Raw genomic sequence first — 57,671 nt, 5'->3', positions numbered from 1 at the left:
AAAAAGCCCCGGCTCTCACGAACCGGGGCTTTTTGCTGACGAGAATTTGTTGAGGCCGCTCAGATCGCCGGCTTGTCGGGGCCCTGAAGCCGGGCGTGCAGATTGATCAGCCACATCGCCGTCGGCCGCAGGATGAAGAGGTCGGCGACCAGCGCCGCCACCATGGAGAAGGCGCTGAGCCAGCCGAACAGCCGCAGCGACGGCAGGTCCGAGAACACGGTGACGACGAGGCCGCAGGCCAGCACCACCGTGGTCAGGATCAGCGCCGGGCCGACCAGCACGGTCGCGCGCTCCACCGCCAGCGCCGAGCCGACGCCCGGTTTACTCTCCAATCGCAGACGATTGAGGAAGTGGATGGTGGCGGAGAGGCCCAGGCCGAACGAGACGGTGAGCGCGACGACGCTGGCAAATTGCAAGCCCTCGCCCATCGCCCACAGCACCGTCCCCGACATCACCACCGGGAAGATACCCGGCAGGATGCAGGCGAACATCACCACCCAGGAGCGGAAGGCGAGGCCAATGAAGATCGCGACCAGCGCGAATTCCACGGTGAGGCCGCGGTTCAGCTTCTCGATCATGCCGGCCGAGTTACGCGCGGCGATGGCGGCGAGACCGGTGACGGCGATCTCGTAGCCGGGATGCTTCTTGCGGACCGCGTCGAGCTCGGAATCGAGCTTGTCGACAATCGGCAGGAGTTGGCTGGAATCCTTGTCCGGCACGCGGCCGGCCACGACCACCGCATCCTGCTCGGCATCGATGAACCGGCGCACCAGATGCTCGGGGATGACGTTCACATATTCCTTGAGCGTCGCGACGTCATCGCTGCCGGCCTTCTCCGCCAGCCAGCGGCGCAGCGTCTCCAGCGACCAGACGTTGCCGACGCCGGCCGCCTTCTCCACGGTCGCGTGCACGTCGGCGATGGTCTGCAGCGTCTCCGGCGAGTAGAGCGTTTCGCCCTTGGGGAACTGGATCAGGACGTTGACCGGATTGGCGCCGGTCAGCTTGGCATCGAGCCGGTTGCTCGCGGCAACCGCCTGACGCTTGTCCGGCACCTGATCGGCAAGCCGGTAGCGCGGCTGCAGATTGGCATAGACGACACCCAGGCTGGCGACGAACAGCAGTGCGATCAGGCTGAACAGGCCGGGCCGGCCGACCATGCGCACCGCGATCCAGTAGCAGAAATTGCGCAGCGCCTGCACGCCGGCATCCGCGCTCTGGAACTTGACCGCAAAGACCTTTTCGTTGCGCACGAACAGCACACCGAACACCGGCACCAGAGACAGCACCGTGATCAGCGCGATGATGGTGGCCGCCAGCCCCGCCTCGCCGAATTTACGGATCAGGTCGGAATCCGAGAATTGCAGCGCGATGAAGGAAATGCCGGCGGTGCCATGCGTCAGCACGCAGGCCGGGCCCACCACCAGCACGGCATTCTTGAACGCGGTGAATTTGTCCTGGCCCGCGATCAGCCGGTCACGCGCGGCGAAGGTCAGCTGCATCGAGTCCGAGAAGCTGATCACCATGATGAGCGGCGTCATCACGTTCAGGAACATGTTGAGATTGAAATTGGCCCAGCCGAGCGCGCCGAGTGCGATCAGGATCGCGATCATCGGCGGGAACGCCGCCACTACCATGAAGGAGATCTTGCGGAAGAAGATGATCGCGATGATGCAGCCGGCGAGAATGCCGAGGATGTTATAGGTGAGGCCGTCGCGCTCGACCGCGTTTCGGATCTCGAGCTGCATCACCGGCACGCCGGAGAGCTGCACGCTGAGCCCGGTGTCGCCGAGATCCTCCTTCATCAGTGCACGGATGTCGCCGACCACCTTGCCGAGCTTGCTGGAGGCGACCACCTCCGGATCGAGCGAGAGCACGATCAGCGCCAGCGTGCCGTCCTCCGACAACAGTTTGCCGCGGATGATCTCGTTGTTCTTGACGGTTTCGATGAACTGATCATAGGCCGCGCCCTCGGGCAGTTCGGCCGGGAACAGCGCGGCCGGCAGCTTGCCCGGCGCGGGCGCCTGGCGGGCCGAGAACAGCGAGACCAGACCGCGGGTACCCTCGACCAGCTGCATGTCGGTGACGAAATCGCGCAGCTTCTCGAGGTTGTTCCGCGCCAGCAGAGTCTTGCCCTCGACCACGACGAGGACGTCGAATTCCTCGGCCGGGAACTTCTTCGTCACCTCTTCGTACTGCTTGAATTCCCGGGTGTTGGAGCGGAACAGCTGCGACAGCGAATCGTCGATCTTGATGCGATGGATACCGAACACCGCGCCGACGATCAGCGCGAGCAGGATGATGCAGGAGACGATCGGCGCCCGGACCGCAATCAGTCCGAGACGCTCCAGGCCGAAGGCGATGGAGGAGGCAGGCCCCTGCTCGACCTTGTCGACATGAACCTCATTCTCGCGGTGCTTTTCGAGCATGCCTTGTCCAATTCCTCAATCGGCTCGGTCTCTGAGCTTAGTGCGCGCGCCCTGCGAACGGCTTGAAAACGCCATACCAATCGGAGGCTTGCCAATGGGAGGCTTGCCCTTTGAAAATGCGCGGAAAATCGCCGGCAGCGGTTTAGCAGGTCAATCACCCTTCTCGCAAGCACGCCGGAAGGGCTCCAGATCAATCAAGATGCGGCGATTTGCCGGAATTCCCGTCACTGCGGCATAGCCGTGCCAATTCCACGAGGTCGGCGGTCGGCGCTCTCGTCCTTGAGCGCCACGCCCGTGACCTGGCGCGCCAATCCCTCGCGGACGAGCCAGGCGAGCTTGAGCGCGGCCTCGTCGTAGCTCAAACCGGCCTTGTGGATGTTTGACACGCAATTGCGCTCGGCATCGGTCAGGCCAGGCTTCGGCGCGAAGGTCAGATAGGCCCCGAGGCTGTCGGGGGCCGACAGGCCCGGCCGTTCGCCGATCAGCATCACAACCATGCGGGCCCCGAGAATGGCCCCGATCTGATCACCGAGCGCGACTCGCGCGCCCGAGGCGACGACGGCATGGCCAATCGCGACGGCCTCGCCCTCCCCCAGCAGCGGCAGCAGGGCTTGCAGCAGCGCGACCGCATGGGCATGAACCGCGGCGGCCGACAATCCGTCGCCGATCACGATCGCAACCTGGCACGGCGCCGCGGCAGCATGGGCCAACGCCGCGGCGGAGCCGGCATCGAGCTGCCGTCCCAGATCCGGCCGGCGCAAATAGTCCCTGCGATCGGCGACCCGGCTGCTGACCTCGGTGACATCGAGACCAAGCACCCTCACCGCGGCCGCCAGGCGCTGCGGATCGAAGGCGGCATGCACGGCATCGCGGGCGCGGGCATGGGCCAGCGTGAAATCGAGCAGCGGTCTGGTCGGCAGGCTTGCGCCGCTTCGCCCGAGCGCGACGCGCGCCGGCGTGAACGATCTGAGGTCGACGGTCGGGCGCGCCGGAACGGGCTTGTCGCTCATTCGGCGGGAACGGACGCTTCGCGCAGCCGGATCGAATAGTTCGATGCGTTCTGCTTGCCGCTCGAGGCCGCGCGGGCAAAGGTGATCAGATGATGCGCGATCAAGGTACAGCCGATCAGCCCCTCGATGTCGCCGCGCTTGAGGCGCCGCAGCGCGAACTTCCAGAACACACGCCTGTAGTCGCCGCGCACGCCGACCTTCCAGAAGATGTTGCGCAGCATGACGAGGCCACGCCGGATGTTGGCCCAGGTCTTCATTTCCTCCGGCACCGGCGTCTTGAGGCGATGCACATAGACGTGGTCGCATTGATACTGGAAGCGCGCATAGACCTTCTCGGGCTCATAAGCCACGCCCATGGCGTGCTTCCAGGATGCGACGACCTCGTCATAGGGCAACAGGAAATCGACGTTGGAATCGCGGCCCTCGTCATCGATCAGGCGCCCTTCCCGCTCCAGCCGGTCCCATAGCGGCGTCTTCGGCAGCGCCTGAAGCAGGTTGATGGTGAGCAGCGGGATCCGCGATTCCTCGATAAAGGCGAGCAGCGCCTCCGAGGTGTTGGGCTTGTCGGTGTCGAGCCCCATGATGATGCCCGACACCACCTCCATGCCGTAGGAGTTGATGGTGCGCACGCCCTCCAGGATCGGGACCATCATGTTGTGGTCCTTGTGCATGGCCTTCAGCGCGTCGGGGTCCGGCGTCTCGATGCCGCAGAAGATGGTGATGAAGTGGGCCTCGCGCATCTTCTTGAGGATCTCGGGACGCTTGGCGATGTTGAGCGTCGCCTCGCAGGCAAGCCGCATCACATAGCCGGTCTTCTTCTGCCATTCGATCAGATGCGGCAGCAGGTCCATCGCCGCCTTGCGGTTACCGATGAAATTATCATCGACGAAATAGACCGTGTCGGTCATGCCGCATTCGCGCAGGCGATCGAGCTCAGCGATGATCTGTTCGGGTGTCTTGATGCGCGGGTTGCGGCCATAGAGGCCGGGGATGTCGCAGAACTCGCACTCATACGGACAGCCGCTGGAATACTGGATGCTGCCGAGGAAGTAGCGCTTCACATCGGCGAGCTCGTAGGCCGGGATCGGAAACTCCGTCATTGGGATGCGGTCTTTGGTCGTCAGCACCACTTGGCTCTCGGGGCGTGCCGTGTCGCGCGCCAAAATCTCGATGAGCTGGTTGGTGGCGTCGCCGAGCTCGCCGACATGGAGATAATCGAACGACGGGTAATAGTCCGGGCAGGCGCTGACCGACGGGCCGCCGAGCGCAACGGGCAGGTCGAACTCATGGGCGCGGCGACAGATGTCGTTCATCTGCTGACGCTGGATGTGCATGCCGCTGACGAAGACGGCCTCAGCCCATTCGAACTCTTCCTTGGTCGCGCGGCGGAGATTTTCGTCCACGAATTTGACTTGCCATTCCTTCGGCAGGTAGGCCGCGAGCAGCAGCAGGCCCTGCGGCGGCATGAAGGCGCGGACGCCGTCGGTCAGCGGATAGGCGTGCTCGAAGGTGCCGAATGACGAGGTGTAACGCGGAAAGACACACAGAATATGCCGACTTGTTCCGTTGCTCTCAGCGCGCATCGAACTTCCCCCAACCACGTTCTACGAACGGTACTGACGAGGTCTCCAGAAATAGAGCGTAACGCTGCGACCGGAATTCCTCAATATTGTGGCACCGAACTAATTCGTGAGACGCGCCAATGGTTTCTCGGGTTCACGCCGGCAGGAGGATGTTTTTCGCAGGATTTTCGCGCTAGGCGATCAGCCGTGACGCAAAATCAGGCAACAGGCCTGCGTCACGGGCAAGCCGGAAATCGGCCCCGGCAATGCCGGTCTCAATCAGCCAGTCGTCGAACTCCGGCGCACGTGCGGCACCGAAGATCTCGCGGACATAGAGCGCATCGTGGAAGGAGGTCGACTGGTAGTTCAGCATGACGTCGTCGGCGCCGGGCACGCCCATGATGAAGGTGACGCCGGCAGCAGCGAGCAGCGTCAGGAGATTGTCCATGTCGTCCTGGTCCGCCTCGGCATGGTTGGTGTAGCAGATGTCGATGCCCAGGGGCAGGCCGAGCAGCTTGCCGCAGAAATGATCCTCCAGTCCCGCCCGGATGATCTCCTTGCCGTCGTAGAGATATTCGGGGCCGATGAAGCCGACCACGCTGTCGACCAGCAGCGGGGCATAGGCGCGGGCTACTGCATAGGCGCGCGCCTCGCAGGTCTGCTGGTCGACACCGTGATGGGCATTGGCCGACAATGCCGAGCCCTGGCCGGTTTCGAAATACATGACGTTCTCACCGACCGTGCCGCGCTTTTGCGACAGCCCGGCTTCGTGCGCCTCCTTCAGCAAAGCGAGGTCGATGCCGAAGCTGCGGTTGGCGGCCTCGGTGCCGGCGACCGACTGGAAGACGAGGTCGACCGGCACGCCCTGCCCGATCAGCGACAGCGTGGTCGTGAGATGGGTCAGCACGCATCCTTGCGTCGGGATTTTCAGCCGGGCGATGATCTCGTCCAGCAGCCGCAGCAATCGCGCGATTCCCGCCGGATCGTCGCTCGCCGGGTTGATGCCGATGCAGGCATCGCCGGCGCCAAGCAGGAGCCCGTCGAGGATCGAGGCGGTGATGCCCCTGGCATCGTCGAACGGATGGTTGGGCTGCAGCCGCGTGCTCATCCGGCCTTTCAGGCCGATGGTGTTGCGGAAGGCGGTCGTGACCTCGCATTTGCGCGCCGCCAGGATCAGGTCCTGGTTGCGCATCAGTTTCGAGACTGCAGCCGCCATCTCCGGCGTGATGCCCGGCGCGAGCTTGCGCAAGGTCTCCGGCGTGGCGGCGTCCGAGAGCAGCCAGTCGCGGAAGGCTCCGACCGTCAACGAAGAGACCTGCGCAAACGCCTTGGCGTCATGGCTGTCGATGACCAGGCGGGTGACCTCGTCGGTCTCATAGGGGATGACAGCTTCGCTCAGGAATTGACCAAGCGCGACGTCCGCCAGCGCCATCCGCGCGGCGAGCATCTGCTCGGCGCTACCGGCGGCAATGCCGGCCAGCCGATCACCGGAGCGCGGCGGCGTCGCCTTGGCGAGCAGATCACGCAGATCGGGGAAGGTATAGGTCGTGGCGTCGATGGTGTGGCGGTAGATCAAGAATCTGCTCCGATCATCGCGGGCTCGGCCAATGGTGGACGCCAAACTGGCCGTGGTCGAGGGAAATGCAAGCTCCGCCCTTCGGCTGAACTCCGTGATGCGGCATGTGCGAGACAAGCAACTGATTATCCTTGCTCTTTCCGGGACCGGGAGGCCCGCATGCTGGTGTTGTTAACGCAACATCCACCTTCGTTCTGTATAATGTTGTATACATTATACAGAGCTGCATCTGCCGATCTCACACGTCAATCGGATCGTAAGAAACCATGAAAACTGATCGACATGCCGCTGGCCTGGCCGGCCGTTTCACGCTCGCGACCAGGCTCTATGCGATCTTCGCGCTGTTCGCCCTGCTCACGGCCGCGATCGCGATGCTGTCCGACTACAACAGCCGCCGCAGCGCCGAGCTCACCAGCGCGATCGAGACGGCGAATGCGGCCGCGCTGAACGTCGAGCGCGTCAACGCGCTGGTCTACGCGGTCGTGATGGAATCGCGCGGCGTCTACATGTCGACGGAGCCGGCGGTGGTGAAGAAATACGGCGACGGCCTGCTCAAGTTCAACGCGCAGATTCTGGGCGTGGTGAAAGGCTGGGAGAGCATCGTCAAGGCGGACGACGCCGAGCAGTTCGCCACCTTCAAAAAGCGCATCGAGCAGTTCGTCGAATTCCGCAAGGAGCTGGTGCGCCGCGGCGTCGAGATCAATGCGGCTGCCGGCCGTGAGTGGGGCGACAACGACGCCAATCGCGCCGTGCGCTCGGCGCTGAACAAGGATCTCGAGGCGTTGTCCAGGGTCTATGCCGAGCGCGCCAAGCAGATCGCGCGCGAGACCGAGACCAATCACGCGCTCTCCTTCGTGCTGACCTGCCTCGGCGGCGTGGCGCTGGCGCTGGTCGTCATCGGCATCATCATCATCGCGCGTTCGATCGCCCGGCCGCTCGCCGCGATCACCGCGACCATCAAGCAAGTCGCCGACGGTGCCGAGAACGTCGTGGTGCCGCACTCCGACCGTGCCGACGAGATCGGTGCGCTCGCCCGCGCCATCCAAGTATTCCAGGACGCAATGGGCCGCAACCGCAACCTCGCCTCACAGGTCTCCTTGGATTCGGCCGCGCGCGAGGAACGTGCGCGGCACATCGAGCAGTCCGTCGAAGCGTTTCGCGAGGCGATCGGCGCGATCATGCGCGGGCTGAGCGACAACGCATCGGTCATGCGCGAGACTGCGCAGACCATCACCCGCGTCACGGCTGATGCCAACAGCCGCGCCGGCACGGCGGCGAGCGCCACCGAGCAGGCCTCGCACAACGTCACCGCGGTGGCGAGTGCGGCCGAAGAGCTGTCCGCATCCGTGGAAGAGATCGGCCGGCAGGTGCGACAGAGCGCGAGCGCCGTCGAGCAGACCGGCCAGCGCACCGAGAAATCGATCGCCGAAATCGAGAGCCTTGCCGCGGCCACGCAACGCATCGACGGCGTGCTGACCCTCATTCAGACGATCGCCGAGCAGACCAATCTGCTCGCGCTCAACGCCACCATCGAGGCCGCGCGCGCCGGCGATGCCGGCCGCGGCTTTGCCGTCGTCGCGCACGAAGTGAAGGCGCTGGCCGGACAGACGGCGAAGGCGACCGCCGACATCAGCGAGAACGTCGCGATGATCCAGTCCTCCACCCGCAACGCGGTCGAAGCCGTGCGCGAGATCGGCGGAGCGGTGCGCGAGATCAACGAGGTCACCTCGGCGATCGCAGGCGCCGTCGGCCAGCAGGACCAGGCCACGCGCGAGATCTCCTCCAATGCGCAATCGGCAGCCCAGGGCAACGAGACGCTGGTCGCCAACATCACCTCGCTGCGCGATGCCATCGGCGAGACCGACACGGCGGCATCTTCGGTGCTGACCGCGGCGAGCAGCCTGACCGCAACGGCGGATACGCTGTCGCGCGAAGTGGAGAAATTCTTCCAGAACCTGCGTTCGGACAGCCGGATCGCCAGGGCAGGATAATCCTCGAGTTGGGCAAAACACCGGCGCAGACAGCTCAGCGCTCCAGTCCCGGCTGATCGATGAGGATGCGGACACGGCCGACACCCTCGACTTCACGATAACGGCGCAGCTCCGTCTGGAGTTCGGGGTCGGAATTGGCCCAGGCCAACCAATCGAAGGGGACCGAACTCTGCAGCAAGGTGTCCACGAGAATGACATCGGGGCGGCCGTTCCGCACGTCTGCCAACACCTGCCGCCGCTCGAAATTCATGATGTCGTTCAGCTTCGACCGCTCTGCCGGGGTCGTCTCTGAGCTGCTCCGGGCCAAAATTGCGCCGGCCGTCAGCACCTGGGCGCACGAACCGCCAACCCATGTGCCGTGGATTTGGCGGACGAGCGGATGTCCAAGGGCGATGTGATCAGTCAAGGTGAGCAGCCGGGGATGCTTTGCAAGCGTCTGCATACGCTGCTCCAGCGGCGGAAACTCGGGCAGCGACAGGCACAAGCAGAACCCGATGAGCGCAACACCGACAAAGCCGCCGATCCTGACGGACACCGGCAACGTCCTTGTGCGAACATGCAGCAATGGCGCGGCAATCGCAAACACACAAAGTGCGTAGAGCGTGTATGTCCAGCCCTTGCCCTGAAGAACGAAGCTCGCGGCTCCACCAACGGCTGCCGCCAGCCACGGGGTTGCGTCCCCGCCGAACTTGAAATCCCGCGGAGCCACCTGACGCAGAAACGCGATGGAAGCAATGATCACGACGACCGGGAAAGGAAGCAGGCCGGCCAAATCCCTCCTCATCGTGACATAGGTGGCGGCGACCATCGGTGCAAAGTTGAACAGATAACCGGGAAAGACGATGACGAGCACCGCGGCGTAGCCGATGACGATCGCGCCGGCTGCACACGCTTCAGGCGTGAACAACGGCCTGAGAGAACGCCGGTGGATGATGCCGAGGATGATCGGCAGGCCTACCACGAAAGCAAGCTGCGGCTTGATGCTCATCGCGAGCCCTGCACTCAGGCCTGCCAGGATCGCAACCGGTCCGGGGGCGAGGCCGCGCCAGCGAATCGCCGTGATGGCGACAAAGGGCGTCAGTGCGACGACGGCAATGTGCTCACGCTGTCCGAATACGGCGTTCGGAAGCACTGCCAACAGAAAAGCGAGCAAGCACGTCCAAAGGCTCCGCTCTCCACCCTCCAGCTTTGCAGCCGCGGCGGCGCGATCGATGATGACGAGCGCGCCGGCAATCTCGATGATCACGAGAACCGCCACGATGATCTCAGGTGCAATGCCCGTCAATCGCCCGAGAAAAGCGGCCGGCGTGTAGAGGTAGATCGAGAGCGGCGGATTCAGTTCGAAGAGGTCGATCCCCGGATGGCGGCCATCCAGGATCTCCTCTCCCTCGGACAGCAAGCAACTCAAATCCGGGTTGAGAATGGCCGGCCACTGCACAAGCAATGCCGAGAAGAGAATCCCGGCCACGAGAATCCACCGTTGATTTACGCCGTCGCAGCCTTCCGGGCCAACTCTGGGCGGGATGGCCCTCTCGGACGTCGGCAAAATTCTCTCCTCACGTGGAAGCCGCCTGCTCTCTTTCAGCTCGCCCAAACCCGGCAAGAACGCGGGTCCTGCCACTCTGAATCAATAGTCGTTACTATTGTGCTACAATGATCTGAAGCGCAGTTTCATCGCCGATGCGCAGGGCTTACCGTCGTCGCACACGGCGTCCAAGCACGACGGTGAGGCCACCGCCAAAGGCTTCGGCATCGCCTTTGTCCCCGAAGACATTGTGACGCTCATGTCAGGTCCGGCGAACCATCATCGTGCTCGTCAACTGGTCGCCAACGTATGACGGCGATTACGTCTATTGTCCGACCTCGCGGCAGAACTCGGCCGCGTTCAAGGTCATCATCGATGCGCTGCGTCACAACGAAGCGCGAAGAAAGCGCGGCAGCCCGCTCGAGCATGCTCGGCAACGAAAAGCCCCGGCACGAAGGCCGAGGCTTGCGATGCAGTCCGCGTACATCCGGCGAACCAATCGTTGAGCGGAAGACTAGCCGCGAATCTTGAACAGATGATGACGGAGTCCTGGCGTCAGCAAGATGTCGCGGCTGGGGCGGAGCCCAATCACGCAATGGCGTCGCAATGGAGCAATCGCAAAGCTAACCAAATCAGAGCAGCACGGAGATGACGGCAATCAAGCCGATCGCCGTCAGCCCCCACACCAGCGAATGCATAGCCCACGGCCGCATCGTTGCACTCCGTTCGCATCTCCTGCCCATGACAGGAAACGCCCCCGGCGCGGTGCACTGTTTGAGACAGATCAATGGCCGAGAATGAGCAGGGATGCGGCAGCCGCCGTGAAAGCACCGGCCGCAACGAGGACGACACGTATGATCAACTCGCTGCCCATGCCCGAAGTTAACTTATGATAGGGGCAGCGAGTCTGTGCAGTTTGTGCCAGAACGGTCAATGAACCATTTGTGCAGCGCGGAGGGTTTCGTCCGGGTCAGGACCAGGGCGAACCTATCGGCCTGTTTCGGCAGGCACGAGCGTTCAGCCAACCGGCCCAGCAGTCCAATCGTCGCCGGACAGCGGTGTGACCGCGACGTCGGGAATGACTCCAAGCTCCATGCTCGGATCGAAATGGCGCATCGTCCGCTCGTTGAGATCGATGATACGGCCGGGCTTGAGCGGCCCCACATCGTTGATCTTGACGATGACCTTCTTGCCGACGGCTTCGACGAGTGCAAATTTCGGTCGCGCGCCGAATTGGACACCGCCAAATTTCCGGCGCAAGCTCGTCTTGATCGCGGCCGTCCACACCGAGGGATCGTAGCGTTCGCCCGAGGCGGTTCTCGGGCCGCCCTCCTCCTTGCCGGGCTTGAATGGATTGTAGGTCGATGCTGCGCCAACGATCACCTTTCCGCAGGCTGCATCGACGACGGCGCTTGAATGAACCCCACTTGCTTCACTACCGGTAACGGAAACGACAAGCACAACCAGGGCGCCGCAAACTGCGGCGCTCGAGCGGAACAACATCATATCTCCTTTGATTTTTCGTCCGGTTCCCGATGCCGCAGAACATGGCCAAGCGAACGCGTCAGCGTTTTTCGAGCTTGCGCCAGTCTCTTGCGGATTTCGCGCCAACCCCTGGCTGCGGAACCGTTGCGAGAACCTGAGCGGTCCCCGCATTCTGTTTTCGTTGTCGCCGTCTAAAACAGGGATTGCGTCAGCAGCATGACCTCAGGGGGTCAAGGTTCTCGATCCCCGGAGTCTTACGCGCGCTCAGCGGCGAGATTCATTGCGCAACATCAGTGAAATCAGCGATAGCGCGGAACTCCGGAACATTTGCATCCCGTTGTTTTGGGTTGCAGGTGGATTAGCCGCGGCGCTTCAACGCGAAGCCGAGACTGATCCAGCCCGCGCCTGCCATGATCAGATCGATGCCGAGGAACAGGCCGAGAATATAGACGCTGTTGACCGGCCAGCGCGCCACGATCAACAGACCGAGTAGCAGCGTGATGGCGCCTGACAATGCCACCCAGACCCACGGGCTCTCGCGCTTCATGCTGAAGGCGAGAAACAGCCTGATCGCGCCGGATGCGATCAGCGATGCGCCCAGGAACAGCGTCAGCAAAACTGCCGCGAGCAGCGGGTTGTCGAAAGTGAGAATGCCGGCGACGACATAGAGCACGCCGAGCAATACCCAGATCAGGAACTTGCCCCAGCTCTTCATCTGGAAGGCGCCGATGATCTCGGCGCCACCCGCGACAATCATCATCGCGCCGACCACGATGACGCTTGCCACCGTCGCCATCACCACGCTGCCGAGCGCGACGAAGCCGGCGACGAGGTAGACGACGCCAAGCGCAACGATCCAGCCCCATTTGGCATGCAGCGCTGCCATGCCGGAGCCGAGGCTTGAAGGATGAGAGGTATCGGAAGCACTTGTCATGGCGGCTACTCCTGCATGCGAAGCCCCAGAGCGCATCTCAGGATAGCACAGCGCCGGGACCACGGCCAGCAGAGCAGCCCCGCCGGCCGTCACCCTTGACGCAGATCAAGCGCGCGACCGCTCCATGTCGAGCTCGGCCTTGAGGTTGTCGAGATCGCGATAGATTGAGGCGACCGCCAGCACACGGCCGTCCTTGCGGTATTTCAGCAGGCAATCCCGGTCCTTGATGCTGCCCTCGATCGCGATGTCGTCAAAGCTCTCGGCATGGCCGACATAGTTGATCGGCACGTCGTAATGCTGGCTCCAGAAGAACGGCACCGCGTCGAAGCGCTCCCTCTTGCCCATCATGTTGCGCGCTGCGGTCTGGCCCTGTCGCTCGGCGACGACCCAGTGCTCGACCCGGATGGTCTGCCGCGAATGCGGATCGGGCCAGCGTGCGATGTCGCCCGCCGCAAAGATTCCGGCGACGCTGGTTTCGAGATATTCGCTGACGCTGACCCCGCGGTCAGCCGCAAGGCCTGCCTGCTCGGCCAGCGCGAGGCGCGGCTTGACGCCGATGCCTACCACGACAAGATCGGCATCGATCAAGCCGCCGCTCTTCAGCGTGGCACTGGTGCCATCGAGTTTTTCCACGGTGTCCTTCAGGTGGAAAATCACGCCGTTCTCTTCGTGCAGCCCGCGCACGAAGTCGCCCATGTCAGGGCCGAGCACCTTCTGCATCGGCCGCTCTTCCGGCGCCACCACATGCACTTCGAACTTGCGCGCCCGCAGCGACGCAGCGACCTCGAGGCCAATAAAACTCGCGCCGATCACCAGCACGCGCGTGGCGCTGCTCGCGGCCTTGATGATGGCGCGGCTGTCGGCGACGGAACGCAAGGTATGTACATGCGGCTGGTCTGCGCCCGGGATCTGGAGCTTCACCGGTTCTGCGCCGGTTGCGAGCAGCAGCCGATCGAACGGCAGCTTGTCGCCATTGCCGAGCGTCACGCTGCGCGTCTTCGGATCGATCGCAGAGACTTCGGTGTTCAGCCTGAGATCGATGGCTGCGTCTTGATAGTATTCCTCGCCACGCAGCGGCAGCCAATCCTCCGGCGCGTTGCCGGCTAGATAGTCCTTGGAAAGGTTGGGCCTGTCGACCGGCATCGCACCATCATTGCTGAGCATGGTGATGCCGCCGGCAAATCCCTCGCGACGAAGCGTTTCGGCCGCAGCGAAGCCGGCGGCGCCGCCGCCGACGATGATGAACTTGTCCGGTGTCGGCGTGCCGCGATGAACCGTCGACGGCCCGGCCCGCTTGCGCTGGACGATGATCCTGTCGTGATCGCGCGTGACGTCCCATACCGCCAGCGCGTTCAGCGCCGGCGGACGCGTGGCCTCGCCCGACCGCAAGGAGAAGCAGGCGTGATGCCAGGGACAGCGGATGGTGTCGCCGACCACCAGCCCTTCGGCGAGCGGTCCGTGGTAGTGGCTGCAGGACGGCTCGATCGCGAAGATCTCGCTGCCGGCCTCGACCAGGAGGACGTCTTCCTCACCGACATGGCCGAGCAATTTGCCGTCCTTGAAATCGGAGAGCCCAACGCCCTTGGTCAGGTCCGGCCCGCTTGGCTTCTGATCCTCGGTCATGGTCGTCTCCCTGGCAGCGCAAACACGCAATTCAGGATTTGGACGGCGCCGGCGACGAAAAGTTCCCGGAATTGCGAAAATCAGGATTTGGCGGCGGCTTTCCGGACATCCAGCACGGCCTGCGCCCATTCGGCCGGCCGCTCCTGCGGCAGATTGTGACCGGCGCCTGCAAAGACGCGCCGCTCGAAGAAGCCTTCAAACTTGCGCGCGTGATGCGCAGTTCCGCGATTGACGCCGTCGCTGTCGCCATCGATCGCGATCGTGGGAACGCGGATCGGGGGCTGCGCGGCGAGCTTCGCCTCGGTCGCCGCATAGGCGGGATCACCTTCGACCAGCGCGTAGCGGTGTCGATAGGAGTGGATCACGACGTCGACGAAATCCGGATTGTCGAAGGACACCCCACTCTTCTCGAAGGTGGCGTCGTCGAATTGCCATGTCGGCGACCACATCGCCCAGAGCTGGCGGGCGAAACCGCGGCGATTTTGCTGCAGCGCGCGGCGGCCGCGCTCATTGTGAAAGAGATATTGGTACCACAGCGCCGCCTCCTCCGGCGGCGAGGCCGGCTCCATCGAACGGGCGATGTTCTGGATGTTGTAGGAATTGCCGGTAACGAGCCCGACGACGCGCTCGGGATGCAGCACCGAGATCACGCAGGCCGCGCGCCCGCCCCAATCGTAACCGCCGACAACTGCGCGATCGATGCGAAGCGCATCCATGAAGGCCAGGAGATCGGCGCCAAGTGCGGCCTGCTCACCCGAGCGCGGCGTCTCCGGGAAGCGAAAGCGCGTCGGGCCGTAGCCGCGCAGCCACGGCACCAGCACCCGCGCGCCGGCTTGCGCGATCAGCGGCGCGGCCTGGGCATAGGCGTTCACGTCATAGGGGAAGCCGTGCCCCATGATGCAGGGCCAGCCATCCGGTGCGCCGTAATCGAGATAGGCGATATCGAGGATGTCCGTGATGACGGATTTCTGCTGCATCGCGGATACCTCCCGCTCATGCGGGCCACAAGAGCGCCGTTATCTCTGCGGACCGGACAAAGAGATGTCGCGCTCGGCGCGGAAGACGTTGCTGTAGAGATTGGCGATCCACTGCCGGCCGATTTCGGTCTTGTTGAGATAGCCGATCTCGGTCTGGATGTGCGGCGCGACGCTGTTCCAGTAGAATTGCGGATAGCGGTTCACGATGTCCGCGGGCGAGTCATAGCCGAGTTGGCGGTTCATGCCGACCTCCTCGAACTCGTAATAGAGCGCGTTGGCCTTGCGCAGATAGTTGGGATCGCCGAGCTGCCCGATGAAGTCGGCGGCGCGCAGGATCGAGGCCTCGTCGTCGTATTCCTGGCCCTGGCGCGCCGGGAAGCGCGTCCCTTCGATGGCGCGGGCGACGCGCTCAGAGTCGATGCCGCCGATCGGCGGCAGCCGGCGCCGCACAAAGAGCTTCGAGCGATCGACGTGATACATCATCAGGCTCGCATCCGAGGCCCCCCGCGGCAGCGACACCTTGGTCCCGGCCTCATCGATGATGAAGCCGTCTTCGTCATCCTCAGGAAACAAACCGCGGACGTAGCCGATATCGTGAGCAAGGCAGGCGATGAGGATATGGAGGTAATCCTCCGCCGCAAGGTGGGCATGGAGATTGCGTCCCGTCAGGATCGCCTGAGCGGCCAGCGTCACCAGCATCGTGTGTTCGATGTTGTGGTACAGCGCGTCGCTGTTGCCGATACATTCCATCGCGGTGCGCGTCGACCCTTCCAGCACCCTGGCGGAGGATTCGTCGTACCTGCGACGCATGAACGAGCCCAGCATCTTCTCCAGGGTCTCAGCCGCCAGTCTCGGTAACGTCATCATAGATGCAGCCCCGTCTGTCGGTGGTGTCCCACGCCAACTCCCGACCTCTCGTCCAATTGTCGCCTTCGACGCAGGCTGAGCATAGCCCAATCTGGGGCGCCTGACCAAATGCCCGAGCAAAAATACGTAAATATGATCCTGCCCCGCCGCGCAGCATCACGGTTGCGGACACAGTCCGACGCACCCCACGGCCAGGCCTTGCGAGGCCTCCCCCGGCCGGGCCATTGGCCGTACCGTTCATCTTGCGGGAAGAGCCGGGACTCTGCCGCGGCCGGGCCAGGACGCCTGCACCGCGCCGCGGGCCACAGCGTCAATTCCCGCGCGCCAAGCGGGCGAGCATCCCGTCGAACGCGACGTCGCCGCCATGCATGCCGGCTGCGTTCGGCACATCCAGGAAACACGGAGAAACAAATTTCCCGTCAGTTGTACGCATTCGTTCACAAAACGGGCGCGGTGAAACTACGTTCACTCCACCAGCAACACGTCCACGGCGACTCTGAGCTTCTGTTTGGGCGAGCCGACGATGATGCCGTCGACCGGCGACACATCGGAGAAGTCCCGGCCGACCGCCAGCGTGATGTGGTCATTGGCGACCAGGAGATCGTTGGTCGGATCGAAATCGATCCAGCCGAGATCGGCGCCGCACCACAGCGACACCCAGGCATGGGTCGCGTCGGCGCCCTGCAAACGCGGCTGGCCGGCAGGCGGAATGGTGCGCAGATAGCCGCTGACATAGGCGGCCGGCAGGCCGAGCCCGCGAAGTCCTGCGATCATCACATGGGCAAAATCCTGGCAGACGCCATGGCGCTTCTCGAACACCTCGTTGAGCGGCGTCGAGATCACCGTGGCCTTCGGGTCGTAGCGAAATTCCGTGCGGATCCGATGCATGAGACCGACGGCGCCGGCGAGGATGCCAGCACCGGGCGCAAAGCTCTCGGCGGCGTAGGCACTGACGGGACGCAGCACCGGCACCAGGGGGCTCGCAAAGACATAGCCGACCGGCGAGGCCGGCCCGAGGCTGGTCGCCTCGAACGCGATGTCGCGAATGCTCTCCCAGGACGGGCTGACGGCATCGCGCGCCGGCGGCTTGCGCGCGACGGAGACACGAGAACGTGAATCGATGCGCAAAGTGCGATGCGCAGCCTCGATCACCACGCTCTCCGTCAGCGTGCCGAAGAAGTCGCGGCGGACGTGGCGCTCGGACGGACGCGGACGGATCTCGACCTTGTGCGAGATCAAGTCCTGACCGTGACCGCTTTTCGGCTCAAGCCGCAGCGTGCAGCGCGCGAAGCTGACCGGGCTCTCATAGTCGTAAGTGGTGACATGCCTGATGTCGTAGATCACGCCAGCCCCGTCAGCTTTTCCGGCCGGCTCGCATTCGGGCCGTGCGGAAAATAATGCAGCCCGATGGCCTCGGCGAGGCTGAGTAGATCCTGCTCCAGCGCGAACAGCGTCTTGGCCTCGAGCTTCTCGGCCTCGGCAGTGGCCAGCATCGCCTGCACCGCCACCGCGAGACGCTGCGGCTTTTCGATCAGGCCGCGCTCCTTCAGGCTCGGCAAGGCCGCGATATGCTCGTTCAGGGTCGCGACCTGGAAGGCGACCGATCGCGGATTGTAGCTGTCGAGCACCGCGAGGTCGCGAACCGGCGCCAGGATGGGCGCCAGCAAATAGCGCGAGCGATAGGTGATCTGGGAATCCACCAGTGTCAGCAGGATGTCGAGATCCTCGTCGCCGGCCTCGTCATAAGCAAACTGTCGGGCAAAACGCGTGGTGTTGATGGCGCGCTCGGTGCGGCGGCCGATATCGAGGAAGCGCCAACCGGCGGCGCGGTTCATGTTCTCCTGTGCGAGGCCCGCGAAGCTCGCAAGCTCCTGCAAGGTCAACTCGGCCGCGCTCAGCACGCTGTCGTCGTCCTCGACCTCGTAGGCAAGGCGCTCGGCCATCTCGGTGATGACCTGCCAGGCATCGGGCGACAGCCGCTCGCGCAAGGAGGTCGCCGTGCGCAATGCCGCGCGTACCAGCGACAGTGCCGAGCCGAACCGCGCCTCGCTCTGCAACGCTTCGGCGACGATCCGCCCCGGTGCGGCGCGCGAGGTCTGCGAGATCGCGCCCCAGGTCACCAGCAGGCGCTGGATCCGTTCGGCCGATTGCAGCGAGGCGGACGTGCCCTTGTTGGGCCCGCTCGGCGAGCCCAGCGCGCGCAGGAGACGCAAGGTTGCCTCCGCACGCTCGAGATAGCGGCCGAGCCAGAACAGATTGTCGGCGGCCCGGCTCGGCAACACGCCGGCGATCCGGCGGATGCGCACCTTGTCGGTCGCCGGCAGCAGCGACGCGGTCGCCACCTTCTTGTCCGAGACCACCCAGACGTCGGCAGCGCGCGCGCCGTCGCCCATCGACACCGCACGTGCATCCGGCCGCTCGGCGATCCGGCAGAAACCGCCGGGCATGATCGCCCAGCCATCCGGCGTCGCAGCTGCAAACACGCGCAGCACGAAGGGGCGCGGCGTGAGCTGCCCCTGCCCCCAGACCGGCATGGTCGAGAGACGCACGACCTCCTGGCCGACATAGTCCATGCCACGTGCGCTGATCGCATCGACCAGGCGCTGGCGGCCGCTCGCATCGAGTTCGCTTGCCAGCACCGGGCCGTTGCGCTCGAAGCCGGGCACGCCGCGCCTGTAGGCACCTTCGATCGCGACCTCGTCGAGTCGCGACAACACCTCGTCGCGCGCCGATTTCTGACCGCACCACCACGTCGCGATGTGCGGCATCTTCAGCTCTTCGCCGAGCAGACGGCGGCTGAGCGCCGGCAGGAACCCGAGCAGCGCCCGCGCCTCCAGGACGCCGGAGCCCGGCATGTTGGCGATGACGACGCCATCCTTGCGCAGCACGTCGATCAGCCCGGGCACGCCGAGATGCGAGGAGGCATCGAGCTCGAGCGGATCGAGCGAATTGGAGTCGACACGGCGAAGGAGGATGTCGAGCCGCTTCAACCCTGCGACGGTACGGATGTGGATGCGATTGTCGCTCACGGCGAGATCGTCGCCCTCGACCAGCAGGAACCCGAGATAGCGCGCCAGCGTCGCGTGCTCGAAATAGGTCTCGCTGAAACTACCCGGCGTGAGCACGCCGATGCGCGGCTCGTCGCGATCCGCGCGCGCGCGAAGTGAATCGCGAAACGCCTCGAAGAACGGCGCGACGCGCGGCACGTTCATCGACTTGTAGAGATCGGAGAAGGCGCGCGAGAGAACCAGGCGGTTCTCCAGGGCGTAGCCCGCGCCTGACGGCGCCTGCGTGCGATCGCCGAGCACCCACCAGCGGCCATCAGGGCCGCGGCCGATATCGGCGGCATAGAGCGAGAGATAACGCCCGCCCGGCGGCGGCACGCCGCAGACGGGCCGGAGGTATTCCGGGCTGCCGGCGATCGCGCCCGCGGGCAGCGCGCCTTCCGCGACCAGCCGCCCCTCGCCATAGATGTCGCGCAGCACGAGTTCCAAAAGCTCGGCCCGCTGGATGATGCCGGCGGAGAGTTGGGTCCAGTCGGCTTCGTCAATCAGCAGCGGCAGATGGCTGATCGACCAGGGCCGGTCGGCGCTGTCGCCAGGCGCGCGGTAGGTGACGCCGGCCTCCCGCAGGTGACGGTCGGCCATGCCGAAACGCCGCTCGACCTCGTCGGGCGCGAGCGTGCCGAAAGCATCGAAGAACCGGCTCCAGACCGCGCGCGGGGCGCCGTCAGGCCCGAGAAATTCGTCGGGAATGCCGGGCAGACGGCTGTAATCGCGGACCCACTGCGCGAGGCGGCGCTGGCCTTCACGCTGTCCTTGCGCCTGACCCGTCTCGTCCTGTTCGGCTGCGCCCTCGCCCATGCGCCTCTCCCTGCCCCACCATCATACTCATTGCAGGAGCGGTGCCCGCAAGTCGAGGGTCAGTGGAAATTCATTTGTGCGTTCCTCGGGCGGCGGCTGCATTGGCCCGGGCGTATGGCCGTGGTCCTGGAAGCGCGCCAGCCGCCGCGCCTCGGCCTCGTAGGTGTTGACGGGCTTGGTGTCGTAGTTGCGGCCGCCGGGATGGGCAACGTGGTAGACGCAGCCGCCGAGCGAGCGGCCGTTCCAGGTGTCGATCAGGTCAAACGTCAACGGCGCGTGGACCGGGATGGTCGGATGCAGGCCGGAGGCCGGCTGCCAGGCCTTGAAGCGGAGGCCCGCCACGGCCTCGCCCGAGCGGCCGGTCGAGGTCATCGGCAGGCGGCGGCCGTTGCAGGTCACGACGTGGCGGCCCTCCACGAAACCCTCCGCCTTGACCTGAAGCCGCTCGACCGAGCTATCGACGTAGCGCACGGTGCCGCCGGCCGACCCTTCCTCGCCAAGCACGTGCCAAGGCTCAAGCGCCTGCCGCAGCTCCAGCGTCACGCCAGCATGGTGGATGCGGCCGAAGGCGGGAAAGCGAAATTCGAGCTGGGCCAGATACCATTCCGGCTCGAACGGATAACCTGATGTCTTGAGCTCCGAGAGCACGTCCTGGAAATCTTCCCAGATGAAATGTGGCAACATGAAGCGATCGTGCAGCGCGGTGCCCCAGCGCACGAACTTACCCTGTTGCGGTTCGCGCCAGAATTTTGCGATCAGCGCGCGGATCAAGAGTTGCTGCGCCAGCGACATGCGCGGGTCCGGCGGCATTTCGAGCGCGCGGAATTCGACGAGGCCGAGCCGCCCGGTGGGACCGTCGGGTGAATAGAGCTTGTCGATGCAGATCTCGGCGCGGTGGGTGTTACCGGTGATGTCGACGAGCAGATGCCGGAACAGCCGGTCCACCAGCCATAGCGGCGCCTGATAGCCCGGCGGCGGCACATGCGAGAGCGCGATCTCGAGCTCGTAGATGCTGTCGTGGCGGGCTTCGTCGATGCGCGGCGCCTGGCTGGTCGGGCCGATGAAAAGGCCGGAGAAGAAATAGGACAGCGACGGATGCCGCTGCCAGTACAGCACGAGGCTCTTCAGCAGATCGGGGCGGCGCAGGAACGGCGAATCCTGTGGGCTCGAGCCGCCGATCACGACGTGATTGCCGCCGCCGGTACCGGTATGGCGGCCGTCGACGAGGAAGCGATTGGCGCCGAGACGCACCTTGCCGGCGTCCTCATAGAGGCCGGAGGTGATCTCGACCGCCTCGCGCCAGCTCTGCGCCGGCTGGATGTTGACCTCGATGACACCAGGATCGGGCGTCACCTTGATCACCTCGATGCGCGGATCGAATGGCGGCGCATAGCCTTCGACATGGACCTGGAGCTGCATCTCCTCGGCGGTGGCTTCGACCGCCGCGACCAGTTCGAGATAATCCTCGATGCGCTCGACCGGTGGCATGAACGCGCAGATCACGCCGTCGCGAACCTCGATGGACAGCGCGGTCCGGACCGGAATCGAGGTGTTGAGCTGCTCGGGCGCGACCCGCGGCGGCGCTTTCGGGCGCTCGGGGAGCGTGAACAGCGGCAGCTTGCCGCGCGCCTCCATCGGGTCCTGCTCGACGACATAGGGATATTGATCGGGCGGCACGTAGCCGAGCGAGCCGATCGGCAGGCGCAGACCGAGCGGGGAATCGCCCGGCGACAGGAACAGGTGACCGCGCCGGAGTTGCCAGCGCTCGCTGCGCCAGCGGGGCGGCGCATTCCAGCGCTGCACGGGCAGCACGAAGCCGCGTGGCGCGCGGAGGCCCTGATTGAACACCCGCGCCATGCGCGCACGCGCTTCGGGATCGGACAATTGCGAGTTGGAGGGATCGACGTTGACCGGAAGCTCCGCTTCCTTCTGAAGCCAGTAGACCGTGTCCTCGTAGGCCGGGATGATGTAGCCGGGATCGAGCCCCAGACGCGCGGCCGTACCTTCCATGAAATCCTCGGCGTCCCCGGTCTGGGCCCGCCTGGGATTTTCGATCTTCGCGATCAGGTCGGCATTCTTCCAGATCGGCGCGCCGTCCTTGCGCCAGTAGAGGCCGAAGGCCCAGCGCGGCAGGCTCTCGCCCGGATACCACTTGCCCTGCCCGTAATGCAGCAGACCGCCCGGCGCAAAGCGCGTGCGCAGGCGGCGGATCAGATCGTCGGCGAGCGCGCGCTTGGTCGGGCCCACAGCTTCCGTATTCCATTCCGCCGCTTCGAGATCATCCACGGACACGAAGGTCGGCTCGCCGCCCATGGTGAGCCGCACGTCTTGCGCCGCGAGATCGCCATCGACCTGCTCGCCGAGATCGTCGAGTCGCGCCCAGGACTCGTCGGAGAACGGTTTTGTGATGCGCGGCGCCTCGCGGATACGTCGCACGCTCATGTCGAAGGCGAACTCGACTTCGGCAAAACCAGCACCGCCGGAGATTGGCGCGGCAGAGCGATAATGCGGCGTGGCGGCAACGGGGATGTGCCCCTCGCCTGCCAACATGCCTGATGTCGCATCGAAGCCGATCCAGCCCGCGCCCGGCAGGTAAACCTCGGCCCAGGCGTGCAGATCGGTGAAGTCGTTCTCGACCTCGGGCGGTCCCTCGATCGGGTCGATGTCGGGGCGGATCTGGACCAGATAGCCGGAGACGAAACGGGCGGCGAGACCGAGATGACGGAAGGTCTGGATCAACAGCCAGGCGGAGTCGCGGCATGATCCGGCGCAGGAGGTCAGCGTCTCCTCCGGCGTCTGCACGCCGGGCTCCATGCGGATGATGTAGTTGATCTTCTTCTGCAGCTCGCGATTGAGCTCGACCAGGAAGTTGACCGTGTTCGGCGCCTCGCGCGGAATCGAGGCCAGATATTTGGCGAACGCTGGATCGGGCTTGATGGTCTCGAGATACGGCGCCAGCTCGCTCTTGAGGTCCCGGGGATATTCGAACGGAAAGCTGTCGGCGTAGGGCTCGACGAAGAAGTCGAACGGATTGACGGTCGTCATCTGCGCCGTGAAGTCGACCTCGAATTTCAGCTCGGTGGTCTTTTCCGGGAAGACGTAGCGGGCGAGCCAGTTACCTTGCGGATCCTGCTGCCAGTTCACGAAATGATTTGATGGCGTGACCTTGAGCGAATAGCTCAGGATTGGCGTCCGCGTGTGCGGCGCCGGCCGCAGGCGTATGGTTTGCGGTCCCAGATCGATCGGGCGGTCGTATTTGTAGTGCGTGACGTGATGCAGTGCGACGTAGATCGACACGGGGTGCGGTGCTCCAGCAGCTTTTTTGAGCAGAACACCTGATGTGACCTCGATCAAGCATTAACAACGGGCAGTGCGTGCCTACGGCACGGGCGAGCGCTGAGTAGCGCATGGCGAATCGCCGAAGACTTGCTCTATTCGCTACTCCCTATTCGCCATTCGCCCCTCTCACATCGTCGCCCCCAACACCCAGGGCGCGAACTCGGCGCCGCCGAAATCGAAGCTTTCGCTCTTGGTCCGCTGTCCCGAGGCGGTCTTCAGGATGAGATCGAAGATGCGCTGGCCGCACTCCTGGACGGTCTCCTCGCCTTCGAGGATGGTGCCGCAATTGACGTCCATGTCCTCTTCCATGCGCTTGTACATGGGCGTGTTGGTGGCAAGCTTGATCGAGGGCGCCGGCTTGCAGCCGAACACGCTGCCGCGGCCGGTGGTGAAGCAGACGAGATTGGCGCCGCCGGCGACCTGGCCGGTTGCGGCGACCGGATCGTAACCGGGCGTGTCCATGAACACGAAGCCGCGCTTGGTCACCGGCTCGGCGTAGCGCAGCACGTCGACGAGATCGGTGGTGCCGGCCTTGGCCATCGCGCCGAGCGATTTCTCCAGGATGGTGGTGAGACCGCCGGCCTTGTTGCCGGGGCTGGGATTGGCGTTCATCTCGGCGCCTTCACGCTCAGTGTATTCGTCCCACCAGCGCATCAGATTAACGAGCTTCTCGCCGACCTCGCGGCTGACCGCGCGGCGCGTCAAGAGATGCTCGGCGCCGTAGGTCTCCGGCGTTTCCGACAGAATGACCGTGCCGCCGTGCCGGACGATGAGATCGCTCGCCGCACCCAGCGCCGGATTGGCCGACACGCCGGAATAACCGTCCGAGCCGCCGCATTGCAGCGCCACCGTGAGTTCGCTCACCGGCACGGATTCGCGCTTGACCTTGTTGGAGTCGGCGAGCGCCTCGCGTACGAAGGCGATGCCGGCCTCCACCGTCTTGCGGGTGCCGCCGACCTCCTGGATGTCCATGGCGCGCAGCCGGCCGGCGAGCTTCTGCTCTTCCATGAGACCGCCGATCTGGTTCACCTCGCAACCGAGGCCGAGCACGATGACGTGGGAGAAATTGACGTGCCGGGCGTAGCCGCCGAGCGTGCGGCGGAGCAGCGCCAGCGGCTCGTTCTGCGTCATGCCGCAGCCGGTCTTGTGGGTCAGCGCGACCACGCCGTCGACATTGGGGAATTCGGCCAGCGGATTGTCGCCGGTGAAAGGATTCTTCTTGAAGACGTCGGCGACGAGGCCAGCGACATGCGCGCTGCAATTCACGGAGGTGAGGATGCCGATGTAGTTGCGCGTGGCGACGCGGCCGTCGGGACGGCGGATGCCCTCGAAGGTCGCCGGCAGGTCGAAGTTCGGCGTCGGCTTGACGTCGGCGCAATACGCATAGTCCTTGGCGAAATCGCCCATGCCGATGTTCTGCACATGCACGTGCTGGCCCGGCGCGATGGGCGCGGTCGCAAAGCCGATGATCTGGCCGTAGCGGATGACAGGCTCGCCGACGGCGAACGGCTTGATCGCAACCTTGTGGCCGGAGGGAATGCGCTCGACTGTGGTCACGCCGTCGGCGACGACCGTCCCCGGCGGCAGGCTCGCGCGCGCAATCAGCACGCCATCATCGGGATGGAGGCGGATGACGGGGCTGATGGTCATGGGAGTCTCCTTAAGCGAATAGTGAGCGGCGAGTTGCGAATGGAAAAGGGGAGTAGCGCTATTCGCTACTCCCCATTCGCCATTCCCAAGTTTCCTAGGCCTTGCCGGCCGAATCCTTGCGGGTCGCGTTGACCTGCATCCTGGCGTAGGTCGTCATCAGGCCAACCTCGTTCGAGAGCGTCACCAGCTTGAAACCCATGTTGATGGCTCGCGCAGCCCCTTCGGCGCCGCTGCAGTGGATGCCTGCATTGAGGCCGCGCTTGCCGCACTCCCTGATGATCTTCTCGTAGATCGCGAGGATCTCAGGCTCGGTGCGATCGAGCTTCGGCTCGAGGCCGTAGGAGAAACCGAGATCGGACGGCCCGATATAGACGCCGTCGATGCCTTCGACGTCGAAGATCGCTTCCATGTTCTCGATAGCCGTCTTCGTTTCCATCATGGGCAGCAGGATGGTGTCGGCGTTCGCGGTCTTCTGATACGACCCTGCGGTGCCGTACATGCCGGCGCGGATCGGGCCGTTGGAGCGGACGCCCTGCGGCGGATATTTGGAATAGGAAACGAGGTTCCTGGCTTCCTGCGCCGTGTTGACCATCGGGCAGATCACGCCATAGGCGCCGCCGTCGAGAACCTTGCCGATGATGCCGGGCTCGTTCCAGGGCACGCGGACCATCGGGGTCACCGGATGCTTGTCCATGGCCTGGAAGCACTGCACCATCGACAGATAATCCTGCACGCCATGCTGCATGTCGACCGTGACGCTGTCGAAGCCGCATTGCGCGATCATCTCAGCCGAGAAGCCGGAGGGTATAGCCAGCCACGCATTCACGACGGCCTTGCCCGACTTCCAGATTTCCTTGACCTTGTTCGCCACGTTGCCTTCCTTCTTCGTTCATTTGGGACCGTGTTCTTGGACGGTGTCGGACCTTCGTCACCACGCCGAGCGCCGCCGCAGCACGATGTCGCTGTTACCGCGAACCGGGCCGCCGCGCTACGCTCGCAATGACGCAAGACCTATGCGGTCACGGTTTGGCTGCCGGTCTCGCGGGAGGCGGTCACTATCGCCGCGCAGGTGCCGTCCGGCAAGAGAATGCTGTCCTGGTGCGGTCTACCGGGGGTTTTCCACTCGGATTGGGGGGAATCAGCGCCTTTGACCGAAAAACACCGGCGATGTCCCTGGCCGTCGTCGCCTGGCCGCGCGTATCCGCTTTCACTCCTCGGCACCGGGCCCGTCGCCGCCGCCTAGTCCCGCCAGACTCTGTTCGAGCTCTCCAAGCATCTCCTGCAACTCGGCGAGCTTGCGCGCGCCAAAACGCTGCGTGATTTCGGCATAGATTGCCTCCGAGGACGGCGCGACCGACGCCATCAGCTTGACGCCTTCCCTGGAGATCGAGACCATGCTGCGGCGCTGATCCGTCTTCGCCGTCCTGCGCTCGATCAGATTGCGCGCCTCGAGATCGCGCAGGATCCGCGACAGGCTCGGCCCGAGGAGAAACGCGGTACGCGCCAGTTCCGTGACCTCGGCGGCCTCGATGGCGGCGAGCGCGCGCAGGATGCGCCACTGCTGCTCGGTCAAGCCATGCTCGCGCAGACTGGGACGAAATTGCCGCATCACCGCTTCGCGTGCCCTGAGCAAGGACATCGGCAGTGAGCGCGAGAAATCGCGCATCGGCACCTGTCGCGCCGCAGATGCGTCGCCGTTGGCGGGGTCAGCCGGTCTTTTCACCATGACGCCCTTTCCGACCGCAAAACGTTTGCGGTGCAGCAAAGTCCGAATTGTGCTTGATCCATTCATTTAACATGTTAAGTATCTGCCGGCACCGCGATATAGGTCAATCATCAATGGCGCTTTCCAGAGACGATATCCAGGCTTGCGCGAACCGTCTGCACCAGGCGGAAAAGACCCGCGTGCAGATCCGGCAGCTCTCGCAGGACTTCCCTGACATCACCATCGCCAATGCCTACGCGATTCAGAAGGCGTGGGTCGATAACAAGGTTGCCGAGGGACGCCGCGTCAAAGGCCACAAGATCGGCCTGACCTCGAAGGCGATGCAGAGCGCGCTTGGCATCAACGAGCCTGACTCCGGCGTGCTGCTCGACGACATGTTCTTCGCCGATGGCGGCCTCGTTCCGAGCGAGCGCTTCATCGCCACCCGCGTCGAGGCTGAGCTTGCCTTCGTCATGAGCAAGCGGCTCGAAGGACCCGACTGCACCATGTTCGATGTGCTCAACGCCACCGCCTTCGTGGTGCCGGCGCTGGAGATCCTGGACACGCGCATCGAGCGCGTCGACCCCAAGACCAAAGCCACGCGCAAGATCTATGATACCATCGCCGACAATGCCGCGAATGCCGGCATCGTGCTCGGCGGCCGGCCGATCCGCCCGCTGGACGCGGATCTGCGCTGGATCGGTGCGCTCTGCTTCAAGAACGGTCAGCTGGAAGAGACCGGCCTTGCGGCCGGCGTGCTCAACCATCCCGCGACATCGGTGGCTTGGCTCGCGAACAAGATCGCGCCGCTCGGGCTGGCGCTGGAGCCCGGCCAGATCGTGCTCGCCGGCTCCTTCATCCGTCCGATCGAGACCCGCAGGGGCGACACAATTCAAGCCGATTATGGCGCCTACGGCTCGGTCAGCTGCTACTTCGCTTAGAAGCGACAAGACGACACAGGGAGTGAAACCGCCATGCCGCATTTCACGATCGAATATTCGGCCAATCTCGACAGCCGTCTCGACATCGGCGCGGTCTGCGAGGTCGTGCGCAAGGCGGCGGTCGAGACCGGCATCTTTCCGCTCGGCGGCATCCGCGTCCGCGCCGTCAAATGCGAGCATTATGCGATCGCAGACGCCAGGCACGACTATGGCTTCCTCGACATGGTGCTGCGCATCGGCCAGGGCCGCGATCTTCCGACCCGCCGGAAAGCCGGTGAGCACGTCTTCCAGGCGCTCTCAAAGCATCTCGATCCCGTTTTCACCGCCAGCAAGTTCGCCCTGTCGTTCGACATGCAGATCAACGACAAGGACACGAGTTGGAAGCGCAACAACATCCACGACGCCCTCAAAGTGGAAGCCGCCCATGGATAAGCCCATACCCAAAGCCGACAAATTCCAGGCCAATCGCGACCGCGCAGCACCACTACTGAAGAAGCTGCAGGCGGACGGGCTCGGTCACATGATCGACGGCAAGATCGTCCCGTCGATCTCGGGCGAGAGGTTCGAGACAAAGTCGCCGGTTGATGGCGCAACACTCGCGAGCGTCGCCCGTGGCAACGCCGAGGATATCGATCGCGCGGCGACCGCGGCTGCGCTCGCGTTCAGATCCTGGCGGGACATGGGCCCCGCGATGCGAAAGAAGCTGCTGCATCGCGTCGCCGATGCGATCGAGGACAACGCCGAAGACATCGCCGTGCTCGAATGCATCGACACCGGGCAGGCCTATCGCTTCATGGCCAAGGCCGCGATCCGCGCCGCCGAGAATTTCCGCTTCTTCGCCGACAAATGCACGGAAGCGCGCGATGGCCTCAGCACGCCGAGCGACGAGCACTGGAACATCTCGACCCGCGTCCCGATCGGTCCGGTCGGTGTGATCACGCCGTGGAACACGCCGTTCATGCTCTCGACCTGGAAGATCGCCCCTGCGCTCGCAGCCGGCTGCACCGTGGTGCACAAGCCGGCCGAATGGTCGCCCGTGACGGCCTCTGTTCTGACAAAGCTCGCCAAGGAAGCCGGCGTGCCCGACGGCGTGCTCAACACCGTGCACGGCTTCGGTGAAGAGGCCGGCAAGGCGCTGACCGAACATCCCGCCATCAAGGCGATCGGCTTCGTCGGCGAAAGCGCAACGGGCTCCGCCATCATGGTCCAGGGCGCACCGACCCTGAAGCGCGTCCATTTCGAGCTCGGTGGCAAGAACCCGGTGATCGTGTTCGACGATGCCGATCTCGACCGCGCGCTCGATGCCGTCGTGTTCATGATCTACTCGCTCAATGGCGAGCGCTGCACCTCGTCGAGCCGGCTGCTGATCCAGCAGAGCATCGCCGAAAAATTCGTCGAGAAGCTGACCGCACGCGTGAAGGCGCTGAAGGTCGGCCATCCCCTCGATCCCGCGACCGAGATCGGGCCCTTGATCCACGAGCGGCATCTGGCAAAGGTCTGCTCCTACTTCGACGTCGCGCGCCAGGACGGCGCGACGATTGCCGTCGGCGGCAAGCCCTATGACGGTCCGGGCGGCGGGCACTATGTCGAGCCGACGCTGGTCACGGGCGCGCACGGCAAGATGCGCGTGGCGCAGGAGGAGGTGTTCGGCCCCTTCCTGACCGTGCTGCCCTTCAAGGACGAAGCAGAAGCGATCGAGATCGCCAACGACATCCGTTATGGTCTCACCGGCTATGTCTGGACCGACAATGTCGGCCGCGCGCTGCGCGTCGCCGACGCGCTGGAGGCCGGCATGATCTGGCTGAACTCGGAAAATGTCCGCCACCTGCCGACGCCGTTCGGCGGCATGAAGGCCTCGGGCATCGGCCGCGATGGCGGCGACTACTCGTTCGACTTCTACATGGAAACCAAGCATGTCTCGCTGGCGCGGGGCACGCACAAGATCCAGAAACTGGGACTCTGACGCTCGTCGTTCCGAGGGGAAACGCAAATGCCCGTACCGCAACATATCTTCGAGCCGCCGTTCAACATCATCCGCTCCAGTCATGTCGTGCTCGAGGTCACCGACCTGAAGTCGAGCCGCGCGTTCTACGAGACCGTCGTCGGCCTGCATGTCGAGGACGCCGACGATCATTGCGTTTACCTGCGCGCGGCCGAAGAGCATCAGCATCACTCGCTGGTGCTGCGCAAGGCCGCCGTGTCCGCCTGCAACAGGCTCGGCTTCAAGGTCGGCAGTGACGGCGATCTCGACAAGGCCGCGAAGTTTCTCTCCGAGAACGGTCTTGGCTACGCATTCGTCGACCAGCCGTTCCAGGGCCGCACGCTGCAATTCACCGATCCCTTCGGCTTCGAGATCGAGCTCTATGCGGCGATGGAGCGCCGACCGCATCTGCTCCGCCGCTACGACCTCTACAGGGGTTGCCACCCGCAGCGACTCGACCATTTCAACGTGTTTGCCGCCGAGGTGCAGGACACCGTCGACTTCTATGCGCGGCTCGGCTTCCGCCTCACCGAATACGCCGAGGAGGACGGACCGAATGGCCGCATCGCGGCGGCCTGGATGCATCGCAAGGGCAATGTCCACGATTTCGCGATCACCAACGGCAAGGGCCCGCGGCTGCATCATTTCGCCTACTGGACGCCGACGGCGATGAACATCATCCATCTCTGCGACGTCATGGCCTCCGCAGGTTTCGTCAAGAACATCGAGCGCGGCCCCGGCCGTCACGGCATCTCGAACGCATTCTTCCTTTACGTCCGCGATCCTGATGGACATCGGCTGGAGCTCTACACCAGCGACTACTTCACCGGAGATCACGACCACGAACCGCTGCGCTGGTCGCTGCGCGATCCGCGCCGGCAGACGCTGTGGGGCGCGCCGGCGCCGCGCTCCTGGTTCGAGCAGGGCTCGCCGTTCCCAGGCCAGGCCGTGCGCGAGCCGAAATTCACGGCCGACGTGCTGGTGGCGGATTGAGCCATGAAACTCCCTCGCCTCGCCACCTATTCCGTCCAGGGATCGACCCGCTACGGCGCCGTCCTCGAGGGCGGCATCGTCGATCTCTCCTCCCGCCACGCCAGGGACTATCCGACGCTGCGCGAGGTCATCGCCGCCGGAAAGCTCGTGAGCTTCGCCGAAGCGGCCGCCGGCCGTACGCCCGACCACGCCATCGGCGATATCACCTGGGTGCCGCCGGTGCCCGCACCGGAAAAGATCATCTGCATCGGCGTCAACTACCCTGACCGCAATGCCGAGTACAAGGACGGCCAGGACGCGCCGAGATATCCGAGCATGTTCATGCGGGGGCCACGCTCCTTCGTCGGCCACAACACGCCGCTGGTGCGTCCACACGCTTCGGCGCAGCTCGACTACGAGGGCGAGATCGTGCTGGTGATCGGCAAGGCGGGCCGGCACATCAAGGAAAGCGCCGCGCTCGATCACATCGCCGCACTGACGCTCTGCAACGAAGGCTCGGTGCGCGACTGGCTGCGCCACGCCAAATTCAACGTCACGCAGGGCAAGAATTTCGATTCCAGCGGCAGCCTCGGGCCGTGGCTGGTGCCGTACACCAGGGAAGCCCAGCTCGCCGATATCCGCCTGACCACGCATGTCAACGGCGAGCTCAGGCAGGACGACCGAACCAGCCGGCTGATGTTTCCGTTCCGCTATCTCATCGGCTATATCTCGACCTTCGCGACGCTCGTGCCCGGCGACATCATCGTCACGGGCACACCGACCGGCGCCGGTGCGCGGTTCGATCCGCCGCGCTATCTGAAGCCGGGCGATGTCATCGAGGTCGCAGCCGAGGGCATCGGCACCTTGCGCAACGGTGTCGTCGACGAAGCCTGAACAAGATTGGAATGATGCAATGACCACCCTCACCGGCGGCGAAGCGATCGTAAGCGGGCTCGTCGCCCACGGCGTCGATACCGTATTCGGCCTGCCCGGCGCGCAGGTCTACGGCCTGTTCGACGCCTTCCATCAGGCTCAGCTCAAGGTGATCGGCGCACGGCACGAGCAGGCCTGCGGCTACATGGCGTTCGGCTATGCCCGTTCCAGCGGCAAGCCCGGCGTGTTCAGCGTGGTGCCCGGCCCCGGCGTGCTCAACGCCAGCGCGGCGCTGCTCACCGCCTTCGGCTGCAACGAGCCGGTGCTGTGCGTCACCGGACAGGTGCCGACGCAGTTTCTCGGCAAGGGCCGCGGCCATCTGCACGAGATGCCGGATCAGCTCGCCACCTTGCGCAGCTATGTGAAATGGGCGGATCGCATCGAACATCCGGGCAACGCGCCGACTACCGTGGCGCGGGCCTTCCAGGAGATGACCTCAGGCCGGCGCGGCCCCGCCTCGGTCGAGATGCCCTGGGACATCTTTACGCAGCGCGCCGAGACCGGCGCAGCGCAGGTGCTGGCGCCGCTGCCCGCGCCGCAGCCCGACCCTGACATGGTCAAGCAGGCCGCTGCGCTCATCAAAGCCAGCAAGGCGCCGATGATCTTCGTCGGCAGCGGTGCGATCGAGGCGCGCGAGGAAATCCTCGAGCTGGCCGAGATGATCGATGCACCCGTGGTCGCCTTCCGCAGCGGCCGCGGCATCGTCTCCAATGCGCACGAGCTCGGCCTGACCATGGCCGCCGCCTACAAGCTGTGGCCGAAGACGGACCTGATGATCGGCATCGGCACGCGGCTGGAGCTGCCGACGATGTCGCGCTGGCCATACCGGCCCGACGGCCTCAAGAGCATCCGCATCGACATCGATCCCGTCGAGATGCGGCGCTACCCGTCGAACGCCGCGATCGTCGCTGACGCCAAGGCCGCAACCGCCGATCTCGCTGCCGCCGTCAGCAAGGCCGGCTACAGCAAGAACCCCGGCCGCCGCGCCGCGATCCGCGAGGCCAGTGCGGGCGCGCTGGCAGAGATCCAGCGCGTCCAGCCGCAGATGGCTTATCTCAACATTTTGCGTGAGGTGCTGCCGGCGAACGCAATCGTGACAGATGAATTGTCGCAGTTCGGATTCGCCTCCTGGTACGGCTTTCCGGTCTACCAGCCGCGCACCTTCATCACCTCGGGCTATCAGGGCACGCTTGGCTCGGGCTTCCCGACCGCGCTTGGCGCCAAGGTCGCCAACCCTGACAAGCCCGTGGTGGCGATCACCGGCGACGGCGGCTTCATGTTCGGCGTGCAGGAACTCGCCACCGCCGTGCAGTTCAACATCGGCGTGGTGACGCTGGTTTTCAACAACAACGCCTATGGCAATGTCCGCCGCGACCAGCGCGAACGCTTCGACGGCCGCGTGGTGGCGTCGGATCTGGTCAATCCTGACTTCGTGAAGTTGGCGGAATCCTTTGGTGTCGCCTCCGCGCGCGTCACCGCGCCGGATCAGTTCAAGGTGGCGATGGAGAAGGCGCTCGCGCATGGCGGGCCCTACCTGATCTCGGTCGAGGTGACCAGGGATTCGGAAGTCAGCCCGTGGGCGTTCATTCACCCGCCGAAGCCGTAGTTCTTGTCGTTCCGGGGCGATGCGAAGCATCGAACCCGGAATGACGGGCCCTAGCGCGTCCGGCGGAACGTCAGATTGATCCTGATGCGCCCGAGCAGCGGGTGCTCGCCGTCCGCGAGCGGCGCCACGCCGTGAAAGGCGAGCCTGCTAGGCCCGCCCCAGACCACGACGTCACCATGAACAAGCCGAAAACGGCGCGGCTTGTCGGCACGCGCCAGGCCGCCGAACAGGAAGGTCGCGGGCAGGCCGAGCGAGACCGAGACAATCGGCGCCGAGAAATCCAGCTCGTCCTTGTCCTGATGCAGCGACAGCCGCGTGCCGGGCTCGTAGCGATTGACCAGGCAGGCATCGGGCGCAAAGTTTTTGAAGCCGCCCTGCTCCGCGGCGCGCCGGGCCAAGTCGCGCAACACCGGTGGCATTGGTGGCCATGGCGCCTCGGTTCGCGGGTCGATCGGATCATAGCGATAGCCGGTGTGATCGGTGATCCAGCCGCGCTCGCCGCAATTTGTCATTGCCACCGACATCTGGTAGCCGCCGGGCGTGGTCATGCGGCGGAACGGCGACTGCGCGACGATGGCGCGCACCGCTTCGATCAGCTCGGTCTCGATCGGCCTGACGAAGCCGCGCAGCAGCACGGCGCCGTCGGCGATCTCCTCGCGCGAGGGCTGGGCCTCGGCAACGCTATCGAACAGATCAGCCGTCAATCGCGGCGCTCATTTGGCATCGTGAAAGATCACACCCAGCGTGTGGCGCTGACCGGACCTGATCCGGCTGACGCCATGGCGCAGATTAACGCGATAAGTGCCGCGCGTCCCCTGCACCGGACGGTGATGCACAGCGAAAGCAACCGCATCGCCCTGTGCCAGCGGAACCACCTCGGCGCGCGACTGCATGCGCGGGCGCTGCTCGGTCAGCACGAACTCGCCGCCGGTGAAATCGCGGCCGGGCTCGGACAGGAGAATCGCGACCTGAAGCGGGAACACGTGCTCGCCATAGAGATCCTGATGCAGGCAATTGTAGTCGCCCGCCTCATATTGCAGCAGCAGCGGCGTCGGCCGCGCCTGCCCCGCCTCGTGGCAGCGCTTCAGGAAGGGCGCATGCGTCGCGGGATAGCGGATGTCGATCCCCATTGCCTCATTCCAGCTGTTGGCGACGCCTTGCAGATGTGCATAGAGCGCCGGGCGCAGTTGGGCGATGATATCGGGCAGCGGATAGGAGAAATATTTGTATTCGCCACGGCCAAAGCCGTGGCGCCCCATGACGATGCGGCTGCGGAAGTGCGCGTCGTCAGGGTAGAGCGCGGCAACGGCGCGGCACTGGTCCGGCGTCAGCAGGCCCTTCAGGATTGCGCAGCCGTGGGAATCGAGCTCGGCGGTGATTTGGGGCCAGTCGAGGGCCTCGACGTGGGAGACGAGGTCAGGAACGGAAAGTTGAGCTGATTTGCGTGCGGTCATTGTCATAGCAATCACCTTCGCAGCCGGACGTTCATTCCGCCACCCGATTTCCGATGAGTCCCTCTCCGTCATTGCGAGCGGAGCGAAGCAATCCAGAGTCCCACCGCGGAACCAGTCTGGATTGCTTCGTCGCAAGTGCTCCTCGCAATGACGTAGGAGAGGGCTGCGCGCGCCACGACGGCTGGAGAGAGATCAGCCCCTCACCGGCAGGGTCACAACGTCATATCCATGCCTGATCGTGCGCTTCAGCACGGGATCCTCAAGCTCGAAATCGAAGCGGTCGGCGGGGCGGATGCCGCCCTTGGCGGCGAAGGTGCCGCCGAACATGGCGCAGCCGTCGGGGAATTTTCCGTCCTCGAAGCCGCGCGCGATCAAATCGGCGACGGGCAGCATCGCGTCCAGCGTGCCCTCCTGGTAGAGCACGCGCTCGCCGCCGATCGTGGCGTAGGAGCGCAGGATCATCTTGTCCCAATGGCCGATGACGTCTTCGAGCTCCCACAGCGTGGAGGCGATCGGCTTGTCGCACATCTGCTTGGAGACAGTCACGCTGTAGGCCTCGACCTTGCGGTCGGTGTGGTCGGAGCCGCAGCCGACGAAGATGCGGCCCTGCCAGCCGATCAGCACGAACTCGACTTCGCCGGAAGAATTTCCGCCGGTGCATTCGATGCTGTCTTCCTGGGTCAGCCGCCGCGCCGAGGCGCGGTAGTAGATCGGGGTCGAGGCCGGCGGGGCGATACCCATCTCTTGCAGCTCGGCGATGTGCTTGTCGCGCGCAACGGGATCGCGGCCGGTCCAGCCGGCGATGACCATCTGGTCGACCGCCAGCGTCAGCGGCGTGGTGGTATCCTCTGCGTCGACGGTGAAAGTGAGATCAAACACGGATGACGGCCTCCATGCCGGCAGCAAGCTCGAAGATGCGACGATCGGATCCACCGGCGCCTGCAAGCATCAGGCCGACGGGCACCTCGCCCTCGCGATGCGCCGGCAGCGAGATGGCGCAGCCGTCGATCATGTTGATCAGGGTGCAATTGCGCAGCGCGCGTATGTTTTGGGTGGTGAAGGCCTTGTCGTCGGCGAGATCAGCGATCTTCGGCGGAGTGTTGGCGGTGGTCGGCAGCACCAGCCCGTCAAAGAGTGCGATGCGGGCGTTGACCCGCGCAATCAGCGAGCGGCGCTCGTTGAGGAGATCGATATAGTCGGCCGCGCTCTGCGCCTCGCCGCGCATGATGCGCACTGACACGCGGGGATCGTAGACGTCGCCCTTGGAGGTGATGAGGTAGCGATGCCAGGCGAAGCTTTCGGAGGCGGCAAAGCCGCCCTTGGCGTTCATCGGGCCGACGTCGTGGAACTCCGGCATCTCGATCCGCTCGATGATGGCGCCGTGATCGGCGAGCGACTTCAGCGCGCGCTCGAACGTCTCGGAAACTGCTGAATCGAGATCCTCGAGCGCGATGGTGGTCGGCACTGCCAGCCGCATTCCCTTTACCGGGCGCGGGTTCAGCGCTGTGATCGCCTCGTTCGCGAGCACCGCATCGAGAATGGCGCAGCAGCTGACCGATCGCGCCAACGGTCCTATGCTGTCGAGCGAGAACGACAGCGGCACGGAACCGTCCAACGGCACGCGGCGCTGCGTCGGCTTGTAGCCCACGATGCCGTTATAGGCGGCGGGAATGCGGCAGGAGCCGCCGGTGTCGGTGCCGAGCGCGCCATGCGCCATGCCATCCAGCACGGAAACCGCGGCGCCAGAGGACGAGCCACCGGGCACGTGGCCCTCGGCCCGGTTCCAGGCGCCTTTGGGTGTGCCATAGTGCGGATTGATGCCGATGCCCGAATAGGCGAACTCGGTCATGTTGGTGCGGCCGATCACGACGAAGCCGGCCTTGCGCAACCGCGCCACCGTGGCGGCGTCGTGTTCGGCCGGCGGCGAATCGTCGAGCGCGCGGGACCCGGCGCGGGTCACCTGGCCCTTGATGTCGAACAGATCCTTGATCGAGACCGGGATACCGGCATAGCGCGTCGCCGCGGCATTGGCCTTGCGCAAGGCGTCCATCGCATCGGCGGTCGCAAGCGCAGCATCCTTGTCGACATGGATGAAGGCGCGCTGCCCCTCGCCGGCGGGATCGGCAATCCTGGCGATGCAGGCCTCGACCAGCTTGCGCGAGGTGGTGCGGCCACTTTCGAGGTCGTCGGCCAATGTGGCGAGGGTCGGGGCATTCGGCATGTCTGGTTCGCCTGCGTCGGGCGCGGCCAAGAATTTGCCGCGCTATTTCAATCCAAAATAGGCGCGCCGCAGCGCCTCGTTGTCGGTCATCTCGGCAACGGTGCCGGAGAAGCGAATGCGCCCGCCTTCCAGAACAAATACGCGCGTTGCCACTTCAAGGAAACCGATATTCTGCTCGGCGATCAAAAGCGCGATGCCGCGCCCCCGCAGGCCGTTCAGAATGCGGATGACCTCCTTGACGAACAGGGGCGACAGCCCCGCCGAGGGCTCGTCCATGACGAGTAGCTTCGGCTCGGCCGCGAGCGCCTTGGCGATCCCGAGCATCTTGCGCTGTCCGCCCGACAGGCTGGACGCCGCGTCCCGGCGCTTGTCGCGCAGCACTGGAAACAAACCGTAGAGCTCGTCGAGCCGCCGGCGGGGGTTGGCATGTCCCAGCGCCTGGGCCCCGACCAGGATATTCTCCTCGATCGACAGGTCGGGAAACACCGCGAGCTCCGACATGTAGGTCATGCCGAGCTTCATGCGGTCGCTGGAGCGCATATGCGCGATATCCTGCCCGGCCAGCGCGATGCTGCCGTGACGGGCCTCGACCAGGCCGACCAGCGATTTCAGGAACGTGGTCTTGCCGGCCCCGTTGGCGCCGAGCAGCAGCACCGTCTCGCCGGCTTTGACATCGAGATCGACGCCCCACAGCACCTGCATGGTGCCGTAGCCCGCATCGACGCCTTCTGCGTGAAGAAGAGGCGTTGCTTCAGGCGGCATGCTCGCCTCCCAAGAACACCTCGATCACCTGCGGTTCCTTCACGGCCGCAGCGAGCTTGCCTTCGAAGATCTCCTTGCCGGCATTGAGGACGATGACACGATCGGTGATGTGCTCGATGAAGCCCATCAGATGCTCGACGACGATGATCGACATGCCGCTTGCGGCAAGCTGCTTGATCCGCTCGGCGATCCAGTCGAGCTCGGCGGGATTGAGCCCGGCCGCGAGCTCGTCGAGCAGCAGCAGGCGTGGTCGCGTGGCCAAAGCGCGAACCAGATCCAGCATCTTCTGCTGCGCGCTGTTGAGATCGGCGGCCGGACGATCCGCGACGGCGGCCAGACGATATTCGTCGAGCAGCGCGTCGAGCCCCGGCGGCGTTCCTCCGACGTGCCCGTAGGCCAAGGCCACCCTGACGTTCTCGCGCACGGTCAGCGACATGAACGGCTTCGGCACCTGGAAAGTCCGGTTGATGCCGCGATGGACAAGTTTGTGGGACGCAGTGCCGCCGATGGAGACGTCGTCGAACACGACCTCTCCGCCATCAGGTGCGTAGAGGCCTGATATCACGTTGATGGCCGTGGTCTTTCCCGATCCGTTCGGACCGACCAGCCCCAACACTTCACCGGGCGCGGCATGAAAGCTCAAGCCATCGAGCGCCACGAAGCCGCCAAAGCGTTTCACCAGCTTGCGGACGCTGAGAACGGGTTTCGTATCAGGGGACATTCCAGCCCCTCCGCATCGCCAGCGAGACCAGTCCCGCCGGCAGGAACAACACCAACCCCATGATGAGGAGACCGTAGATGAGCTGGAAATATTGCGGAGTCGTGAATCCGATCAGATTGTAGACGCCGTACAGGATCAGGACGCCGATGATCGGGCCGGAGATCGTCGCAACACCGCCGAACAGCGCGAAGACGATCGCGAAGATGCTGAAATCGCCGCTGAAGACGTTGTCGGGATAAAACACGGAGACGTACCAGGCATAGATGCCGCCGGCGAGGCCCGCCACCAGCGCCGACGCGAGCCACGCGGCGATGCGCATCCTGACGACGTTGACCCCGGACATCGACGCGCTCACCGCGTCTTCGCGGACGGCCTGCAGCGCCAGCCCGAAGCTCGAGTTCTTCAGGAAGACGACGCCGCCCACCGTCACCGCCAGCACGACCAGGGCCGCATAGTAGGCGTATGTCGGGTTGAACGTGCCCGTCAGCGACACGCCGTACGGGCCCTTGGTGATGCTCTCCAGTGCCGGATTCGCGACGAGATGCAGCACGGCCAGTGACGCAGCGAGATTGGCAATGGCAAAATAGGCGCCGGACAGCCGCAGCAATGGCGTCAGCAAGAGGCCGAGCAGGACGGCGACCAGCCCCGCCGCCAGCACCGCCACGATCGCCGGCGACTGGTAGTGCATCACCAGCACCGCAAATCCGTAAGCACCGGCCCCGAAGAAGCCGACGTAGCCGAAGGGTAGATAGCCGGTGAAGCCGTAGATGATGTTGACGCCCTGCGCGAGGATCAGGAACGTGACGAAATTGAACAGCAGCAAATGATTCTGGTAGAGGCCCGGCAGGATCGCGAACACGGCGATCAACGGCACCAGGATAAGCAGCACATGCTTGACGGCACTAGGCAACGCGCACCCGCCTTCCAAGCAGGCCGCTCGGTCGTAGCAAGAGGATCAGGATCAGCAGCACATAGGGCAGAAGATCCGCCCACGAGCTGAGATAGGTCTGCACCATCATGTAGCAGACGCCGTAGACGACGCCACCAAGCGCGGTGCCGAGCGGATTGCCGAGCGAGCCCAGCACGACGATCGCAAACGACGTCACGGTCGCGTCAGCACCGAAAGCCGGCGTGATCGAGCCGAACATGAATGGCGCAAACACGCCGGCAACCGCAGCAAGCCCGAGTCCGATTCCGAAGGCCGCGGCCGAGACGCGATCGACGTCGATGCCCGAGGCCAGCGCCTCGTCGCGTCGTGACATCACCGCACGCGTCAAGGTGCCGAGCCGCGTGCGATAGAGATAAAGGTAGACAAGACCGATCGCGACCAAGCTCGTTGCCGCCGCGATCACCCAGGGCGCAGGAAACCCCTGACCGAGGATGCGGATGGGACCGCTCGCCCCAGGCTTGCCGCCGAGCAGCTGCACCTGGATGGTCGAGAAAACGGTGCCGAGCAGCCGGCTCTGGATCGAACGCTCGCTGGTGCCGGCGAAGATCGTGGTGATGGCTTCGACCACCTGCGAGAGGCCGAAGAACAGGATGATAGACAGCATCTCCGGATTTGTGGATCCCTGCAGGCGGGGCACCAGCACCCAATAGAGCAGCGTGCCGACCAGCAGAAACAGGACGAATGCCAGCGGCACCGCGAACAGCGGGTCTATCCCCGCGAGGGTGACGACACCCAGCGCCACGAAGGCGCCGAGCATCAACACGTCGCCATGCGCAAGATTGACGATGCGCATGACGCCGAAAACGAGATTGAGTCCCATACCGACCAGGCTGAAATACAGCCCGAACAGCACGCCGGCGACCAACGCGTAGGTCAACATCGCAAGCCGGCTCCCGGGTTTCGCGCAGCAAGTTTCCCTGTCATGGCCGCGGATAAACCGGTTTTCCGGTCGCCGTCTCGTGAGGGTAGATCGAGATGAACTTGATGTGGCCGTGATCGCCAAGCTCGAGCTGGCCAAGTGGCGTGAGTTCGCCGATCTGGCCGCCCATCTCGTCGAGCGCGAAGGTCCCGTCCAGCGTCTTCAGCTGATTGGACAGGCTGAAGGCGGCCTTGCGCAGCTCCAGCTGATCGAGGCTGGTCGCGACTGACAGGGTCTTTTCGATCACCAGAGCCGTCGTATATCCGGCGACCGAGTTGAAGCCGAACTCGACCTTGCCGTCGGTATATTTCTTGTCCCAGGCCGCTTTGTACTCGTCCATGTTCATCCCGAAGTTCACGGGATATTTCAGCTCCTGCGGCGGAACGTAGGTGAAGACGTGCTCGAGGCCCTTTGCGCCGACGTTCTTTTCGAGCAGCTCCGTTTCCAGACCCGCATAGATCGAGAACAGCATCTTGAAATTGACGCCGACGTCCTGGACGTTGCGAAGGAACGCGATGTCGTTCGGCGCATAGCCGAAGTGAATCACCGCATCCGGATTCGTGTTGGCGATGTTGTTGATGATGACGGTGTAGTTGGTCGTCTCGGTCGGAACACCCTGATCGTAGACGATCTCGATCGGCGCGCCCGAGTCCTTGACGAATTTGCGGAAGGCATTCGCCTGCGTGCCCGTGAACTCGTTGGTCGCGTAGAGAATCGCGATCTTCTTGATGCCGAGGCCAGGCCCATCATGCGACACGAAATCGGCGACCGGCTTCGGCCAGATGGTCGACACCGGGTCAGCCATCAGGGCGATATAGGGATTGTCCTTGGAGAAGAAGCTTGCGCCCGTGCCGGTCTGGTCGAACAGGAACATCTTGTGGTCGCGGGCAATCGCGACCGCAGGCGCGGTCAGCACCGAGCCGGAATCGGCAACCAGAAGATCGACCTTGTCCTGGGTGATGAGCTGATTGTACAGGGTCGCCGCGGTCGCCGTATTGCTCTGGTCGTCATAGGCAACGAGCTTGATCGGGATCTTCTTGTCGAACGCCTTCACATAGACGCCGCCCTCGGCGTTCTTCTGTTCGACCCACAGCTTCAGTCCATAATGAACCGGCATGGAGATCGAGGCATAGCGGCCGCTCGACGCGTAGAGCGTGCCGATCTTGATCTCGGCCGGCGCGTCCGCAGCAAGGGCCGGCGCAGCGAAGGTCAGACCTGCAATCAGCGCAACGCCCAGTGTTCTCAACATGGAATCCTCCCGATCTCTTCTTGTCTCGGCATCAATGTACCGTGCGGCCCTACTGACACACAAGCATGCCAACCGCAATTGTGCGCATGGTGGAATACATGGTTTGCAGACCTCAGTGCTGGACCGTTGACGCGCGACAGTCAATTGGCGCATCAAGATTGAAACGGCGCGAGCATGAGGCTTTCGCCCCTGGGAGGAGCTGCCGAGATGGCCGAACCGCAGCGCGCGCGACCGAAACCGACGCCGGAAACCCAGCATTTCTGGGAGGGCACGAAAGCCGGCGAATTGCGCCTGCAACGCTGCGACGCCTGCGCGCATGTCTATTTCCCGCCGCGTCCGTTCTGCCCGACCTGCGCCTCGCGCAAGGTCTCTGTCTTCAAGGCGAGCGGCAAGGGTTTCCTCTACAGCTACGTGATCAACCATCGCCCCGCCGCACCTGGCTTCACGCCGCCTTACGCGATCGCCGTGGTCGAACTCGCCGAGGGGCCGCGCATGATGAGCAACATCATCGACTGTCCGCAGACGCCTGAGGCACTCGAGCTCGACATGAAGCTCGAGGTCGCCTTCGAGGCGCTCGACGACAAGATCACCCTCCCCGTGTTCCGTCCGGCGAAGGGGTAAGGCATGCGCATGAACCAGGTTGCCGTCGTCGGTGCGGCCGAGACCACCGAGCTCGGCGTCATCCCCAACATGTCGCAGCTCCAGCTTCACGCGGACGCGGCGCTCAACGCCATCGCGGACGCCGGGTTGAAGCTGTCGGACATCGACGGTTTTGCGACCGCGGTCGAGACACCGCAGCAGGTCTGCCATTATCTCGGTATCAAGCCGACCTGGGTGGACGGCACTTCTGTCGGCGGCTGCTCCTTCATGCTGCACGTCCGCCATGCGGCTGCGGCGATCGAGGCCGGCCTGTGCAAGACCGTGCTGATCACGCATGCCGAGAGCGGCAAGTCGATGATCGGCAAGGCGCCACGCTCGATCCCGGCCGACAGCCTGCAGGGCCAGTTCGAGGCCCCCTATGGTGTGTACGGCCCGCCCAGCATGTTCCCGATCCCCGTGCTGCGTTTCATGAAGAGCCACGGCATCACCCATGAGCAGCTTGCCTCGGTCGCGGTGGTGCAGCGTGAATGGGCCGCGAGAAATCCGCGCGCGATGATGAAGGACCCGATCACGGTCGCCGATGTCCTCAACTCGCGCATGATCGCCTATCCGTTCCGGCTGCTGCAGTGCTGCCTCGTCACTGACGGCGGCGGCGCGCTGATCCTGACCTCGGCCGACCGCGCCAATGATTTTCCGCGCAGGCCCGTCTACATCATGGGCACCGGCGAGAGCGTGGAAACGCCGATGGTGAGCCAGATGGAGACGTTCAACTCCTCGCGCGCGTTCAAGACTGCAGGGCCTCTCGCCTTCAAGGAGGCCGGCATCGCGCACAGGGACGTCGATCACCTCATGATCTACGACGCTTTTGCACATCTGCCGTTGTTCGGCCTCGGCGATCTCGGCTTCATGCCGCATGAAGAGACCGGCAAGTTCATCGCCGACGGCCACACGCGACCGGGCGGAAAACTGCCGCTCAACACCAACGGCGGCGGATTGAGCTACATGCATTCCGGCATGTACGGCATGTACGCGCTCCAGGAGAGCGTGCGTCAGATGCGCGGCATCGCGCCGGCGCAGGTCCCTGGCGCGAAGATTTCCGTGTGTCACGGCGTTGGCGGCATGTTCGCCGCATCAGGCACGATCGTGTTTACGAACGAGAGGTAACTCGCATGAGCAAATCACTGCAGGACAAGGTCATCATCGTCACCGGCGCGGGCCGCGGCATCGGCCGCGAGATCGCGCTGCTCTGTGCGGCTGAAGGCGCCAAGGTCGTCGTCAACGATCCCGGGGGCGCCGCCGACGGCGCCGGCTCGAGCGCGACACCTGCCGAGGAGGTGGTCGAGGAGATCAAGAAGCGCGGCGGCGTCGCAGTGCCCAACTTCGAGTCGGTCGCGGAAGCCGTGCCCGCCAGCAAGATCGTGAAGACCGCGACCGATCATTTCGGCCGGCTCGACGGCGTCGTCAACAACGCCGGCATCCTGCGCGACATGATCTTTCACAAGATGAGCGTGGAAGCGTTCGAGGCCGTCATCAAGGTGCATCTGATGGGCTCGTTCTATGTCAGCCACGCCGCCGCGCGTATCTTCCGCGAGCAGGAGAGCGGCTCCTTCGTGCACTTCACCTCGACCTCCGGTCTGATCGGCAATTTCGGCCAGGCCAATTACGCCGCCGCCAAGCTCGGCATCATCGGCCTGTCCAAGTCGATTGCGCTCGACATGGGCCGCTTCAACGTCCGCTCCAACTGCGTCTCGCCGTTCGCCTGGACCCGTATGATCGGCACCATCCCGACCGAGACCGAGGCGGAGAAGGCGCGGGTCGAGAAGATCAAGCAGATGGGACCCGAAAAGATCGCGCCGATCTGCGCCTACCTGCTCTCCGACGCCGCCAAGGATGTCTCCGGGCAGATCTTCGGTGCGCGCATGAACGAATTGTTCCTGTTCAGCCAGAACCGGCCGCTGCGCTCGGTGCATCGTAGCGAAGGCTGGACGCCGCAGTCGATCGCGGAACATGGCATGCCGGCGCTGAAGGGCTCGTTCTACAAGCTGGATCGCTCGGCGGATATCTTCCCCTGGGATCCGGTTTGAGGTTGCGCGAATAGTGAGTAGCGAGTGGCGAACAGGGTCCTGTTCGCTACTCGCCATTCGCAACTCGCTCCTTACCCCGTATTCCGCAAGCCTGCCGATATGCCGTTGATCGTGAGCTGAATCCCGCGCAGCACCTGCTCGTCCGGGTTCTGCGCGCGGTGCTCCCGCAAGAGCTCGACCTGCACGTGGTTGAGCGGGTCGAGATAGGGGAAACGGTGGCGCACGGAGCGCTCGAGCAACGGATTGCCCTGCAGCAGTCGGTCCTGTCCCATGATGTCGAGCAATGTCTCGATGCAGGAATGCCATTCCCTGCGGATGCGGCCGAAGATCTTCTCGCGCAGCGCCTCGTCCGGCACCAGCTCGGCGTAGCGCGAGGCGATCGCAATCGAGCTTTTCGCAAGCACCATGTCCATGTTCGACAGCAGCATGCGGAAGAACGGCCATTCCTTGTAGAGCTCTTTCAGGAACGGCATGCCCTGTTGCGGATGCTCCGCGATCCATTGCTCGACCGCGCTGCCGAAGCCATACCAGCCCGGCAGCATCAGGCGGCACTGCGCCCACGAGAACACCCAGGGGATCGCGCGCAAATCCTCGATCGCGCGCGTCTTCTTGCGGGAAGCCGGACGGCTGCCGATGTTCAGCGTCGCGATCTCGTTGATGACGGTGGAGGACCAGAAATAATCGACGAAGCCCTCGGTCTCGTAGACGAGGCCGCGATAAGCCTTGAAGGCGAGATTTGAAAGCTCGTCCATCGCGATCAGATATTCGCGGCGTGGCGCGCTCTGGCGCGGCTGCAACAGGCTCGCATCCAGCGTCGCCGCAGCCAGGATCTCCAGATTGTTGCGGCCAACTTCGGCGTTGGAATATTTCGACGAGATGATCTCGCCCTGCTCGGTGATGCGAATCTGCCCGTTCACGGCGCCGCCCGGCTGGGCGACGATGGCGTCGTAGCTAGGCCCCCCGCCGCGCCCCACCGAGCCGCCGCGGCCGTGGAACAGGCGAAGCCGCACGTGATGACGCTCGAACACGTCGACGAGCCCGATCTCGGCCTTGTAGAGCTCCCAGCCCGAGGTGACGAAGCCGCCATCCTTGTTGCTGTCGGAATAGCCGAGCATGACCTCCTGCACGCCACCGCGGCTGTCGACGAGGCGGCGGTAATCGTGCAGCGACAGCATGCGGTCCATGATGCCGGCACAGGCCTGCAAATCCTCGATGGTCTCGAACAGCGGCACGATGTTGATGGCGCTGCGCCCTGAGGGATGGACAAGGCCGACTTCCTTCAGCAACACCGCCACTTCGAGCATGTCCGACATGCCCTTGCACATCGAGATGATGCATTGGGGGATGGCATCCGAGCCGAACATCGCATGCGCTTCCGCAGCGGCATGGAACACGTTGAGCTCGCCCATGGTCTCGTCGCTGTATTTGACGAACGGCGAGACCAACGCACGCGTCGAGCGCAATTCGTTGGTGAGCAGCGAGATGCGAGCATCCTCACCGAGCGCAAGATAGGACATGCCGGGATTGGCGGCATCCATCAGCTCGGCGATGGTTCGTTCGTGCACGGCCGAATTCTGGCGGATGTCGAGTCGCGCCAGATGGAATCCGAAGCAATCCACCGCGCGGCGCAGCAGCCTCAGCCGGCCGCGCGCAATGACGCGGGCATTGTTCGAGATCAGCGAGCGGTGCAGCACATCCAGATCGGACTGCAGTTCCTTGACGCTGCCATAAGGCGCGCCCTTACCGACGGGGCGGCGGGTGATCTCGACCTCGAGCTTTTCGGCCGTGGCGGTCAGGCGCGCATAGATTCCTGATACCGCGAGGCGATAGGGCTCGCCGCTCCGGTGCGGCGAGGTATCGGGCGAGCGCTCCGCCAGATTCCTCAGCTCCCCGGAGACGTCGGCGAGATGGGCCGCAATCGACAGTTCCGAGCCGAGCACGTGCAGCTCGTTCAGATAAAACTGCATCACCCGGCTCGACTGCAGCCGCAGCGTGCCGCGCATCACGTCGGCGGTGACGAAGGGATTGCCGTCGCGATCGCCGCCGATCCAGCTGCCCATGCGCAGGAAAGAGGCGAGCTCATCCGCGGCCCCCTCGCCGCCCTCCTCCAGCCGGTCCTCGAGTGCATTGACCAGCCGAGGCACCTCGCGAAGAAAGGTATAATCGTAGAACGACAGGCCATTGGCGACTTCGTCGAGCACGGTGAGCTTGGTCCGGCGCAGCAGATTGGTCTGCCAGAGCGTCAGCACCTCGCGGCGAAGCTGCTCGTCGCTGGCCTCGGTCTCCTCCGGCGTGAGCATGACGCGCTCGCGCCGATCGAGCAGCGCGGCGACCTCCATCTCGCGGTCCATCGTGCTCTTGCGGCGGACTTCGGTTGGGTGCGCGGTCAACACGGGGCTGACGAGAGCGTTTTTGAAGAACTTCCGCAGTTCCGCCGCGCTCACACCTGCATCCTTGGCATTCGCCAGCGTGTCCGCGAGCACCCCTGCCCCACCGCTCCTCGAGGCGGTGCGGGCGCGCATCTGGCGGATGTTGTTGTGGTCCTCGGCGATGTTGGCAAGGTGCGAGAAATAGCTGAAGGCGCGCACGATCCGCAGGGTGTCCGGGATCGACATGCCGTCGAGGATCTGCTCGAGCTCGCGGCGGGCGAGCCGGTCCTCGTCGCGGTGGAACCGGATCGAGGTCTGCCTGATACGCTCGACCAGGTCGAAGACATCGGCGCCTTCCTGGTCGCGCACAGTGTCGCCCAGGATGCGCCCGAGCAGGCGAATGTCGTCGCGCAGCCGCGCGTCCGCCTCCAGCGCCTGGACGTCCTCAGGACGGTTAGAGCGCTGCTCAGTGGCGTCGGACGGTATGGTTTGGAGGGACATGGCTCGCTCCCCTTGTAGAGCTCCCTGTGGCTCCTCGGCCTGCCGAGTGTGCGATATTTTTCTACCGCAGTGCAAGATGAACTTGGGGGCAGCGCGGCAACGTTCGCAGATTGCACTATTGCCCCCCTCGCCTTGCGGATGATCGATGCGCGCGCCGGTCGGCCGCCACATCACCGCAAGCCTTGACGCACAGACCCCGGGCATCAGGACCACACGCTTTTGCCGTCCGCGGACGTCCCTCCCGGACGACGGAAGCTCGCGCGTGCTCGCCCCCGAAGCCGAAAGGAGACGCTGTGACCGCGCCGTGTCGATCCCGCGGATCGTGATGGCTCACGGGGCTCGCCCGCCCTGCCGTATCGTGACGATCGCGAAACGTCCCTTTGACGGGCCGGAATGGCTGCGATTTAACCGAAACCAATATTTCTGTAAATCAGAATATTTACATCCCTGTCCATTGACCTGCATGGGATGTGTTTTGCCTGTCGGGCAACGCGAGGGATTGGGTGTGCACCCAGGGCTGCGGGCCTCCGCCATCGCGGAAAAACGCGCAGGATGGGTTGAGGCCTTGCGAAACCCATGGCGCTTCGTCATCGGCAGCGAGTTTGACTCTAGCCATCGAGCTTCGTCATCGCGGATGGAGTGATGGGTTTCGCAAGAGCTCAACCCATCCAACGAACTTGCGGCCCGGAAACGCTCCGATTGATTTGCGCGGGGCGCGAGTTGCGCCAGAAACTTCTATCCTTCCTTTGACATGAATCAAGTGAACCAATCGGAGCGTGATCATTTTGCGGCTTGCTGTTGGGGGCCACTGACCCAGGGAGATCACCGATGTTGAAGATCGTAGTGGCTGGAACAACTGCAATTTTCCTCACTGCATCCCCGATTGCCCTCGCGCAAAACGCGCAGACCTCTGCTCCCGCGTCACCGGAACGGTTGAATGCGGCGGATCGGAATAGCCTGGCGGACATGAGGATTGATCTGGTCAAGGCCGCGCTGCAACTGACACCTGACCAGGAAAAGCTTTGGCCCCCTGTGGAAAGCGCTATTCGTGCGAGGGCGGAGGATCGGAAGGCACGTCTTGCAAAAATCGGAGAAACAGTGGGCAGGCGGGCCGACCAAAATTCTGTCGAAGTGATGCGCAACCGCGACCCCATCGCGTTCTTGCAGCGCCGATCGGAAGCATTGGCTCAACGATCGGCCGATTTGGATAAACTCGCCGAGGCGTGGCAGCCACTGTACAAAACGTTTAACTCCGAACAGAGGCAGCGTATGGCGGCCCTCGCGGTCCTCGTACTTCACGACATGAGCGACGCCGCGGAACGGCGTCGTGCGCTGGCTGAGGACGATGACTGAAGCAAAGCCGTCCCTCTTCTAGACCGAATTCAGTTTGCCGCCTGTGCATCGACCAGAATGCAGCAGCGGGGCGATGTCAGCTTCGGGGTCGCAAGCCCAGGCACCCGACGCGCGACTTCCGCTCCGCTGTGGGTCGACGTGCACCGATCCGCGCCTCACGCCGGCACGATCACCTTGCCGATCGGCCAGAGCGCGACGCCGGCGAGTTTCAGATGCGCCCAGGCGAAGGGGAGGCCGATAATGGTGATCGCAAAGAGCACGGCCGTAAGGAGATGGCCGAGCGCCAGCCACCAGCCCGCGAGCACGAACCAGATGATGTTGCCGATCACCCCGAGGGCACCGGTGCCGATATCGCTCATGCCGGTGACCTCCTCGCGGTTGACCGCCCGCGAGCCGAACGGCAACAGCGTGTAAATGGCGATGTTGAACGCCGCCCGCGCCCAGGGCAGGCCGATGATGGTGATCGCCATGATGACCGACGCCACCAGCCAGCCGAATGCCATCCAGGCACCGCCGATGAGAATCCAGATGATGTTGAGCAGGATGGAAACCGGGGACATGGGATGATCCGGAGGTCAATGATCCCGTTTATATAGGCGCGAAATCCGTCACTGCGAAGATGAGAACGTGCTCAAATTTTTCGCCCCGCCTGCTCCCAATAGGGGTCGCGCAGGCGGCGCTTGAAGATTTTTCCGGAGTCTTCGCGCGGCAGGCCGGTGCGAATCTCGATGTGCTTCGGCACCTTGTAATCCGCGAGCGAGGCCTTCAGCCGCGCACGGATGTCGGCGGCATCGAGTCTAATCCCCGGCTGCGGCTCGACCACGGCCATCAAGGCCTCGCCGAACTCGGCATCGGGGATGCCGAACACGGCGCAATCATGCACGCCTGATATGGCATGAAGCACGGATTCGATCTCAGCCGGATAGATGTTGACCCCGCCCGAAATCACCATGTCACGCTTGCGGTCGCAGATGAAGACGTAGCCGTCCTCGTCGATGTAGCCGACATCGCCTGATGTGATGAAGCCCTCTCGGTCGATCTCGGCGCGCTTCTCCGGCTTGTTGTGGTAGGTGAAGTCGGCCATGGCAGGCATTCGCGAATAGATCTCGCCGATTTCGCTGACGCCGAGCACGCGGCCGTCATCGCCGATGAAGCGCAGCTCGGCGCCGGGCGAGATCTTGCCCACGGTGCCCGGCTTCTTCAGCGCATCCTCTGACGTCGCGAAGGTGACGGCGCTGGATTCGGTCGAGCCGTAGAATTCGTAGATCACCGGGCCCCACCATTCGATCATGGCGCGCTTGACGTCGGCGGGACAAGGCGCTGCGGCATGAATGATGTGGCGGAGTGAGGAGACGTCGTATGCCTTGCGCACCTCCTCCGGCAGCTTCATCAGGCGGATGAACATGGTCGGCACCATGAAGATGGTGTCGATCTCGTATCGCTCGATCAGCTGCAGAAACTCTTCGGCTTCGAAACGCGGCATCAGGACCAGGACACCGCCGAGCTTGCCTGCGCGAATGCCGAACGAGTTCGGTGCGGAATGATAGAGCGGGCCCGGCAGGATCGCACGGGCGCCGGGCTTCAGCCCATAGATCATTGCGCGCATGCGCTCGCCGGCCGCCTGCTGCTCCGGGGTCGGCGCATTGCGCCGCACGCCCTTCGGATGACCCGTTGTGCCCGACGTGTAGATCATGTTCATCGGCTGCGGCACGACCGGGCCGTCATAAGGCTGGAATTGCGCGAGCCAGGATTCGAAATCGATCGCGAAGTCCGGTGTCTCGAGGTGATCGGGATCGATCCTATAGGTATTCAGGATCTCCGGCGGCGTCGGCACGCTGAGCACGACAACGCCCTTCGGAATCGCATCGCGCAGGGCATGCAGCATGTCCGCATGTCCGATCAGCACTGAGGTGGCCGTGTCGCCGAGGATGTAGTTGATCTCCTCCGGCTTGAAATGCCAGTTGATCGGCACGCCATAAGCCCCCAGCCGCATCGCGGCGTAGGCGGCTTCCAGGAAGGCGATGTCGTTGCGCATCAACATGCAAACGCAATCGCCCTGGCGGATGCCGATTTTGGCGAGGCCGGAGGCGATGCGATCGGCGCGATCGGCGACGTCAGCGTGTGTGCGGCGCCGGTCACCGGAGATGATGCCGAGGAAGTCGGGCGTTTCGCTCATTGTTGCTTTTCTTTGTTGTTGTGTTCGTCATTCCGGAATGGTCCGAAGGACCAGACCCGGCATCTCGAGGTTCCGGATTCGATGCTACGCATCGCCCCGGAACGACAAGGCAATCAATCCACATACCTCGCCGCGCGCTTCTCCAGATTGGAGCGCACCGCTTCGGTCTGGTTGGGGCTGCCGATCAGCTTCTGCTGCTCGACGGACTCCGCGAGCAGTGCGGCACCCGGATCGACCGAGAGATTGTTGAGCAGCCGCTTCGCCGCCCGGATTGCATCGGGGCTTTTTTCCGCGATCTCGCGCGCGACCTGGAGGGCTACAGCTCGTGGGTCATCGCAGATGCGCGTAGCAAGGCCGTAGTTCATCGCCTCCTGCGCGGAGAAAATGCGACCGCTGTAGGTGAGATCGCGCAGGATATCGTCGCGCACCAGCGAGGCCAGGATCGGCGTGCCCGCCATGTCGGGCACGAGGCCCCATTTGATTTCCATGATCGACATTCGCGCATCGGGTGCGAGAAAACGCATGTCGGCGCCGAGCGAGAGCTGGAAGCCTCCGCCGAAGGCAACGCCGTGCACGGCGGCGATCACGGGAACCGGAAGCTGGCGCCATCCCCATACCGCTTGTTGCGGAAAGTTCGCCTGGCCGTGCGTGCGCTTGGTGAGATCACGATTTTCGCCACCCGGAATTCCGTTGCCGCCCTTCTCCTTCATGGCGGCAAAACGCCCCAAGTCGAGACCGGCGCAGAACGCGCGCCCCTCGCCCGAGAGCACGACGACGCGAAGGCCTTTTTCCGTCGAAAGCCGCTCGGTTGCCGCAACAAGAGCCTCGAACATGGCCTGATCGAGCGCATTCATCTTGTCCGCGCGCACCAGGCGCACGTCGGCGACGCCTTCCGAGATCGAGATCGAGACGCGCTCTTCCATGGATGAATTCTCCCCTGTTCTTGTTCGGTGCCGCTTTACAGAAAGCTGGCGGCCGGATTTAGTCAATCGACCAATTAACTGACAATCCGTACGGGAGAAACAGCCATGTTCAAGGAAAATCTTCTGGCTGGACGGCGCATTCTCGTGACCGGCGGCGGGACCGGGCTCGGCAAATCGATGGCGGCACGCTTCCTTCAGCTCGGCGCCGAGGTGCACATCTGCGGCCGGCGCAAGATCGTCTGCGACGAGACCGCAATCGAGCTGATGGATCAGTACGGCGGCCGCGTCACCAGCCACGGCGTCGACATTCGCAACGCGCTCGCGGTCGAAGAGATGGTCGAGACCATCTTTCGCGACGGCGGTCTCACCGACCTCGTCAACAATGCCGCCGGCAATTTCATCTCGCGCACCGAGGAGCTGTCGCCGCGCGGCTTCGATGCGGTTGCCAACATCGTCATGCACGGCACGTTCTACGTGACGCATGCGGTCGGCAAGCGCTGGATCGCGGACAAACAGCCCGGCAACGTCGTCTCGATCACCACGACCTGGGTGCGCAACGGCTCGCCTTACGTGGTGCCGTCGGCGATGAGCAAGTCGGCGATCCACGCCATGACGATGTCGCTCGCGGCGGAATGGGGCCGCTACGGCATCCGCCTCAATACCATCGCGCCGGGCGAGATCCCGACCGAAGGCATGAGCAAGCGGATCAAGCCGGGCGACGAAGCCGGCGCGCGCACCAAGGCGATGAATCCCATGGGCCGCGTCGGCACCATGGAGGAGCTGCAGAACCTGGCGACATTCCTGATCTCCGGCGGCTGCGACTGGATTAATGGCGAGACCATCGCCATGGACGGCGCGCAGGCGCTCGCCATGGGCGGCAATTTCTACCAGCTCCGCGACTGGAGTGACGACGATTGGAAAACCGCGCGCGAAAGCATCATGGCGCAGAACGAGAAGGACCGGGCGAAGCGCGGGTAGCGCTCTCCACCGTCTTGTCTTCACCCGCGAATGACGCCACACTCTCCATATAGAACAAAACGCCACGGGAGAGACATGTTCAGACAGCCATTGGCTGACCTCGCCGACATGGTGCGCGAGCGCGCGGTGAGCCGCGGCGATGCCATCGCCTACGAGTTCGAGGGCCGCGTCACCAGCTTTGCCGAGTTCGACGTCAACACCAACAAGGTCGCGAATGCGCTTCTCGCGATGGGTGTGAAAAAGGGCGATCGCATCGCCTATCTCGGCAAGAACAGCGATCTCTATTTCGAGCTGCTGATGGGCGCGATGAAGGCGGGCGTGGTGATGGCGCCGGTGAACTGGCGGCTCGCAGGCCCCGAGGTCGCCTTTATCGTCGCCGATTGCAACGCACCTGTGCTGTTCGTCGGGCCGGAGTTCATCACGCAAATTCGCCAGATCAGGGATCAGTTTCCGGGCGTGCGCACGGTCATCACCACCGAAGGCGGCGCACCGGAATGGCAGGATTTTACCGCGTGGCGCGAGGCACAGAGCGGCAACGATCCCAAGGTGCCGATCGACACCAAGGACATCGCGATCCAGCTCTACACGTCGGGCACGACGGGCAAGCCGAAGGGCGCGATGCTGAGCCATGCGAACTTCCTCAACCTGGTGCAGACGGGCAATGCGGAGGACAAGCCGGAGTGGAACCGGTGGTCGACCGACGACGTGTCGCTGGTGGCGATGCCGATCTTCCATATCGGCGGCTCCGGCTGGGGCGTGATGGGGCTCTATCATGGCGCCCGCGGCGTGATCGCGCGCGAGTTCGATCCCTCCAAGGTACTGGATTTCTTCGAGCAGTCGGGCGTCACAAAGCTGTTCATGGTGCCGGCGGCGATGCAGTTCGTGGTGCGGCAACCGCGCGCCAGGACGGTCGATTTCTCCAGGCTGAAATACATGCTGTATGGCGCTTCCCCGATTCCGGCGGCGCTGCTGAAGGAATGCATCGAGGTCTTCAAATGCGGCTTCGTGCAGATGTACGGCATGACCGAGACCACGGGCACCATCGTCGCGCTGCCGCCGGAGGATCACGTCGAGGGGCTGGAGCGGATGCGCTCGGCCGGCAAGGCGCTACCGGGCGTCGAGATCGCCATCCTCGATGCCGACGGCAAGCCGTTGCCGCCTCGCCAGGTTGGCGAGATCGCGACGCGTTCGGGCTCGAACATGGCCGGCTACTGGAACCTGCCAGAGGCGACCGCTTCGACGCTGCGCAGCGACGGCTGGCTGCGCACGGGCGATGCCGGTTACATGGACGAAGACGGCTATCTCTACATCCACGACCGCATCAAGGATATGATCATCTCCGGCGGCGAGAACATCTATCCGGCCGAGGTCGAGAGCGCGCTGTGCGATCACCCTGATATCGCCGAAGCCGCCGTGATCGGCGTCCCCGACGAGAAATGGGGCGAAGCCGTGAAGGCAGTCGTGGTGATGAAGCCGGGCAAAGAGGCAACGGCCGCCGACATCATCAACTTCACGCGCGAACGCATCGCCGGCTTCAAGACGCCGAAGAGCGTGGAGTTCTTGCCGGCACTGCCGCGCAATCCGTCAGGCAAGATCTTGCGGCGGCAGCTGAGAGATCCCTATTGGGCGGGGAAGGATCGGCGGGTGAATTGAGACGCCGGTGCCGTAGGGCGGGTTAGCCGTAGGCGTAACCCAGCTCTTTTCTTTCCCACGGTGGCGGAAGTGGTGGATCGCGCCTTCGGCTAATCCACCCTGCGAGCGCGGTGCCCGCCTCAATGCTTCGCCGGCCCCATATACCCGAACAGGAACCCCGCCACCTTGCGCATCTGGATCTCTTCGCTGCCTTCCGTGATCCGGTAGCGGCGGTGGTGCCGATAAATGTGCTCGAACGGCTTGTGGCGCGAGTAGCCCATGCCGCCGTGGACCTGCATGGCGCGGTCGGCGGATTCGCAGCAGAGACGGTTTGCCCAGTAATTGCACATGGAGACGCGGTCGGAAAGCGTGCGCTCGATCTGCTCCTCGGTGAGTTGGTCCATCTCCCAGGCGGTCTTGCGGATCAGAAGGCGCAGCATCTCGGCTTGCGTCGCGAGCTCGACCAGCGGGAACTGGATCGCCTGGTTTTCCGCCAGCGCCTTGCCGAACGGCTTTCGCTCGCGCGCGTATTTGACGCTCTCGTTGATGCAATAGACGGCGGCGCCGAGCGAGCTCGCGGCCTGGCGGATGCGGTTCTGGTGCACGAAGCATTGCGCCAGCGACAAGCCGCGACCGAGCTCGCCGAATAGCGCATCCTCCGGCACGAACACATCGGTAAAGCTGACGCGCGGGTGATCGGTCGGCATGTTGAAGGTCCACATGTACTCCTCGATACGGACGCCGGGACTCTTGGCCGGCACCAGGAAGCAGGTGATGCCGCGGGCATCGCCGTCATTGCCTGACGTGCGCGCGAACAGCGCGCAATGCGTGGCGACGTGCATGCCTGTCGTCCACATCTTCTCGCCGTTGATGATCCAGCCCTTGACGTTGTCGCGGCTCGCCGGCACCGCGCGCGTCTCCATGTGGGTGGCATCCGAGCCGTGATGCGGCTCGGTGAGGCCGAAAGTGATGCGATACTTGCCCTTGATCGAGCCGTCGATCATCGCCTTCTGGTCGTCGCTTCCGTAGCGGTCGAGCATGGTGACGACGGGGAAATTGCCGACGATGGAATGCTCGTTCTGGAGGTCGTTGTGGAGCCCAAGTCCCTTGGCGGCAAAGTGCTCGCGGATCACGGCCATCCAGAGGTTGGATCCGTCCTTGCCACCATATTGCTTCGGCACCGGAAAGCGCAGATGGCCGGCGGCATCCGCGAGATCCTTGGCCTTGCGCAGCAACGCCTCCCATTCGTGACGCGGCAGACCACCATTCTCGAAATCGGTGCGCGCCCACTCGCGGCGATGGTCGAAGAAGCGGATGTTGTCGTCCGCCTCTTCCAGCGGCTTGATCTCGCGTTCGATGAAACGGTCGAGCTCTCCGAGATAGGCGACGAGATCGGCAGGCAATGAGAAATCCACAGGTCTCTCCCGGATTGATTTTATCGTTTTGCGTTAAGGCGCTGGGCGCACTTATGCTTCGCACGATTAAGGTGAGAAGAGCGCGTTCAAGTCAAGCAAGCCGAGGCCCGAAGGAGATGCAAGGCGCACCCGCGCAATTCGATGGTGTTGCCGCGGTGACGGGCGTTAGTATCACCGCCGATATTCCTTCACGAGAAGCTGCGGGAGCGCGCGATGGAGCTGAAATTCTCAAAGGTGGAACGCAAGGGGCCGATCACTGTCGTCACGCTGTCGCGGCCCGAGGTCTACAACGCGCTGCACATCGACGCACATTTCGAGCTCAACAAGGTGTTCGACGATTTCGCCGCGGACCCTGCCCAATGGGTCGCGATTGTCACCGGCGCCGGCGACAAGGCCTTCTGCGCCGGCAACGATCTGAAGTGGCAGGCGGCGGGCGGCAAGCGCGGCTGGGACAAAGGCGGCTTCGCCGGCCTCACGGCGCGGTTCGATTGCGACAAGCCGATCATCGCGGCGGTGAACGGCGTCGCCATGGGCGGCGGTTTCGAGATCGCGCTCGCGTGCGACCTGATCATCGCCTCGGAGAATGCGACCTTCGCGCTGCCCGAGCCGCGCGTTGGCCTTGCCGCGCTCGCCGGCGGCCTGCACCGGCTGCCGCGGCAGATCGGACTGAAACGCGCCATGGGCATGATCCTCACCGCGCGCCACGTCAGCGCGACGGAAGGACGAGAGCTCGGTTTCGTCAACGAGGTGGTGCCGCAGGGCGAGGCGCTCGCCGGCGCACTGCGCTGGGCCGAGATGATCACCAAGAACTCGCCGATGTCGATCAGGGCATCCAAGCAGGCCATCCAGAAGGGGCTCGGCGTGTCGCTGGAGCAGGCGATCGAGGAGCAGAGGGAATACCCCGCAGTGAAGGCCATGGTGGCCTCGCAGGATTACATCGAGGGACCGAAGGCGTTTTCGGAGAAGCGGCCGCCGAAATGGGTGGGGAAGTAGCGCGGTCCCTCCACCGTCATTGCGAGCGCAGCGAAGCAATCCAGACTGTCTCCGCGGATAGAGTCTGGATTGCGTCGTCCCAAGGGCTCCTCGCAATGACGAGGAGAGAGCTATCCGCCCCGCCCCAGCTCCCTTTTGTACGACGCGTAATTCGGCTGATCGACTGCGAGCTTGTCCATCGTGGTCGCCCACAGATGCTCGGCCAGGCCCGGCGTTGCGAGATCGACCTCGCCCTTGGCGATGCGCTCGGCGAGCGCGCGGTTGAGCTCTGTCACCGAGCCATCCATGCCGAGCAGCGCGCGCAAGCGCTCCACTTCCCTCGCATCGCTGGCCTCCTCCTGCGTCAACTGCCGCGTCACGAGGTCGAGGATGTTGATGGCAACGCGCAGCTTGAAGGCCTGGTGTCCGGAGATCAGCGGCGTGATGTCGTTGCGGAGGAAATCGGCGACCGCCTTGGTCAGCTCGATCGGCGTCGGTTCGTCCTGCATCTTTCAACTCCCGCGCGGCGCCAGCAGCCGCAAGAGATCGATCTCGGTTTCCGAGGCGCGACGGCCGATCATGGCGCGCTCCATGGAATGGTCGGGCCCCTCGCGAAACCGCTGCATCATGCCGCCGCACATGATGCCCCAGCGCAACGTCCCCATCACTTCCCAGAACTTGACGCGCGCTGGATCAACCTTGCGGCCCGCGGCTTCGTAACCGGCGAACAGTTCCTCGCGCGAGCCGAAGCCGCCCACCGGCTTGTCGATCTCGCCGAAACGCCAGGAGTTCACGCAAACCCAGCCGAGATCCTCCATGGGATCGCCGAGATGGGCGAGCTCCCAGTCGAGCACGGCGCGCACCCCCTCGGCGCCGATGATGAGATTGCCGTTGCGGAAATCGCCGTGCACCAGCGTCGTCTCGGTCGACGGACCCGGATCGTGGTCGCGCAGCCAGCGAAGTGTCAACTCGAACACGGGCTTTGGCCAGTTCAGGCTGCGATAGTCGCGCTCGAACTCGTCGATCTCCTGCGTGGCCGACCTGCTGCGCAGCTCGGGCAGTTGGTCCAGCGGGAGCCGGTGCAGGCCCGCGAGAACGCCGCCGATCTGCCGCGCCAGCAGTGGCCGTGCCGCCGCAAATTCATCATCGCGAAGAATCTTGCGGGCGATGGTCTCGCCCTCGACCCGCTGCATAATGAAACCGGTGCCGAGCTCCTCGTCCGGCGTCAGCACATGCATCACGCGCGGCGACGGCACGCCCGCCTCGAAGGCCAGCTGCATCAGCTGCGCCTCGGCGGTGAGCCCCGCCGCGCGCGTCGGCGCCGCGCCATAGCCCTTTGGCGAGCGGCGCAGGATCGCGCCGATCGGCCCGCCGGGATGCACGATATCGAAGCGCCATGTCTCCTGGCTGGCGCCGCCCGACAGCCT

46 protein-coding genes (1 of these 46 running past the window's edge) are annotated in these 57,671 nt (G+C 64.3%); 14 read left to right on the top strand and 32 right to left on the bottom strand.

Annotated elements, in window-relative coordinates:
* Positions 1-59 precede the first annotated feature (59 nt).
* The 4 genes from BM222_RS17805 to BM222_RS17790 all read right to left on the bottom strand — a co-directional run bounded on the left by BM222_RS17805 (position 60) and on the right by BM222_RS17790 (position 6,574).
* Positions 60-2,426, bottom strand: a complete 2,367-nt coding sequence (locus BM222_RS17805) for an efflux RND transporter permease subunit (RefSeq protein ID WP_092229781.1) — start codon at positions 2,424-2,426, stop codon at positions 60-62.
* Positions 2,427-2,650: 224 nt separating this feature from the next.
* On the bottom strand, positions 2,651-3,436 hold the full coding sequence (gene eutC, locus BM222_RS17800) for an ethanolamine ammonia-lyase subunit EutC (protein ID WP_092229779.1): 786 nt from the start codon (positions 3,434-3,436) through the stop codon (positions 2,651-2,653).
* Entirely contained in the window at positions 3,433-5,019 is a 1,587-nt protein-coding gene (locus BM222_RS17795) for a B12-binding domain-containing radical SAM protein (RefSeq protein WP_092229777.1), read from the bottom strand. Before BM222_RS17795 ends, eutC begins: the two co-directional genes overlap by 4 nt.
* 172 nt (positions 5,020-5,191) lie before the next feature.
* Positions 5,192-6,574 (bottom strand): ethanolamine ammonia-lyase subunit EutB, encoded by a 1,383-nt coding sequence (locus BM222_RS17790; RefSeq protein ID WP_092229775.1) that lies wholly within the window; start codon positions 6,572-6,574, stop codon positions 5,192-5,194.
* Between the two features lie 266 nt (positions 6,575-6,840).
* On the opposite strand from BM222_RS17790, the gene BM222_RS17785 reads away from it, so the two are divergent.
* Positions 6,841-8,565, top strand: a complete 1,725-nt coding sequence (locus tag BM222_RS17785; RefSeq protein ID WP_092229773.1) for a methyl-accepting chemotaxis protein — start codon at positions 6,841-6,843, stop codon at positions 8,563-8,565.
* Positions 8,566-8,599: 34 nt separating this feature from the next.
* On the opposite strand, the gene BM222_RS17780 is transcribed toward BM222_RS17785, so the two are convergent.
* From BM222_RS17780 to hpaR, 12 genes are all read right to left on the bottom strand, one after another.
* On the bottom strand, positions 8,600-10,111 hold the full coding sequence (locus BM222_RS17780) for a glycosyltransferase family protein (RefSeq protein ID WP_244547178.1): 1,512 nt from the start codon (positions 10,109-10,111) through the stop codon (positions 8,600-8,602).
* A gap of 996 nt (positions 10,112-11,107) precedes the next feature.
* The gene (locus tag BM222_RS17770) at positions 11,108-11,596 is read right to left on the bottom strand and encodes a septal ring lytic transglycosylase RlpA family protein (protein WP_177243294.1); all 489 of its coding nucleotides are present in this window, start codon (positions 11,594-11,596) and stop codon (positions 11,108-11,110) included.
* Between the two features lie 337 nt (positions 11,597-11,933).
* Positions 11,934-12,509, bottom strand: coding sequence for an HdeD family acid-resistance protein (locus BM222_RS17765; RefSeq protein ID WP_177243284.1), 576 nt, complete (start codon positions 12,507-12,509; stop codon positions 11,934-11,936).
* Between the two features lie 105 nt (positions 12,510-12,614).
* Positions 12,615-14,132 carry an FAD-dependent oxidoreductase gene (locus BM222_RS17760; protein WP_092229769.1) on the bottom strand — a complete coding sequence of 506 codons (1,518 nt, stop codon included), beginning with the start codon at positions 14,130-14,132 and terminating at the stop codon, positions 12,615-12,617.
* Between the two features lie 80 nt (positions 14,133-14,212).
* Positions 14,213-15,109 carry an alpha/beta fold hydrolase gene (locus tag BM222_RS17755; RefSeq protein WP_092229767.1) on the bottom strand — a complete coding sequence of 299 codons (897 nt, stop codon included), beginning with the start codon at positions 15,107-15,109 and terminating at the stop codon, positions 14,213-14,215.
* A gap of 39 nt (positions 15,110-15,148) precedes the next feature.
* Positions 15,149-15,976, bottom strand: coding sequence for an HD domain-containing protein (locus BM222_RS17750; protein ID WP_092229765.1), 828 nt, complete (start codon positions 15,974-15,976; stop codon positions 15,149-15,151).
* A gap of 465 nt (positions 15,977-16,441) precedes the next feature.
* Complete coding sequence (locus BM222_RS17745; RefSeq protein WP_092229763.1) at positions 16,442-17,320, bottom strand: transglutaminase family protein; 879 nt, start codon at positions 17,318-17,320, stop codon at positions 16,442-16,444.
* Entirely contained in the window at positions 17,317-19,839 is a 2,523-nt protein-coding gene (locus tag BM222_RS17740) for a circularly permuted type 2 ATP-grasp protein (protein ID WP_092229761.1), read from the bottom strand. The genes BM222_RS17745 and BM222_RS17740 overlap by 4 nt, the downstream gene beginning before the upstream one ends.
* A 27-nt stretch (positions 19,840-19,866) precedes the next feature.
* Complete coding sequence (locus BM222_RS17735; RefSeq protein WP_092229759.1) at positions 19,867-23,136, bottom strand: transglutaminase family protein; 3,270 nt, start codon at positions 23,134-23,136, stop codon at positions 19,867-19,869.
* 168 nt (positions 23,137-23,304) lie between these two features.
* The gene (locus tag BM222_RS17730; protein ID WP_092229757.1) at positions 23,305-24,828 is read right to left on the bottom strand and encodes a UxaA family hydrolase; all 1,524 of its coding nucleotides are present in this window, start codon (positions 24,826-24,828) and stop codon (positions 23,305-23,307) included.
* Between the two features lie 94 nt (positions 24,829-24,922).
* Positions 24,923-25,699: an HpcH/HpaI aldolase family protein gene (locus BM222_RS17725; RefSeq protein WP_092229755.1), complete on the bottom strand. Its 777-nt coding sequence runs from the start codon at positions 25,697-25,699 to the stop codon at positions 24,923-24,925.
* 336 nt (positions 25,700-26,035) lie between these two features.
* Positions 26,036-26,554, bottom strand: coding sequence for a homoprotocatechuate degradation operon regulator HpaR (hpaR, locus tag BM222_RS17720; protein ID WP_092229865.1), 519 nt, complete (start codon positions 26,552-26,554; stop codon positions 26,036-26,038).
* Positions 26,555-26,667: 113 nt separating this feature from the next.
* Here hpaR and hpaH point away from each other — a divergent pair, with 113 nt between their 5' ends.
* From hpaH to BM222_RS17690, 6 genes are read left to right on the top strand one after another with little or no spacing between them, the layout of a single operon-like run.
* A complete protein-coding gene (gene hpaH, locus BM222_RS17715; protein ID WP_092229753.1) occupies positions 26,668-27,474 on the top strand; it encodes a 2-oxo-hept-4-ene-1,7-dioate hydratase in 807 nt (268 codons plus the stop codon).
* A 33-nt stretch (positions 27,475-27,507) separates the two neighbouring features.
* Positions 27,508-27,906: a 5-carboxymethyl-2-hydroxymuconate Delta-isomerase gene (locus BM222_RS17710; protein ID WP_092229751.1), complete on the top strand. Its 399-nt coding sequence runs from the start codon at positions 27,508-27,510 to the stop codon at positions 27,904-27,906.
* A complete protein-coding gene (gene hpaE, locus BM222_RS17705) occupies positions 27,899-29,437 on the top strand; it encodes a 5-carboxymethyl-2-hydroxymuconate semialdehyde dehydrogenase (protein ID WP_092229749.1) in 1,539 nt (512 codons plus the stop codon). Before BM222_RS17710 ends, hpaE begins: the two co-directional genes overlap by 8 nt.
* Positions 29,438-29,464: 27 nt before the next feature.
* Complete coding sequence (hpaD, locus tag BM222_RS17700; protein ID WP_092229747.1) at positions 29,465-30,448, top strand: 3,4-dihydroxyphenylacetate 2,3-dioxygenase; 984 nt, start codon at positions 29,465-29,467, stop codon at positions 30,446-30,448.
* A 3-nt stretch (positions 30,449-30,451) separates the two neighbouring features.
* Positions 30,452-31,321 carry a fumarylacetoacetate hydrolase family protein gene (locus tag BM222_RS17695; RefSeq protein WP_092229745.1) on the top strand — a complete coding sequence of 290 codons (870 nt, stop codon included), beginning with the start codon at positions 30,452-30,454 and terminating at the stop codon, positions 31,319-31,321.
* 19 nt (positions 31,322-31,340) lie between these two features.
* The gene (locus tag BM222_RS17690) at positions 31,341-32,966 is read left to right on the top strand and encodes a thiamine pyrophosphate-dependent enzyme (protein WP_092229743.1); all 1,626 of its coding nucleotides are present in this window, start codon (positions 31,341-31,343) and stop codon (positions 32,964-32,966) included.
* Between the two features lie 50 nt (positions 32,967-33,016).
* On the opposite strand, the gene alkB is transcribed toward BM222_RS17690, so the two are convergent.
* From alkB to BM222_RS17645, 9 genes are all read right to left on the bottom strand, one after another.
* Positions 33,017-33,670: a DNA oxidative demethylase AlkB gene (gene alkB / locus BM222_RS17685; protein WP_092229741.1), complete on the bottom strand. Its 654-nt coding sequence runs from the start codon at positions 33,668-33,670 to the stop codon at positions 33,017-33,019.
* Positions 33,671-33,679: 9 nt separating this feature from the next.
* Entirely contained in the window at positions 33,680-34,426 is a 747-nt protein-coding gene (locus BM222_RS17680) for a 2OG-Fe(II) oxygenase (protein WP_092229739.1), read from the bottom strand.
* A 186-nt stretch (positions 34,427-34,612) separates the two neighbouring features.
* The gene (locus BM222_RS17675) at positions 34,613-35,299 is read right to left on the bottom strand and encodes a DUF2848 domain-containing protein (protein WP_092229738.1); all 687 of its coding nucleotides are present in this window, start codon (positions 35,297-35,299) and stop codon (positions 34,613-34,615) included.
* The gene (locus BM222_RS17670) at positions 35,292-36,641 is read right to left on the bottom strand and encodes an amidase (RefSeq protein WP_092229863.1); all 1,350 of its coding nucleotides are present in this window, start codon (positions 36,639-36,641) and stop codon (positions 35,292-35,294) included. Before BM222_RS17670 ends, BM222_RS17675 begins: the two co-directional genes overlap by 8 nt.
* 42 nt (positions 36,642-36,683) lie before the next feature.
* Positions 36,684-37,403 (bottom strand): ABC transporter ATP-binding protein, encoded by a 720-nt coding sequence (locus BM222_RS17665; protein WP_092229736.1) that lies wholly within the window; start codon positions 37,401-37,403, stop codon positions 36,684-36,686.
* On the bottom strand, positions 37,393-38,124 hold the full coding sequence (locus BM222_RS17660; protein ID WP_092229735.1) for an ABC transporter ATP-binding protein: 732 nt from the start codon (positions 38,122-38,124) through the stop codon (positions 37,393-37,395). The genes BM222_RS17665 and BM222_RS17660 overlap by 11 nt, the downstream gene beginning before the upstream one ends.
* Positions 38,114-39,034, bottom strand: coding sequence for a branched-chain amino acid ABC transporter permease (locus tag BM222_RS17655; RefSeq protein WP_092229733.1), 921 nt, complete (start codon positions 39,032-39,034; stop codon positions 38,114-38,116). The genes BM222_RS17660 and BM222_RS17655 overlap by 11 nt, the downstream gene beginning before the upstream one ends.
* A complete protein-coding gene (locus BM222_RS17650) occupies positions 39,027-39,953 on the bottom strand; it encodes a branched-chain amino acid ABC transporter permease (RefSeq protein WP_092229731.1) in 927 nt (308 codons plus the stop codon). Before BM222_RS17650 ends, BM222_RS17655 begins: the two co-directional genes overlap by 8 nt.
* Before the next feature lie 40 nt (positions 39,954-39,993).
* Positions 39,994-41,241 (bottom strand): amino acid ABC transporter substrate-binding protein, encoded by a 1,248-nt coding sequence (locus BM222_RS17645; protein WP_092229729.1) that lies wholly within the window; start codon positions 41,239-41,241, stop codon positions 39,994-39,996.
* Between the two features lie 207 nt (positions 41,242-41,448).
* On the opposite strand from BM222_RS17645, the gene BM222_RS17640 reads away from it, so the two are divergent.
* Genes BM222_RS17640 through BM222_RS17630 form a run of 3 tightly spaced genes read left to right on the top strand, consistent with a single transcriptional unit; the run spans position 41,449 to position 43,925 of the window.
* Complete coding sequence (locus BM222_RS17640) at positions 41,449-41,862, top strand: Zn-ribbon domain-containing OB-fold protein (RefSeq protein ID WP_092229728.1); 414 nt, start codon at positions 41,449-41,451, stop codon at positions 41,860-41,862.
* Positions 41,863-41,865: 3 nt separating this feature from the next.
* Entirely contained in the window at positions 41,866-43,005 is a 1,140-nt protein-coding gene (locus BM222_RS17635; protein ID WP_092229726.1) for a thiolase C-terminal domain-containing protein, read from the top strand.
* A gap of 5 nt (positions 43,006-43,010) precedes the next feature.
* Entirely contained in the window at positions 43,011-43,925 is a 915-nt protein-coding gene (locus BM222_RS17630) for an SDR family oxidoreductase (protein WP_092229725.1), read from the top strand.
* 71 nt (positions 43,926-43,996) lie between these two features.
* Here the strand turns inward: BM222_RS17630 and ppc are convergent, their stop codons facing one another.
* Positions 43,997-46,795, bottom strand: a complete 2,799-nt coding sequence (gene ppc / locus BM222_RS17625; protein ID WP_092229723.1) for a phosphoenolpyruvate carboxylase — start codon at positions 46,793-46,795, stop codon at positions 43,997-43,999.
* A gap of 828 nt (positions 46,796-47,623) precedes the next feature.
* On the opposite strand from ppc, the gene BM222_RS17620 reads away from it, so the two are divergent.
* Positions 47,624-48,148, top strand: a complete 525-nt coding sequence (locus BM222_RS17620) for a Spy/CpxP family protein refolding chaperone (RefSeq protein WP_092229721.1) — start codon at positions 47,624-47,626, stop codon at positions 48,146-48,148.
* A gap of 155 nt (positions 48,149-48,303) precedes the next feature.
* Here the strand turns inward: BM222_RS17620 and BM222_RS17615 are convergent, their stop codons facing one another.
* The 3 genes from BM222_RS17615 to BM222_RS17605 all read right to left on the bottom strand — a co-directional run bounded on the left by BM222_RS17615 (position 48,304) and on the right by BM222_RS17605 (position 51,247).
* Positions 48,304-48,708, bottom strand: a complete 405-nt coding sequence (locus BM222_RS17615; RefSeq protein WP_092229720.1) for a YccF domain-containing protein — start codon at positions 48,706-48,708, stop codon at positions 48,304-48,306.
* Positions 48,709-48,779: 71 nt separating this feature from the next.
* Complete coding sequence (locus BM222_RS17610; protein WP_092229718.1) at positions 48,780-50,324, bottom strand: acyl-CoA synthetase; 1,545 nt, start codon at positions 50,322-50,324, stop codon at positions 48,780-48,782.
* A gap of 113 nt (positions 50,325-50,437) precedes the next feature.
* A complete protein-coding gene (locus tag BM222_RS17605; protein ID WP_092229717.1) occupies positions 50,438-51,247 on the bottom strand; it encodes a crotonase/enoyl-CoA hydratase family protein in 810 nt (269 codons plus the stop codon).
* 105 nt (positions 51,248-51,352) lie between these two features.
* Here BM222_RS17605 and BM222_RS17600 point away from each other — a divergent pair, with 105 nt between their 5' ends.
* Together BM222_RS17600 and BM222_RS17595 are read left to right on the top strand one after the other, a co-directional pair.
* Positions 51,353-52,225, top strand: a complete 873-nt coding sequence (locus BM222_RS17600; RefSeq protein WP_092229716.1) for an SDR family oxidoreductase — start codon at positions 51,353-51,355, stop codon at positions 52,223-52,225.
* Between the two features lie 75 nt (positions 52,226-52,300).
* Positions 52,301-53,878, top strand: coding sequence for a fatty acid--CoA ligase (locus BM222_RS17595; RefSeq protein WP_092229714.1), 1,578 nt, complete (start codon positions 52,301-52,303; stop codon positions 53,876-53,878).
* A gap of 119 nt (positions 53,879-53,997) precedes the next feature.
* Here the strand turns inward: BM222_RS17595 and BM222_RS17590 are convergent, their stop codons facing one another.
* On the bottom strand, positions 53,998-55,272 hold the full coding sequence (locus tag BM222_RS17590; RefSeq protein WP_092229713.1) for an acyl-CoA dehydrogenase family protein: 1,275 nt from the start codon (positions 55,270-55,272) through the stop codon (positions 53,998-54,000).
* Between the two features lie 213 nt (positions 55,273-55,485).
* Here BM222_RS17590 and BM222_RS17585 point away from each other — a divergent pair, with 213 nt between their 5' ends.
* Positions 55,486-56,265 carry an enoyl-CoA hydratase-related protein gene (locus BM222_RS17585; protein WP_092229712.1) on the top strand — a complete coding sequence of 260 codons (780 nt, stop codon included), beginning with the start codon at positions 55,486-55,488 and terminating at the stop codon, positions 56,263-56,265.
* A 110-nt stretch (positions 56,266-56,375) separates the two neighbouring features.
* Here BM222_RS17585 and BM222_RS17580 read toward each other — a convergent pair whose 3' ends face one another.
* Positions 56,376-56,753 carry a DUF6285 domain-containing protein gene (locus tag BM222_RS17580; protein WP_092229710.1) on the bottom strand — a complete coding sequence of 126 codons (378 nt, stop codon included), beginning with the start codon at positions 56,751-56,753 and terminating at the stop codon, positions 56,376-56,378.
* A 3-nt stretch (positions 56,754-56,756) separates the two neighbouring features.
* Positions 56,757-57,671, bottom strand: partial view of a phosphotransferase family protein gene (locus BM222_RS17575; protein WP_092229708.1) — the 3' portion only. The gene runs 72 nt beyond the window's last position; 915 of the gene's 987 nt are visible here — the last part of the coding sequence; its start codon lies beyond the right edge, outside the window — the gene reads right to left on this strand; it ends in the stop codon at positions 56,757-56,759.

This window comes from Bradyrhizobium sp. Gha (assembly GCF_900113735.1).
In the GTDB taxonomy this organism is placed as follows: Bacteria; Pseudomonadota; Alphaproteobacteria; order Rhizobiales; family Xanthobacteraceae; genus Bradyrhizobium.
Note: the sequence above shows the minus strand (reverse complement) of the source record. Positions and strands in the feature narration are given on the sequence as shown.

Excerpts from the sequence above, each read along its gene's own strand:
- BM222_RS17805 (WP_092229781.1), bottom strand. The coding sequence starts at position 2,426 with ATGCTCGAAAAGCACCGCGAGAATGAGGTTCATGTCGACAAGGTCGAG.
- eutC (WP_092229779.1), bottom strand. The coding sequence starts at position 3,436 with ATGAGCGACAAGCCCGTTCCGGCGCGCCCGACCGTCGACCTCAGATCG.
- BM222_RS17795 (WP_092229777.1), bottom strand. The coding sequence starts at position 5,019 with ATGCGCGCTGAGAGCAACGGAACAAGTCGGCATATTCTGTGTGTCTTT.
- BM222_RS17785 (WP_092229773.1), top strand. The coding sequence starts at position 6,841 with ATGAAAACTGATCGACATGCCGCTGGCCTGGCCGGCCGTTTCACGCTC.
- BM222_RS17770 (WP_177243294.1), bottom strand. The coding sequence starts at position 11,596 with ATGATGTTGTTCCGCTCGAGCGCCGCAGTTTGCGGCGCCCTGGTTGTG.
- BM222_RS17765 (WP_177243284.1), bottom strand. The coding sequence starts at position 12,509 with ATGACAAGTGCTTCCGATACCTCTCATCCTTCAAGCCTCGGCTCCGGC.
- BM222_RS17760 (WP_092229769.1), bottom strand. The coding sequence starts at position 14,132 with ATGACCGAGGATCAGAAGCCAAGCGGGCCGGACCTGACCAAGGGCGTT.
- BM222_RS17755 (WP_092229767.1), bottom strand. The coding sequence starts at position 15,109 with ATGCAGCAGAAATCCGTCATCACGGACATCCTCGATATCGCCTATCTC.
- BM222_RS17750 (WP_092229765.1), bottom strand. The coding sequence starts at position 15,976 with ATGATGACGTTACCGAGACTGGCGGCTGAGACCCTGGAGAAGATGCTG.
- BM222_RS17740 (WP_092229761.1), bottom strand. The coding sequence starts at position 19,839 with ATGGGCGAGGGCGCAGCCGAACAGGACGAGACGGGTCAGGCGCAAGGA.
- BM222_RS17730 (WP_092229757.1), bottom strand. The coding sequence starts at position 24,828 with ATGACCATCAGCCCCGTCATCCGCCTCCATCCCGATGATGGCGTGCTG.
- hpaR (WP_092229865.1), bottom strand. The coding sequence starts at position 26,554 with ATGGTGAAAAGACCGGCTGACCCCGCCAACGGCGACGCATCTGCGGCG.
- hpaH (WP_092229753.1), top strand. The coding sequence starts at position 26,668 with ATGGCGCTTTCCAGAGACGATATCCAGGCTTGCGCGAACCGTCTGCAC.
- BM222_RS17710 (WP_092229751.1), top strand. The coding sequence starts at position 27,508 with ATGCCGCATTTCACGATCGAATATTCGGCCAATCTCGACAGCCGTCTC.
- hpaE (WP_092229749.1), top strand. The coding sequence starts at position 27,899 with ATGGATAAGCCCATACCCAAAGCCGACAAATTCCAGGCCAATCGCGAC.
- hpaD (WP_092229747.1), top strand. The coding sequence starts at position 29,465 with ATGCCCGTACCGCAACATATCTTCGAGCCGCCGTTCAACATCATCCGC.
- BM222_RS17695 (WP_092229745.1), top strand. The coding sequence starts at position 30,452 with ATGAAACTCCCTCGCCTCGCCACCTATTCCGTCCAGGGATCGACCCGC.
- BM222_RS17690 (WP_092229743.1), top strand. The coding sequence starts at position 31,341 with ATGACCACCCTCACCGGCGGCGAAGCGATCGTAAGCGGGCTCGTCGCC.
- BM222_RS17680 (WP_092229739.1), bottom strand. The coding sequence starts at position 34,426 with ATGACAATGACCGCACGCAAATCAGCTCAACTTTCCGTTCCTGACCTC.
- BM222_RS17670 (WP_092229863.1), bottom strand. The coding sequence starts at position 36,641 with ATGCCGAATGCCCCGACCCTCGCCACATTGGCCGACGACCTCGAAAGT.
- BM222_RS17665 (WP_092229736.1), bottom strand. The coding sequence starts at position 37,403 with ATGCCGCCTGAAGCAACGCCTCTTCTTCACGCAGAAGGCGTCGATGCG.
- BM222_RS17660 (WP_092229735.1), bottom strand. The coding sequence starts at position 38,124 with ATGTCCCCTGATACGAAACCCGTTCTCAGCGTCCGCAAGCTGGTGAAA.
- BM222_RS17650 (WP_092229731.1), bottom strand. The coding sequence starts at position 39,953 with ATGTTGACCTACGCGTTGGTCGCCGGCGTGCTGTTCGGGCTGTATTTC.
- BM222_RS17645 (WP_092229729.1), bottom strand. The coding sequence starts at position 41,241 with ATGTTGAGAACACTGGGCGTTGCGCTGATTGCAGGTCTGACCTTCGCT.
- BM222_RS17640 (WP_092229728.1), top strand. The coding sequence starts at position 41,449 with ATGGCCGAACCGCAGCGCGCGCGACCGAAACCGACGCCGGAAACCCAG.
- BM222_RS17635 (WP_092229726.1), top strand. The coding sequence starts at position 41,866 with ATGCGCATGAACCAGGTTGCCGTCGTCGGTGCGGCCGAGACCACCGAG.
- BM222_RS17630 (WP_092229725.1), top strand. The coding sequence starts at position 43,011 with ATGAGCAAATCACTGCAGGACAAGGTCATCATCGTCACCGGCGCGGGC.
- ppc (WP_092229723.1), bottom strand. The coding sequence starts at position 46,795 with ATGTCCCTCCAAACCATACCGTCCGACGCCACTGAGCAGCGCTCTAAC.
- BM222_RS17620 (WP_092229721.1), top strand. The coding sequence starts at position 47,624 with ATGTTGAAGATCGTAGTGGCTGGAACAACTGCAATTTTCCTCACTGCA.
- BM222_RS17615 (WP_092229720.1), bottom strand. The coding sequence starts at position 48,708 with ATGTCCCCGGTTTCCATCCTGCTCAACATCATCTGGATTCTCATCGGC.
- BM222_RS17610 (WP_092229718.1), bottom strand. The coding sequence starts at position 50,324 with ATGAGCGAAACGCCCGACTTCCTCGGCATCATCTCCGGTGACCGGCGC.
- BM222_RS17605 (WP_092229717.1), bottom strand. The coding sequence starts at position 51,247 with ATGGAAGAGCGCGTCTCGATCTCGATCTCGGAAGGCGTCGCCGACGTG.
- BM222_RS17600 (WP_092229716.1), top strand. The coding sequence starts at position 51,353 with ATGTTCAAGGAAAATCTTCTGGCTGGACGGCGCATTCTCGTGACCGGC.
- BM222_RS17595 (WP_092229714.1), top strand. The coding sequence starts at position 52,301 with ATGTTCAGACAGCCATTGGCTGACCTCGCCGACATGGTGCGCGAGCGC.
- BM222_RS17585 (WP_092229712.1), top strand. The coding sequence starts at position 55,486 with ATGGAGCTGAAATTCTCAAAGGTGGAACGCAAGGGGCCGATCACTGTC.
- BM222_RS17580 (WP_092229710.1), bottom strand. The coding sequence starts at position 56,753 with ATGCAGGACGAACCGACGCCGATCGAGCTGACCAAGGCGGTCGCCGAT.